This window comes from [Clostridium] hylemonae DSM 15053, assembly GCF_008281175.1.
In the GTDB taxonomy this organism is placed as follows: Bacteria; Bacillota; Clostridia; order Lachnospirales; family Lachnospiraceae; genus Extibacter; species Extibacter hylemonae.
The window spans coordinates 2928273-2985943 of sequence record NZ_CP036524.1; the positions used below are offsets into that span (position 1 = coordinate 2928273).

At 50.1% G+C, this 57671-nt stretch carries 53 protein-coding genes (2 of these 53 cut by a window edge); 15 read left to right on the plus strand and 38 right to left on the minus strand.

The genetic code is table 11. The features are described from left to right. The 11 genes from gatA to LAJLEIBI_RS13700 form a co-directional block, all read right to left on the minus strand. Positions 1–1085 carry the 5' portion of an Asp-tRNA(Asn)/Glu-tRNA(Gln) amidotransferase subunit GatA gene (gene gatA, locus LAJLEIBI_RS13650; protein WP_006442696.1) on the minus strand. Its footprint begins 418 nt before the window's first position, so 1085 of the gene's 1503 nt are visible here — the first part of the coding sequence; the start codon lies at positions 1083–1085; its stop codon lies beyond the left edge, outside the window. A gap of 16 nt (positions 1086–1101) precedes the next feature. Beyond that, positions 1102–1395 carry an Asp-tRNA(Asn)/Glu-tRNA(Gln) amidotransferase subunit GatC gene (gene gatC / locus LAJLEIBI_RS13655; RefSeq protein ID WP_006442697.1) on the minus strand — a complete coding sequence of 98 codons (294 nt, stop codon included), beginning with the start codon at positions 1393–1395 and terminating at the stop codon, positions 1102–1104. A gap of 11 nt (positions 1396–1406) precedes the next feature. After that, positions 1407–2516 carry a hypothetical protein gene (locus LAJLEIBI_RS13660; RefSeq protein WP_006442698.1) on the minus strand — a complete coding sequence of 370 codons (1110 nt, stop codon included), beginning with the start codon at positions 2514–2516 and terminating at the stop codon, positions 1407–1409. Between the two features lie 30 nt (positions 2517–2546). Beyond that, positions 2547–3878: an aspartate--tRNA(Asn) ligase gene (aspS, locus tag LAJLEIBI_RS13665; protein ID WP_006442699.1), complete on the minus strand. Its 1332-nt coding sequence runs from the start codon at positions 3876–3878 to the stop codon at positions 2547–2549. A gap of 399 nt (positions 3879–4277) precedes the next feature. Continuing rightward, positions 4278–5840, minus strand: coding sequence for a ClC family H(+)/Cl(-) exchange transporter (locus LAJLEIBI_RS13670; RefSeq protein WP_006442700.1), 1563 nt, complete (start codon positions 5838–5840; stop codon positions 4278–4280). A 90-nt stretch (positions 5841–5930) separates the two neighbouring features. After that, positions 5931–6839, minus strand: coding sequence for a DUF4340 domain-containing protein (locus LAJLEIBI_RS13675; RefSeq protein ID WP_006442701.1), 909 nt, complete (start codon positions 6837–6839; stop codon positions 5931–5933). A gap of 11 nt (positions 6840–6850) precedes the next feature. After that, entirely contained in the window at positions 6851–8248 is a 1398-nt protein-coding gene (locus LAJLEIBI_RS13680) for a GldG family protein (protein WP_006442702.1), read from the minus strand. Between the two features lie 9 nt (positions 8249–8257). Beyond that, positions 8258–9124, minus strand: coding sequence for an ABC transporter permease subunit (locus LAJLEIBI_RS13685; RefSeq protein WP_006442703.1), 867 nt, complete (start codon positions 9122–9124; stop codon positions 8258–8260). Next, positions 9108–10070 carry an ABC transporter ATP-binding protein gene (locus LAJLEIBI_RS13690; RefSeq protein ID WP_040434893.1) on the minus strand — a complete coding sequence of 321 codons (963 nt, stop codon included), beginning with the start codon at positions 10068–10070 and terminating at the stop codon, positions 9108–9110. The genes LAJLEIBI_RS13685 and LAJLEIBI_RS13690 overlap by 17 nt, the downstream gene beginning before the upstream one ends. A gap of 150 nt (positions 10071–10220) precedes the next feature. Continuing rightward, positions 10221–10562 (minus strand): sporulation initiation factor Spo0A C-terminal domain-containing protein, encoded by a 342-nt coding sequence (locus LAJLEIBI_RS13695; protein ID WP_006442706.1) that lies wholly within the window; start codon positions 10560–10562, stop codon positions 10221–10223. 324 nt (positions 10563–10886) lie between these two features. After that, positions 10887–12299, minus strand: a complete 1413-nt coding sequence (locus tag LAJLEIBI_RS13700) for an amidophosphoribosyltransferase (RefSeq protein WP_006442707.1) — start codon at positions 12297–12299, stop codon at positions 10887–10889. Between the two features lie 288 nt (positions 12300–12587). On the opposite strand from LAJLEIBI_RS13700, the gene LAJLEIBI_RS13705 reads away from it, so the two are divergent. Beyond that, positions 12588–14357, plus strand: a complete 1770-nt coding sequence (locus LAJLEIBI_RS13705) for an ABC transporter ATP-binding protein (protein WP_006442708.1) — start codon at positions 12588–12590, stop codon at positions 14355–14357. A gap of 5 nt (positions 14358–14362) precedes the next feature. Beyond that, complete coding sequence (locus LAJLEIBI_RS13710) at positions 14363–16096, plus strand: ABC transporter ATP-binding protein (protein ID WP_040434894.1); 1734 nt, start codon at positions 14363–14365, stop codon at positions 16094–16096. Between the two features lie 105 nt (positions 16097–16201). Here the strand turns inward: LAJLEIBI_RS13710 and LAJLEIBI_RS13715 are convergent, their stop codons facing one another. From LAJLEIBI_RS13715 to LAJLEIBI_RS13750, 7 genes are all read right to left on the minus strand, one after another. Continuing rightward, on the minus strand, positions 16202–17326 hold the full coding sequence (locus LAJLEIBI_RS13715; RefSeq protein WP_006442710.1) for a DUF362 domain-containing protein: 1125 nt from the start codon (positions 17324–17326) through the stop codon (positions 16202–16204). 343 nt (positions 17327–17669) lie between these two features. Next, a complete protein-coding gene (locus tag LAJLEIBI_RS13720; protein ID WP_006442712.1) occupies positions 17670–18716 on the minus strand; it encodes a lysylphosphatidylglycerol synthase transmembrane domain-containing protein in 1047 nt (348 codons plus the stop codon). Further along, positions 18709–19401: a polysaccharide deacetylase family protein gene (locus LAJLEIBI_RS13725; protein WP_006442713.1), complete on the minus strand. Its 693-nt coding sequence runs from the start codon at positions 19399–19401 to the stop codon at positions 18709–18711. The genes LAJLEIBI_RS13720 and LAJLEIBI_RS13725 overlap by 8 nt, the downstream gene beginning before the upstream one ends. Beyond that, complete coding sequence (locus LAJLEIBI_RS13730; protein WP_006442714.1) at positions 19398–20480, minus strand: MGDG synthase family glycosyltransferase; 1083 nt, start codon at positions 20478–20480, stop codon at positions 19398–19400. The genes LAJLEIBI_RS13725 and LAJLEIBI_RS13730 overlap by 4 nt, the downstream gene beginning before the upstream one ends. 269 nt (positions 20481–20749) lie before the next feature. After that, entirely contained in the window at positions 20750–22855 is a 2106-nt protein-coding gene (locus LAJLEIBI_RS13735) for a leucine-rich repeat domain-containing protein (protein ID WP_006442715.1), read from the minus strand. Positions 22856–23397: 542 nt separating this feature from the next. Beyond that, the gene (gene galT / locus LAJLEIBI_RS13745; RefSeq protein ID WP_006442718.1) at positions 23398–24885 is read right to left on the minus strand and encodes a UDP-glucose--hexose-1-phosphate uridylyltransferase; all 1488 of its coding nucleotides are present in this window, start codon (positions 24883–24885) and stop codon (positions 23398–23400) included. Positions 24886–24914: 29 nt separating this feature from the next. Beyond that, positions 24915–26099, minus strand: coding sequence for a galactokinase (locus LAJLEIBI_RS13750; protein WP_006442719.1), 1185 nt, complete (start codon positions 26097–26099; stop codon positions 24915–24917). 148 nt (positions 26100–26247) lie between these two features. Here LAJLEIBI_RS13750 and LAJLEIBI_RS13755 point away from each other — a divergent pair, with 148 nt between their 5' ends. After that, positions 26248–27141 (plus strand): helix-turn-helix transcriptional regulator, encoded by an 894-nt coding sequence (locus tag LAJLEIBI_RS13755; RefSeq protein ID WP_006442720.1) that lies wholly within the window; start codon positions 26248–26250, stop codon positions 27139–27141. Here the strand turns inward: LAJLEIBI_RS13755 and LAJLEIBI_RS13760 are convergent. Continuing rightward, positions 27130–28008, minus strand: a complete 879-nt coding sequence (locus LAJLEIBI_RS13760; RefSeq protein ID WP_006442721.1) for a DegV family protein — start codon at positions 28006–28008, stop codon at positions 27130–27132. The two genes, LAJLEIBI_RS13755 and LAJLEIBI_RS13760, sit on opposite strands and share 12 nt — an antisense overlap. Positions 28009–28151: 143 nt before the next feature. Between LAJLEIBI_RS13760 and LAJLEIBI_RS13765 the strand changes: the two genes are divergently transcribed. After that, on the plus strand, positions 28152–28769 hold the full coding sequence (locus LAJLEIBI_RS13765) for a TetR/AcrR family transcriptional regulator (RefSeq protein WP_006442722.1): 618 nt from the start codon (positions 28152–28154) through the stop codon (positions 28767–28769). On the opposite strand, the gene LAJLEIBI_RS13770 is transcribed toward LAJLEIBI_RS13765, so the two are convergent. From LAJLEIBI_RS13770 to LAJLEIBI_RS13825, 12 genes are all read right to left on the minus strand, one after another. Continuing rightward, positions 28732–30645, minus strand: a complete 1914-nt coding sequence (locus LAJLEIBI_RS13770) for a bifunctional diguanylate cyclase/phosphodiesterase (protein ID WP_006442723.1) — start codon at positions 30643–30645, stop codon at positions 28732–28734. The two genes, LAJLEIBI_RS13765 and LAJLEIBI_RS13770, sit on opposite strands and share 38 nt — an antisense overlap. 103 nt (positions 30646–30748) lie before the next feature. After that, a complete protein-coding gene (locus tag LAJLEIBI_RS13775; protein WP_006442724.1) occupies positions 30749–31120 on the minus strand; it encodes a MerR family transcriptional regulator in 372 nt (123 codons plus the stop codon). A 35-nt stretch (positions 31121–31155) separates the two neighbouring features. Beyond that, positions 31156–31692, minus strand: a complete 537-nt coding sequence (locus LAJLEIBI_RS13780) for a flavodoxin family protein (protein WP_006442725.1) — start codon at positions 31690–31692, stop codon at positions 31156–31158. A gap of 77 nt (positions 31693–31769) precedes the next feature. Then, positions 31770–32588: an ATP-dependent sacrificial sulfur transferase LarE gene (gene larE / locus LAJLEIBI_RS13785; RefSeq protein ID WP_006442726.1), complete on the minus strand. Its 819-nt coding sequence runs from the start codon at positions 32586–32588 to the stop codon at positions 31770–31772. Further along, positions 32572–33864 carry a nickel pincer cofactor biosynthesis protein LarC gene (larC, locus tag LAJLEIBI_RS13790; protein WP_006442727.1) on the minus strand — a complete coding sequence of 431 codons (1293 nt, stop codon included), beginning with the start codon at positions 33862–33864 and terminating at the stop codon, positions 32572–32574. Before larC ends, larE begins: the two co-directional genes overlap by 17 nt. A gap of 1 nt (position 33865) precedes the next feature. Next, on the minus strand, positions 33866–34609 hold the full coding sequence (larB, locus tag LAJLEIBI_RS13795) for a nickel pincer cofactor biosynthesis protein LarB (protein ID WP_006442728.1): 744 nt from the start codon (positions 34607–34609) through the stop codon (positions 33866–33868). A gap of 3 nt (positions 34610–34612) precedes the next feature. Next, entirely contained in the window at positions 34613–35365 is a 753-nt protein-coding gene (locus tag LAJLEIBI_RS13800) for an energy-coupling factor ABC transporter ATP-binding protein (RefSeq protein WP_040434895.1), read from the minus strand. 19 nt (positions 35366–35384) lie between these two features. Then, positions 35385–36188, minus strand: a complete 804-nt coding sequence (gene cbiQ, locus LAJLEIBI_RS13805) for a cobalt ECF transporter T component CbiQ (RefSeq protein WP_006442730.1) — start codon at positions 36186–36188, stop codon at positions 35385–35387. Further along, on the minus strand, positions 36172–37188 hold the full coding sequence (locus tag LAJLEIBI_RS13810) for an energy-coupling factor ABC transporter permease (RefSeq protein ID WP_040434896.1): 1017 nt from the start codon (positions 37186–37188) through the stop codon (positions 36172–36174). Before LAJLEIBI_RS13810 ends, cbiQ begins: the two co-directional genes overlap by 17 nt. A gap of 272 nt (positions 37189–37460) precedes the next feature. After that, entirely contained in the window at positions 37461–37859 is a 399-nt protein-coding gene (locus tag LAJLEIBI_RS13815) for a DUF3842 family protein (protein WP_040435472.1), read from the minus strand. Positions 37860–37997: 138 nt separating this feature from the next. Beyond that, positions 37998–39137 (minus strand): aldo/keto reductase, encoded by a 1140-nt coding sequence (locus LAJLEIBI_RS13820; protein WP_040434897.1) that lies wholly within the window; start codon positions 39135–39137, stop codon positions 37998–38000. A gap of 127 nt (positions 39138–39264) precedes the next feature. Beyond that, complete coding sequence (locus tag LAJLEIBI_RS13825; RefSeq protein ID WP_149301925.1) at positions 39265–39525, minus strand: tetratricopeptide repeat protein; 261 nt, start codon at positions 39523–39525, stop codon at positions 39265–39267. A 266-nt stretch (positions 39526–39791) separates the two neighbouring features. Here LAJLEIBI_RS13825 and LAJLEIBI_RS13830 point away from each other — a divergent pair, with 266 nt between their 5' ends. From LAJLEIBI_RS13830 to LAJLEIBI_RS13850, 5 genes are all read left to right on the plus strand, one after another. Continuing rightward, complete coding sequence (locus tag LAJLEIBI_RS13830; protein WP_006442736.1) at positions 39792–40691, plus strand: FRG domain-containing protein; 900 nt, start codon at positions 39792–39794, stop codon at positions 40689–40691. 133 nt (positions 40692–40824) lie between these two features. After that, positions 40825–41679 carry a KilA-N domain-containing protein gene (locus LAJLEIBI_RS13835; RefSeq protein ID WP_006442737.1) on the plus strand — a complete coding sequence of 285 codons (855 nt, stop codon included), beginning with the start codon at positions 40825–40827 and terminating at the stop codon, positions 41677–41679. 116 nt (positions 41680–41795) lie between these two features. Continuing rightward, on the plus strand, positions 41796–43106 hold the full coding sequence (locus LAJLEIBI_RS13840) for a M18 family aminopeptidase (protein WP_006442738.1): 1311 nt from the start codon (positions 41796–41798) through the stop codon (positions 43104–43106). A 60-nt stretch (positions 43107–43166) separates the two neighbouring features. Continuing rightward, a complete protein-coding gene (locus tag LAJLEIBI_RS13845; protein WP_006442739.1) occupies positions 43167–44201 on the plus strand; it encodes an ArsR/SmtB family transcription factor in 1035 nt (344 codons plus the stop codon). Between the two features lie 195 nt (positions 44202–44396). After that, on the plus strand, positions 44397–46028 hold the full coding sequence (locus tag LAJLEIBI_RS13850; RefSeq protein WP_006442740.1) for an ABC transporter ATP-binding protein: 1632 nt from the start codon (positions 44397–44399) through the stop codon (positions 46026–46028). Positions 46029–46057: 29 nt separating this feature from the next. On the opposite strand, the gene LAJLEIBI_RS13855 is transcribed toward LAJLEIBI_RS13850, so the two are convergent. Both LAJLEIBI_RS13855 and LAJLEIBI_RS13860 read right to left on the minus strand, forming a co-directional pair. Continuing rightward, positions 46058–47101: a sensor histidine kinase gene (locus LAJLEIBI_RS13855; protein ID WP_147570465.1), complete on the minus strand. Its 1044-nt coding sequence runs from the start codon at positions 47099–47101 to the stop codon at positions 46058–46060. After that, positions 47089–47757 (minus strand): response regulator transcription factor, encoded by a 669-nt coding sequence (locus LAJLEIBI_RS13860; protein WP_040434900.1) that lies wholly within the window; start codon positions 47755–47757, stop codon positions 47089–47091. Before LAJLEIBI_RS13860 ends, LAJLEIBI_RS13855 begins: the two co-directional genes overlap by 13 nt. A gap of 167 nt (positions 47758–47924) precedes the next feature. Between LAJLEIBI_RS13860 and LAJLEIBI_RS13865 the strand changes: the two genes are divergently transcribed. From LAJLEIBI_RS13865 to LAJLEIBI_RS13885, 6 genes are all read left to right on the plus strand, one after another. Then, positions 47925–49301, plus strand: a complete 1377-nt coding sequence (locus LAJLEIBI_RS13865; RefSeq protein ID WP_006442743.1) for an ABC transporter permease — start codon at positions 47925–47927, stop codon at positions 49299–49301. A gap of 16 nt (positions 49302–49317) precedes the next feature. After that, positions 49318–50004: an ABC transporter ATP-binding protein gene (locus tag LAJLEIBI_RS13870; RefSeq protein ID WP_006442744.1), complete on the plus strand. Its 687-nt coding sequence runs from the start codon at positions 49318–49320 to the stop codon at positions 50002–50004. After that, a complete protein-coding gene (locus LAJLEIBI_RS18120) occupies positions 50001–50147 on the plus strand; it encodes a CD1871A family CXXC motif-containing protein (protein WP_006442745.1) in 147 nt (48 codons plus the stop codon). Before LAJLEIBI_RS13870 ends, LAJLEIBI_RS18120 begins: the two co-directional genes overlap by 4 nt. A 9-nt stretch (positions 50148–50156) precedes the next feature. Beyond that, positions 50157–51095 (plus strand): 4Fe-4S binding protein, encoded by a 939-nt coding sequence (locus LAJLEIBI_RS13875; protein ID WP_006442746.1) that lies wholly within the window; start codon positions 50157–50159, stop codon positions 51093–51095. 53 nt (positions 51096–51148) lie between these two features. Next, positions 51149–52399: a TlpA disulfide reductase family protein gene (locus LAJLEIBI_RS13880; RefSeq protein WP_040434901.1), complete on the plus strand. Its 1251-nt coding sequence runs from the start codon at positions 51149–51151 to the stop codon at positions 52397–52399. 95 nt (positions 52400–52494) lie between these two features. Then, positions 52495–52959 carry an NADH-quinone oxidoreductase subunit NuoE family protein gene (locus tag LAJLEIBI_RS13885; RefSeq protein WP_006442749.1) on the plus strand — a complete coding sequence of 155 codons (465 nt, stop codon included), beginning with the start codon at positions 52495–52497 and terminating at the stop codon, positions 52957–52959. A 22-nt stretch (positions 52960–52981) separates the two neighbouring features. Here LAJLEIBI_RS13885 and LAJLEIBI_RS13890 read toward each other — a convergent pair whose 3' ends face one another. From LAJLEIBI_RS13890 to LAJLEIBI_RS13910, 5 genes are all read right to left on the minus strand, one after another. Continuing rightward, positions 52982–53764, minus strand: a complete 783-nt coding sequence (locus tag LAJLEIBI_RS13890; RefSeq protein ID WP_006442750.1) for a glycyl-radical enzyme activating protein — start codon at positions 53762–53764, stop codon at positions 52982–52984. Then, positions 53751–56120: a glycyl radical protein gene (locus LAJLEIBI_RS13895; protein WP_040434904.1), complete on the minus strand. Its 2370-nt coding sequence runs from the start codon at positions 56118–56120 to the stop codon at positions 53751–53753. The genes LAJLEIBI_RS13890 and LAJLEIBI_RS13895 overlap by 14 nt, the downstream gene beginning before the upstream one ends. A gap of 135 nt (positions 56121–56255) precedes the next feature. Next, entirely contained in the window at positions 56256–56948 is a 693-nt protein-coding gene (locus LAJLEIBI_RS13900; RefSeq protein WP_006442752.1) for an HAD family hydrolase, read from the minus strand. Between the two features lie 48 nt (positions 56949–56996). Further along, the gene (locus LAJLEIBI_RS13905; protein WP_006442753.1) at positions 56997–57509 is read right to left on the minus strand and encodes a GNAT family N-acetyltransferase; all 513 of its coding nucleotides are present in this window, start codon (positions 57507–57509) and stop codon (positions 56997–56999) included. A 74-nt stretch (positions 57510–57583) separates the two neighbouring features. Continuing rightward, a protein-coding gene (locus LAJLEIBI_RS13910) for a LytR/AlgR family response regulator transcription factor (RefSeq protein ID WP_040435476.1) crosses the window boundary here: on the minus strand, positions 57584–57671 show its end. The gene runs 626 nt beyond the window's last position; 88 of the gene's 714 nt are visible here — the last part of the coding sequence; its start codon lies beyond the right edge, outside the window; it ends in the stop codon at positions 57584–57586.

The window sequence follows — 57671 nt, forward strand, 5'->3', positions numbered from 1 at the left end:
CCGAGCATGATCCTGCGCTTAACTTCTGCGCCAAACCCTTCTGAACGTGTCTTCTTATACATGCTGTGAAGTCCGCCGCCCTCCGGTGAACGGTAACCGTATTTCACCCCGTCAAAACGGGCGAGATTAGAGCTGGCTTCTGCGGAAGCAATGACATAATAAGCCGGAATGGCATATTCCGTCAGACTCAGATCAAATTCCTCCACATGCGCCCCTCTCTCCTCCAGCACTTCCGCGGCCCTGAGCACGGTCTCTTTCACCTCTGCGTTGAGCCCTTTTCCGAGATAGTCTCTTGGAATCCCGATTCTAAGCCCCTTTACATCATCTGTCAGCGCTTCTGCGAAACCATAGTGTTCTCTCGCCATAGAGGTGCTGTCTTTTTTGTCATATCCCGCGATCGCTTCCAGGATAACGGCACAGTCTGTCACATCTCTTGCCACCGGACCGATCTGATCCAGAGAAGAAGCGTAGGCGATAAGTCCGCTGCGCGATACGGTGCCGTACGTCGGCTTGATCCCTGTCACGCCGCAGAAGGAACTCGGCTGCCGGATGGAACCTCCCGTGTCGGACCCGAGCGCAAAGCTGCACTCTGCCGCCGCAACAGCCGCACAGGAGCCTCCTGAGGAACCTCCGGGCACATGATGCAGATTCCACGGGTTTCGAGTCACTCCAAAGTAAGAAGTCTCCGTCGTGCTGCCCATGGCAAATTCATCCATATTCGTCTTTCCTATGACGATAACACCGCATTGTTCCAGTCTGCGCACCGCTTCGGCCGTGTATGCCGGGATAAAGTTTTCAAGCATCCTGGACGCGCATGTCGTCTTCATTCCGGCCGTGCACAAATTGTCCTTTATCCCGGCCGGCACTCCCGCGAGCGGGGCTGTCATTGTTCCCTCTTTTATCTGTATTTGAACCTGTCGGGCCCGCTTCAGCGCTCTTTCCTTATCAAGCGCGAGAAAGCCGTGCACATCCTTCTCCGTCTTCTCAATGCGCAGAAATGCCGCTTCCACCGCCTCTTCGGCCGACAGCTCACCTGCCTTTATTTTCTTTCCCAGCTCAACCGCTGTCATACTCATGATGTCCATCGCTTTTCTATGCCCCCTATCCTATTGTTTTCGGTACTACAAAGCTGCCTTCCTTCTGAACTGGGGCATTGGCGAGCGTATGCGCGCTCCCGTCCCCATTCTCTGCCTCGTCGCTTCGGAAAACATTGTTCAGCGGAAACACATGGGACATCGGTTCGATGCCTTCCGTATCGAGTTCATTCAATGTATCAATATAATCAAGCATCTTTTCCATATCCGCTTTCGCATCTTCCTTCTCCGTGCCGGACAGTTCCAGCTTGGAAAGAATCCCTGCGTATTCGATCGTCTCGTCTGATATCTTATAAGCCATCTGCTTCTCCTTTAATATAATCTTTCATAGAATTCCATATAATCTTCTGACGCTATCATCTCACTCGGTACGAGTGACAGCGGCCCTCCGTCGGTGCGGACCACCTCCGCCCCCTCAGGGAGCACCATATATTTAAAGCCCATACCGTCTGAACTGCCTTCCCCTATATAAAGGCTCACCGTGTCGATCTCCTCATCTCCTTCGCCGTATACGGTGACATCTGCCATTCCGGACTCGCCGGTAACATAAATATCATATATGCCGGGCGCAAAGTCTGTACCGGCTGTTTTCGTTTCTCCCCCTGCGATACTGACAGATTCCGTGAGCGGGTTCGGCATTTCCGGCTGCATAGACGCTGTCTGCCCGTTGTCCGTGATAAGCGTTACCGTATCCTTGCAGGCCACTGTCACGACCGCCCCATCATACAGACGCAGATCGCCGAGATAATTGTCACCCTTTCCCTCATACTCATACAGATAAATATTGTTTTCACTGTCTTCCGTCTGAATGGTATCAAAGTCATCCTGCGTCCGGGCAGAATACTTTCCCTCCGGTATGTGGACGCCTACGATATAATGGCCGGTGGAAAGCTCGTATTCTGCATGGTCACCGTCCCCGGAAAGCGTTCTGGCTGTATACTTATATGGGTCATAAGTATACTCTGCTTTGCCGGCGGCGCCCTGCCCGTCTCCCAGTTTGGACTCGGCCCAGCTGCTGATCTCTTCCCCGTGGTCCTCCGCTACAGCCAGTAATATTCCTGCCACAGTCAGTATCATCGTTATAATGCCTACCACTCTGCCCGCAGCGGACTTCTTCTTGGCCTTTGCTTTTTCCCTGCCACTTATCCTCTGCCGCGGCATACTGTAATTATCTTCGTAATCCGGCCGCTTCATCCGCTCCTTCTGTTCTCCCTGTTTTTTCTGTGCTTTCTGCTCCTTCTGTGCTTTCTGAGGCTGAACATGAGCATTTGTCTCATGCACATGTGTCAGCGGCTTCCCGTCACAGCCGGCCTGATTGATCTTATAATTTTTCTCCGACTTATTGTTGTCCAGACCGCATTCTTCACATATTCCCCTGCTGTCTACTTTTCCCCCGCATAAAGTACACTTTCTTCCAAACATATGGACCTCCTTCACCTCTCTGACATATTATTATGGTTCCAGCCTGCTCAGATCTCTTGGGAACAGCGTAGTCTCTCTGATGTTGTCTTCCCCTGCAAGCTTCATCGTAAAACGCTCCAGGCCGATCCCAATCCCTCCGTGCGGCGGCATGCCGTGCCTGAACGCCTCCAGATACTGCTCCAGACCGTCTTCCGTCATACCCCTCGCCGCGATCTTATCCTTTAGCATCCCGTGATCGTGGATGCGCTGTCCGCCGGTCGTGATCTCCATGCCGCGAAACAGCAGGTCAAAGCTCAGCGTATATCTCGTGTCCGCCGGATCATCCATGGCGTAAAACGGCCTTTTCCTGGACGGATAGTGTGTGACAAACACAAAATCACTCCCCCACTCTTCCAGGGCGTAACGGCTGATCAGCAGTTCCTCCTCCGGTTCCAGATCAAACGGATTCTTGATCTTACGGCCATATTTTTCTGCCACTTTTTCTTTGATCTCATCGAAGCGGACCGCCGGGATCTTCGCCGCATCCGGCAGTGTAATGTCAAGCGTCTTAAGCTCAGCGGCGTACTCTCCCGCCAGCAGCGCCATGGCATACTGGATATATCCCGTCTCCATCGCCATGATCTCTTCAAAACTGTCGATATATCCCATCTCAAAATCAAGACTCGTATACTCATTCAGATGTCGCTTCGTATTGTGCTTTTCCGCACGGAACACCGGCGCCGTCTCAAATACCCGGTCAAACACGCCTACCATCATCTGCTTATAAAGCTGCGGACTCTGCTGCAGGACCGCCGGCCTGTGGAAGTAATCGAGGCGGAACAGGTTGGCGCCGCCCTCCGCGCTCCTGGCGCCGATCTTCGGCGTATGGATCTCTGTAAAACCCTGGCCGTACAGATAATCCCGGAACGCCCTTGTGAGACCTTCCTGTATTCTGAACTTCGCCCTCTCCCTGAGATTTCTTAAGGATATGGACCGGTAGTTGAGTTTCGCTTCCAGCGATGTGTTCAGTTTCCATTTTGAGATGGGAAGGGGCATCATATCATCTGCCGGTCTGCCCAGAACTGTGAGATGCTTCATCCGGATCTCAATGCCGCCGGGAGCCTTTTCATTTTTCTCCAGTATTCCTTCTATCTCAATTGTATCTGCTTCTCTCAAGTCCTTCAAGTCAAAATCCGCGGCGCCCTCCTCATATACCCCCTGCAGAAGTCCTTCTCTCTTCCTGAGAATGACGAAAGCGACCGTGCCCATGTTTCTTATCGTGTGCACCGCTCCGTTTACCTTCACGCTCTCCCCTGCCTCTGTCTTGAGCAGTCCGCTGATCTCCAGCGTATCTTTTTCTTTTACACCTGTTAAAAATTCCATACACACTTCCTCCTGTCCACTCGTTTATTTGCCTGAAACTATTAATTTTAACAAAAAAACGCCCCGGAATATATTGTATATTCCGGGGCGGATATATTAAAATCAATCCGCGGTACCACCCGCATTGAGCCCTTCTCCGTCCGACGCCTTTGTCACACGAAAGGATTCCACTCAACTGCACTTAACGCGTGCTCACGTACCGTCCTACTTAAGTTCAGCCGGTCTGCTCCAGAGTGTTCCCTATTGTCCTCATTCCTCAAGCAGCGCTCTCAGCCGGTGACGCCGCATTTCTGTCAAGTTCCAAAGAACAGAGTCTCTTTCATCGCTTTGCTATACTAAATTGTTAATTATACTAACATAAGTATGCCCGTTATGCAAGAAAAAATGAAAATTTTTTTATCAGAACATATCGCTGCACAGCCGTTCCATCTTGTCATGGACCACCGCTCTGTCCCTTTCATCCGTCATCGTCACTATCGTATCACCAACCAGCAGCTTTGTCCTTCCCTTTGGGATGATCTCCTGAGATCCTCTCTGAATGGCAACGAGCAGACAGTTTTCCGGCCAGCTTATCTCGCTGATCTGTACATCCTCAAGCCTGGAGCCCTGTCTGACTACATAGTTCACGAGTATCTTCTGCCCATGCTCCTGCACAACCTTCTCTCCCTGCTTTTTGAGCAGATTTTCAAGCAGGCTTTCATAGATCGGCTTGGAGCGCAGCAGAGAAGCCACGATATAAGCCACGATGGATACCATGGACAGCGACATCATCTGGCTCAGCGAGCCTGTCATCTCGAAAATGAGTATGATCCCCGTCAGCGGCGCGCGCACGATGGCCGCAAAATATCCCGCCATCGCAAGCAGTACAAAATTATTGATATACATCGGTTCCAGTCCGAAGAACTGCACACCTGCCGTGGCGAACGCGCCTCCGATATATCCGCCCAGCACGAGCAGAGGAAAAAAGATCCCTCCCGGTGCGCCGGAGCCGAAGCTGACCGCGGAAAAGAGAAACCTTCCGGCCAGAACGAGCAATACTGTGCCGAGCAGAACATCTTCATTCGTCAGATATTCGATGAGAGAATGTCCGCTTCCCAGAAGCTCCGGCGCGGTAAAACCGAGCAGTCCTGCACAGAAAAACGGTATCATGATCCTGCCCGTCGTATTCAGGCGCTTCGCCTTGCCGTACAGCGCCTGCGCCTTCAGCGTAAACCAGTTGTAGAACGCCCCCAGGATGCCGAGCACGACGCCGAGCAGCAAAATAAGGCCGTAATATTCCTGAGGAAGCGCCTGTACGATATCAAACTGGAAGACCGAGTCCACGCCGAGCACGCTAGAGCTCAGAAAATCCGCCGTAAGCGACGCAGTCATGACAGACAGGAGCACCGAGACGGAAAAGTTCTTGTGCACCTCTTCCAGCGAGAACATGACACCTGCCAGAGGCGCGTGAAACGCCGCCGCCAGACCGGCGCTGGCGCCGCACGTGAGCAGAAACTTCTCCTCTGTCTTCCCGCGGTCAAGTCCTTTGGACACTCCCTTCCCTACCATGGCGCCTATCTGGATGGACGGGCCCTCCCGCCCGAGGGCCAGACCGCCCAGCATACATAAGAAACCGCCTGCGAACTTCGCAGGCAGTACCTTCCACCACTTTTGCTCCAGCTTTCCCACCATCTCGCCTTCCAGCTGCGGGATACCGCTTCCCGAAATCATCGGTTCGTATTTCAGCAGTCTGGCCGTGAGCACGGCCATCAGCGCCAGGAGCAGAAACCATCCCGCCATGCGCGCGGGCGACCGCCCGGCATAGTCAAGGATGGCATTGCGCCATGCTCCCGCGTTCTCAAGGCACATCCTGTACAAGAGAACGACAAGACCAGCGATCCCCCCTACAAGTATGCCTTCCCCTATGAGAATTATCTGAAAACGTTCCGCACGTTTTATCGTAGTTGTCGTATCTTTCTTCATAATATTCCTCCGGAAATGGTGCTTTATCTTCTTCTATTATACACCAAGTTTTCCAAAGGCTCATTATTTTTTTCAGAGCATTCCCGCCTTTTATTGTTCTGCCGGCGTATACGTATTTTCCACCGTATCCGCTGACACAAGATATACTATCTTTGAACCGTCTGTCCCAACATACCTCCAGGCTCCCGAATCATCCGTTTTCCCGACATAAATGGTAAACTCTTTCTCTTCTCCTGAATCGGGATCCTCGTACACTGCCTTCACGGTAACCCGGCTTTCTCCGTCCAGGCCGTAGTCTTTCAGTTTCTCTTCCTCTGCGTGATAGTCTGCACATGATGTAAACGACAACGCTCCGAAGCCGCCGGCCAGTTCCGCAATATCTTCCTTCGCGTCATAGACAGCCGTCTTCCCATTCTCCGTCACTTCCACTTTCTTCAGACTGCCGCTGCTGATTGGCGGCACCGTATCTGTCTGTACAAATCCCGACAGGTCGAATGTAAGCGCTGACACAAGCGTACTCTCGACCGTATACACTTTCCCGTCCCCTTTGAGCGCCGCATAATAATCTTCTCCCGCAGCCTGGCCGATATAAAGCGTCGTCTCTGTCCCCTTTGCGTTCTTGAACGATATAGTATAAAGGGGATCGTCCAGACCATAATCAGAAAGCGCATCCGGCTCTTTAAGCTCCCGCACGGCACGGCACACCGTGACCGTATCCGCAAGATCCGCCACAGCGCTCTGGTCCATCGGTATCTCCCTGTCCGGAGCATAGTACCATTCTCCGTCATTTTTTACGAACTCCATCGTCTTTTCCTCTGCCGTCCCTGTATAGGAGATTTCTGCCGCGTCTGTTTCGTTTGTCACATATACTGTGGATTTATCTGTCTCCCGGGCTTCTCTCTTCGCAGTGTTTGTATTGTATATGCGCAGCCCCGCATAGAGTATCAAAAGCGCGGCAAGTATGGCCCCCAATATGATCCATGATCTTTTCTGTTTCATACACTGCCTCCTTATGCCTTCCGCCGCTTCATCCAGCGCAGGAACCCATATATGAGTATCACGGCCGGAATGCCGAATATAACGATCATACTTATGACACCCGCATGCCGCATCGTATTGTATGTCACTTCCAGACTTTTCGGTTCTATCGCCACATTTTCCATATCCTCAAAATTGGCGGACACCGCATTGGTAAACAGCGTCAGATTCTCCAGAGTGGAAAATGCTTCCGTCACCTGGGGATCTATGAGCGTATCCGCGGTTATAACGGTAAACCGTGCCTCCTCCCCATCTGATACGGACTCAGTGGAAACAGCGCCCAGCGTATACGTTCCCTGTTTCTGGCTGTCTTCTGTCACCGCATATCCGTCCGCGGACGTTGTCATGAACGGCGTTGCCGTTATCGTATCGCGCGCCGGATCTGTCACACTCATCCCGTGCGCATTCACGAGCATTACCATATCGGATGCCATGCCGTCCGTCAGCCCGGCTGAAGAACTCAGTTCCGGGAATATATAATAATAATTTCCCTGATAGCTGCGCTGCATATCAGCGATATAACCATCCGTCCGTTCCATGCCGTACTCCTTCATAAGCGCATCCAGGTTCGGCGTGCCGTCCTGCGCGTCTCCGAGAAGCAGGAATACCTTCCCGCCCGAGGCGAGATAAGATGATATGATCTCTTTTTCTTCCGCTGTGATATCCGACACAGGGCCGTACAGAAACAGCAGGTTGCAGTCATCCGGGATCTCATTTTTCATGATAAGATTCAGTTCTTCCTCTTCCATGTTGTTCTTATCCAGCAAGTCTGATACAGAAGACGAGAATGTGCTCTCCCCATGTCCTGTCGTATAATAGACTTTTTTGACCTCGTCGCCCGTCACGTAACTGACCGCGGACGTGAACCGGCCTTCCCCGTCAAACTTTGATTCTGATACATTCCCCGTCATGTAATAGGACGACTCGTCAGAGACGATGATATCGCTGAACGCGACTGTTGTACTTTTCTTTGTATCCTTACAGGAGATAAGGACCGTATCTGCCGTTGCATTGTTGGCCGAAAGCTCAGACGGGTGAAGCACAGGGTCGATCCATTCTACCTTTATTTGATCGGAAAGCGCTGTGTACTTGCGGATGAACGTTTTTATCCTCTCATCTGTTTTGTCTTTCTCTGCGAACACCTTAAACGTGACCGGCTTGTCGAGCTTTTTCAATATGTTCCTGCTCTTGTCGGATATCTCATAGATCCTGTTGTCGCTGATATCTATATTCTTCACCTTTTCGGGCAGCTGTCCTGCAATAAGGTTTACCACTATCACTATTGCGGTCACAAGCACGATCACCCCCACACTTAAGCTTCCGTTGCGGGACGCCGCGCTCTGAAATAACTTTTTGATCCTGTCTGGCATATGCTCCTCCTAACTCCAGCGTCTTTTCTGTATCATCTGCATTGTCATAAATAGAAACAGGCCCGCGAGGGACACATCCAGTATGAGGCTGCTGACATCGAGCAGACTGTTGGCAGCAATCCCCGTCAGTGCATCCGTCAGAGAAAACCGTCCGAGCAGGCTGGCAAGAAAACCCTCAAGCAGCGATGGCTTTGCAAGTCCGGTGACAGCACATACAGCGGCCGCGGCAGCTTCCAGCACTGCCGCAATGAGCCAGTTTTTTGTCATCTGATAGATTCCGGCCACAAGGACAGTGGCCAGGATCAGGATGCCGGCCGCATTCCCGGCCGCGCTTCCCGGAAGAAAATCCATGAGCCCGCTCCACAGATAGAACAGAAGCAGTACCCCGAACGCAGATATAGCTGCTATGACCGGACTTTCCGTCAGAGAGGAAAGAAACATGCCGATCGCGATATATACACATCCAATGATAAAAAATACAAGAATGGACAGATAATCCACCGCAATATATGCCGTGCCCTGCGTCATGATAATGAGCGGGAATAATAAATAAATCACACAGGGTACCGCAAAGACAGAGACCATGGCCAGATATTTGCCGAGAACGATCTTCCAAAGGCCCACTGGCGCCGTCAGAAGCATCTGATCCGTCTTATTCTTTCTGTCTTCGGCAAAGCTCCGCATCGTCAGTACCGGCACTGCTATCATAAATACAAAGTGGATACTGGACAGTACATAGGAAAAATACGGATAGCCGTAGTTTAAGTTAAATACCATAAAATAAATTCCCGTAAACGCCACGAGAAAAGCGATAAACACATATCCGACCATCGTATGAAAAAATGACTGCAGTTCTCTTCTATATATCGCTCTCATCTGTCTCAACCTCCCCGCTTTCCTGCGTCAGTTCAAGGAATATCTCTTCCAGCGTAGACTTGACAAGCCGAAGTTCCAGAAGCGGCACGTTCTCTTCTGCAAATGCCAGAAACAGCTTTTCCCTGATATCTTCCTTCTCCCTGCCCTGGATCTGTACAGCCGTGACACCGTCGTCCCCTGTGCTGTAATCTGCAGTCTCTATACAATCCAGACTGTCAAGAATGCTTTTTATCCTGTCCTGCGGTCCTCTTACCTGGATCTGTATATGTGCGGTCCTGTTCATAAGGTTTTCCAGATTGGCCGGCGTATCGCTCGCCACAAGCTGTCCCCTGGAAATGATCATGATATAGTCGCACACCTCACGGATCTCTGCCAGTATGTGGGAACTCAGGATCACGGTATGCTTCTTTGCAAGACGGCGGATCAGCTCCCGTATCTCAATGATCTGTTTCGGGTCAAGCCCCACCGTCGGCTCATCCAGTATAATGATCTCCGGGAAGCCCAGAATGGCCTGGGCAAGCCCGACTCTCTGCCTGTACCCTTTGGAGAGATTATGTATGAGCCTGTTCTCTGCCTCCCTGAGCTTTGTAAGCTCGATCACTTCCTCGATCTGTTCTTCCATCTTATCTTTTGGGATCTTCTTCAGTTCCCCTGCAAAAGAAAGATATTCCCTTACTGTCATCTCCATATACAGCGGCGGCTGCTCCGGCAGATACCCGATACACTTCTTCGCCTCCTCAGGCTCCCTAAGGATATCATGCCCGTTAATGAGCACTTCCCCTTCCGTGGCGCCGATATAACCTGTCATAATGTTCATGGTCGTCGATTTACCGGCGCCATTCGGTCCGAGGAACCCGTATACCTGGCCTTTCCCGACCCGGAAACTAAGGCCGTCCACCGCCAGATGTTTCCCGTATCTCTTCACAAGATTCTTAACTTCGATCAATGTCTTCCCTCCCGGCAACAAAATTTTCTATATCTTAAAATATCTTCTTGAAATCTCTGTGGCGATTATATGATTTTTCTGTGAAAAAAACAGTGCCGGCATGTCCGGGAACACGTGCCGTGCTCCGCCGACATACCGGCACCGCAATGATCACCGGGCGATCTGCTTCTTTACATACAATGCCAGACACGAAATCAGCTTTGAATTTTTCGGCCTGTTCTTGTTGTCTATAAATATCTCCGCCAGAAGCTGCGGACTTCCATGTCTGAACATGACATCAGCAGCCGTCCGTATATTGCGCTCCACACAGGAAACAGACGTATGATATTTTTCTGCGATCCGGGGATAAATGTTCTTAGATATGTATAATAGATTTTCTTCTTCCTCTATCGCGATCGCGATAGCAAGCGTCAGATAATAGTATCCCAGATATGTACTGTTCACCCCCAACTGATATAAAATGTACTTGATTTTTTCCTGCAACTGCACCATTTACTACACCACCTTTACTTCCTAATATTATCACTGGTAAATATACCCATCAAGAAAATTGACACGACAAAATTTGTCACAAATTGTAAAATTATGTCCCCTTGTTAAGTTATATTGTATTTATGTCCCTATATTTAATATCCCAAAAAAAAGACAGGAAAATATGTATAATTTTCCTGCCTGTTTTTCTTCTATTAATTCTACCTTCTTTCAAGGATATATCCCTTTATATTTGACATCCAGTCTATCTTAAGTTGGGATGGTTCCTTTTTCAACAGACTGTCCGCAAATACTTGTAAGGTGTCTTTAAACGGAGCGCCCGTCCTATTCTTTTCCGTCAAAACAGTACGTGCACAGTCTGCACGGCTCAATGCCGATCGACGCCGTCAGATCGTCAAGCCTGTGGTACCGCAGTGTTGTAAAGTTCTGCTGTCTGCGGATCGCTTCTACCATCTCCACATATTTACAGCTGCACGGATCCGCATATTCGTCCAGCACCTCCTGCGGACAGTCTTCGCCTTCCTTCTCTTTGATCACTCTTCTCGTGATAAGCTCCATCTCTGATTTTGAGCGGGAGAAGTTCAGATACTTGCACCCGTACAGAAGCGGCGGACATGCAGGCCGCACGTGCACCTCTTTTGCGCCGCTGTGATACAGAAATTCCGTCGTCTCCCGAAGCTGCGTCCCCCTCACTATGGAGTCGTCGATGAGCAGCAGCTTCTTATTCTCTATGAGAGCCTGCACCGGTATAAGTTTCATTCTCGCGATCAGGTTCCGCTGGCTCTGGTTCTGCGGCATGAAAGAACGCGGCCACGTAGGTGTATATTTGATAAAAGGTCTGGCGTACGGGATCCCTGATTCGTTGGCATAGCCGATCGCATGCGCGATCCCCGAGTCCGGCACTCCTGCCACAACGTCCGGATGGACAGAATCTCCATCCCGCTTTGCAAGCATACTGCCGCATTTATAACGCATTTCCTCGACATTTACCCCTTCATAAGATGAAGTCGGGTAACCGTAATACACCCAGAGGAAGGAACATATCTTCATCTCTTCCTGTGGCGCTCCGACCGTCTCCACGCCATCCGGAGTGATAAATACAATCTCAGCCGGCCCAAGCTCCTTAAAGTCTGTATAACCGAGATTGATATACGCAAAACTCTCAAATGACACACAGAACGCATCCGGCTTATGACCAACCACAAGAGGAGTCCTTCCGAAACGGTCTCTGGCGGCGTACAGCCCGTCCTTCGTCATAAGGAGCAGCGTCATGGAACCGTCAATGATTTCCTGCACATAGCGGATGCCTTCTACAATTGATGATTTCTTGCATATGAGAGACGCTACCAGCTCCGTAGCATTCACTTTTCCGCCGCTCATCTCCTGAAAATGCGTATGTCCGTCCTCATACACAAGCTCAAGCAGATCGTCCAGATTGTTGATCTTACCGACCGTAGTTATAGCAAAACTGCCGAGATGAGACTGTATCAGCAGCGGCTGAGGCTCAAAGTCCGAGATACAGCCGATCCCCAGATTACCTTCCATCTCTTCCACATCCCGCTCAAACTTTGTACGGAACGGCGAATTCTCAATATTATGTATCGCGCGGTTAAATCCATTCTCACCGTAAGTCGCCATCCCGCCTCTGCGCGTGCCGAGATGGGAATGATAGTCCACGCCGTAAAAAAGCTCCAGTGTACAATCTGTCCTGGATGCCACGCCAAAAAAACCACCCATATATAATTCTCCTTTTCTCTCACGAAATTTATGATCCAGTTCAACCCTTTATAGTGTAGCATGAACAGCGAAAAAATAGCAACCGCCTTCCATACGCTATTTATTATTATCATTTATAACTGTTTATAAGCAGGATATATGTCTGGCACATTTTTTTGATATTTAATTATCAATATCTCCATTGACATCCCGATCACCGAATGATAACGTAACACTATAAGTTAGTTATAGCTAACTTTTTTTCGGAACAGGCAGCTATAATTATACAAATCAAAAGGAGGCATTCAATTGAAAAAACAGTCAAATCTGTCACGGCTTTTAAGCTATGCAGGACACTACAAATATCTTACATATGCATCATGGATATTATCCGCTCTGAGCGCGCTGACAGCCCTCATCCCCTTCTGGTACATCTTTAAGATCATACAGGAAGTATTGGAAACCGCTCCGGATTTCGGCAGTGCAAAACATATGATCCACAACGGATGGATGGCCGTACTTTCCGCAGTCCTCGCTCTGTTGATCTACATCGGAGCGCTTATGTGCTCTCACATCGCCGCGTTTCGCATCGCGGCCAACATACGGATTGAGGTGATGCACCACATCGCCGCACTGCCGCTTGGATTCACCGAAAGCTTTGGGAGCGGCAGACTGCGCAGGACGGTCAATGAATCAAGCGCCGCTACCGAGACATACCTGGCCCACCAGCTCCCCGACAAAGCCGGGGCCATCGCCACGCCGCTCGGCCTGCTGGCCCTGCTCTTCCTGTTCGACTGGAGGCTTGGCCTGATGAGCATTATTCCTGTTCTGCTCGGTTTCCTCATCATGATGAGCATGACAGGAAGCAAGATGCAGCACAAAATGGAAGAATATCAGAACGCACTTGAAGACATGTCCAACGAAGCCGTTGAGTATGTCCGCGGCATTCCGGTTGTCAAGACCTTCGGTCAGACCGTATTCTCATTTAAGAAATTTAAAGATTCCATCGGAAGATATGAGAAGTGGGTCGTCTCGTATACGAAACAGCTGCGCCTCCCGATGTTGTTCTATACTGCTGCGATCAACAGCGTATTCGCATTTCTCACAGCCGCCGGCCTGCTCTTTACACGGGACGGCGTTACGAATGACTTTCTTCTGAACCTCCTTTTCTATATTATCATCACTCCTGTCATCTCCGTCACTCTGACTAAGATCATGTTCCAGAGTGAAAATGCCATGATCGTCGATGACGCCCTGAGGAGAATCGACACTGTTTTAGATGCAGAACCGCTTCAGGAGACTACAGCTCCAAAGCACCCCCGGGACAATTCCGTAGACATACAGAATGTAAGTTACAGCTATGACGGCGTAAAAAACGCATTGGAACATGCTACCCTGCATATCGGGGCCGGAGAGACTGCCGCGTTCGTCGGCCCGTCCGGCGGCGGGAAAACAACACTGGCCAATATTCTTACCCGCTTTTTTGACCCGCAGTCCGGGAAGGTTCTTATCGGCGGTACAGATGTAAGAGATATGGCAAAGGAAGATTTGATGAATACCGTATCCTTCGTCTTCCAGAACAGCCGTCTCATCAAAGCATCTATACTGGAAAATGTCAGGATGGGCCGGCCGGATGCCTCACGTGCAGAAGTAATGGAAGCGCTGAGAGCCGCCCAATGTACTGATATCATTGAAAAGCTTCCCAATGGAGCAGATACGGTCATCGGCGCCAACGGGGTCTACCTCTCCGGGGGCGAGCAGCAGCGGATCGCCATCGCAAGGGTAATGCTCAAAAATACGCCCGTCATTATACTGGATGAGGCGACGGCTTTTGCAGATCCGGATAATGAGGCTCGTGTACAGGCTGCTTTCGCAGAGCTTACCAAAGGTAAGACCGTCGTAATGATAGCACACCGTCTTTCTACCGTTGTCAATGCAGATAAGATATATGTGCTGAAAGACGGCAGGATATGTGAACAGGGAACGTGCCGCGAACTTCAGGAAGAGAACGGTCTGTTCCACAGAATGTGGAAGGATTACCAGACTTCCGTACAATGGAAAGTTGCAAAGGAGGCGTAACTGAAATGATCAAGAAACTTCAAAAAAAACTGGCTCTGTCCAGGCAGGGCGCCATAGACCTGATAAAAGGCTGTGCCGCATGCATGCTTCAGAACATAAGCTTCATGTTTCCTGTCGGACTGCTGTATATGCTCGTAGACGATCTGCTGAACGGCAGGACAGTGGCCGACCGCGCAGGACTGTATGCTGCCGGCTGCGTCCTCTGTATACTCCTCATATTTTTTACAACGTGGCTGCAGTACAATGCCACTTACTTTGCCACATATAAGGAGAGCGGAGTGCGCCGCATCTCACTGGCTGAAAAGCTGCGCAAAATTCCTCTGGCCTTTTTCGGGCAGAAAGACCTGGCAGACCTGACAAGCACGATCATGGCAGACTGCACCTTTTTAGAGCAGAGCTTCTCCCACTTTATACCAGAATTATTCGGCTCCATCGGTTCCACGCTCCTCATATCTGTCAGCCTGTTTGTGTACGACTGGCGCATGGCGCTGGCCGCTCTCTGGGTCGCGCCTGTCTCCTTTGCCATCGTTGCACTGTCATCCAGAGTACAGGAACAGCTAAGCAGACGGCAGATGAACGCCAAGATGGACTGCGCAGACGGTATACAGGAATGCATCGAAACCTTGCGTGACCTGAGAGCATGCAACGCAGAGAAAAATTATCTAAGAGGACTCGACAAAAAGATCAAAGCGGTGGAGCGCCGGGCGATCATCTCTGAATTGGGAACAGCTGTATTTGTCGTATCGGCAACCCTCGTTTTAAAGCTGGGCATCGCCACTACGGCACTGACAGGCTCCGCTCTGCTGATAGGGGGAAACCTGGACGTGATGACCTTCTTTATGTTCCTGCTTGTAGTCTCCCGCCTTTACGACCCTCTCCAGAGCGCTCTGCAGAATCTGGCAGCCGTGATCGCTACGCGGACGAACATCAGCCGCATGAATGAAATCCTGGATCACCATGTACAAAGCGGCAGAGAAATGCTTTCAAATCATGGCTGCGACATAGAATTCTCTCATGTCGGCTTCGCCTACAACAGCGGGGAAACTGTACTGAAGGATGTATCCTTTACCGCAAAACAGGGAGAAATAACAGCACTTGTAGGGCCGTCCGGGGGCGGCAAGACAACCGTCTCCCGCCTTGCGGCGCGCTTCTGGGATATCGATCGCGGGACCATCACCGTAGGCGGTATGGACATCTCCAGGATAGATCCGGAGAAGCTGCTGTCACTGTACGCCATCGTATTTCAGGACGTCACTCTGTTTGACAATACGATCATGGAAAACATCCGCATCGGAAGAAAAGATGCCACGGACGAAGAAGTGATGGCGGCAGCCAGACTGGCCAACTGTGATGAGTTTGCGCACAAACTGCCGGACGGTTACCAAAGCAGGATCGGAGAAAACGGCTGTGCGCTCTCGGGCGGTGAACGGCAGAGAATCTCTATCGCAAGGGCATTCCTTAAAAATGCACCCATTATTCTGCTTGATGAGGCCACCGCCTCACTTGATGTCGAGAATGAAACGCTCATCCAATCTGCACTGTCACGCCTTATCCGTAACAAGACGGTGCTCGTGATCGCACATCGTATGCGGACCGTCGCCGGTGCAGACAAGATCGTTGTACTGGATAACGGAAAAGTTGCCGAGGAAGGCGCACCGGAGAAACTGATGAAGAAAAACGGAGTTTACTCCCATATGGCGAAGCTCCAGACATACAGCCAAAGCTGGGCGCTTGAATAACACGTACACGTTCAGTTTTTAACGGAGAACCGCCCCGGATGCCGTAAAGTATCCAGGGCGGTTCTCTGCTGCTCCATCCACTATATGTGATTCGTATATCTCACGTTATATCTCAACAAGTTCATACTCTTCCTGTCCGAGTCCGATTTTGACCGCATGTGCAATACCGGTCTTCCAGTTCGTGTCCGGATGGGTCATATGGAAATGGTCATGACATTTTGCTTCTTCATGATGCTCTTTACAGTTTTCGTGGAGCACGCTTCCATTTTGAAGCACCGGCTGGCTGTTGCACAGATCCGCGCACGCTACATCGAGCGCCACCGGATCATACGATGCCAGCATTCCGACGTTTGGAATGATCGGCACATCATTTTCAGAATGGCAGTCACAGTTCGGTGATACATCGCAGATAAGTGAAATGTGGAAACACGGCCTTCCCTGACAGACCGCCTTGCTGTACTCTGCGATCTTGCAGTTGAGCACATCGTTTGAGTTACTTTCCGTAGGGTGGACTGCATCCTTCGGACAGGCGCCGATACAGCGGCCGCAGCCAACGCATTTGTGAAGGTCTATGTATGCTTTTCCGTCCGTGATGACCGGTGCATCGTGGGCGCATATTCTCTGACATGCCCCGCAGCCGACGCAGTATTCCTGTTCAACGGCCGGCTTGCCCTGATTATGCATCTCCATCTTGCCCGCGCGTGAGCCGCAGCCCATACCTATATTTTTAAGCGCCCCGCCAAATCCGGTGCTCTCATGCCCCTTGAAATGTGTCAGTGTGATAAAAATATCCGCATCCATGACCGCCTGGCCGATCTTCGCCTCTTTGACATACTCACCGTCCACCGGCACAAGCGCCTCATCCGTCCCCTTAAGTCCGTCTGCGATCATCACGTGACAGCCGGTAGAAAACGGTGAGAAGCCGTTGGCGTACGCTGTGTCGATATGATCGAGCGCATTTTTCCTGCTGCCTACATAGAGCGTATTGCAGTCTGTAAGAAACGGCTTGCCGCCCTGCTCCTTTACAATGTCCGCCACTACTTTCGCGTAGTTCGGACGCAGAAACGCCAGATTCCCGTACTCCCCGAAGTGTATTTTGATCGCCGCGTATTTATCCTCAAAATCAATCTCTTTCATGCCTGCGGTAATGCAGAGACGTCTGAGTTTCTGGAGAAGATTCTCATTGGCCGTCGCCTTGAAGTTCGTATAATATACTTTTGATTTATCCATGCTTTCCTCCTTCTACATCCCATATGGTCTGTCGTGCGCTATGTGATAGTTCCATTTTACATGAATCCGTAAAATATGTAAAGAAGCGCACGTGTGGCCAGGCGCAAAGAACGGGTAAGGACTCCTGCAGACAGGAAGCCTTCCCCGTTTTATATACAAAATAATATTATTTTTACCGATTTTATTAGGCGAAGTCCGACGATCATACTACTTCATAAGCACGACCGCCGTCTTCTTTAATTGATATATTTATTATACAAAATGATTATGACCCGAATGTGTCGAAAGGTGAAAATGTTTATAAATTTTCTTAAGAAAAAAGGAAGGCTTTGCCGCATGAAGCTTATCCCCTGCTTCTCTTCATCTTTTTCCCTGTATAAATGAGCAGCAGCATCAGCCCGCTGAATGCAAGGAGAAAGTAAAAACTGATGCCGCGGCTGAGGAGAACTGCAGCCGTCATGGAATTTCCGCTGTATATGCCTCCAAAGAGCTGTATAAATACAAACTCACTTATCCCCATCGCCCCCGGCAGCGGCAGCAGCGCTCCCGCCATATAGACGAGCACCTGCAGCAGAAAAAGATGTATAAACGGGACGCCGTGATACCCAAGCGCCAGATATACCATATACGGTACACCGAACCAGCATACGATCTGGACTGTGCTGATGAAAAGCATCTTTACGATCTCTCTCTTATGCTGCTTCATCGTGAGCGCGCATGTGTGAAACTCTTCAAGTCCTGCCTCCGTCTTCCCGACCCACTCCTGTTTTTTTTCTTCCTTCACAAACGGAAGCTTCGGGATGAGCCGCTCGATCAAGCGGGAAAGCTTCTTTCCCATTTTCTCGGAAAATATAACTGTGACAAGAAACAGTACAAAGACTGCGTTCATAACAAATCCTGCAGCGGCCAGAATCTTTACAGTTACAGGCACCTCAATTCCCATGACCGGCACGAGTATTACCGCCAGTATCTCAAAGAGAAAGACAACCGTCTGAAATCCTGCCAGTTCCATCAGCAGTGCAAGAGAACCATGGGACAGTTCGATCCCGTCTCTCTTCATCATGTACAGCTGCATCGGCTGGCCGCCTGTGGAAGACGGTGTGATGGAGCTGAAGAAAAACCCGGTGTAGGCATACTTCATCCCCTGTACAAACGATACCGGATGTCCCATCACCCGCAGCAATATCCTCAGATTCAGTCCCTCGGACACATGGAAGGTCCCCGCCATCAAAAGACCCAGCGCGATGGATGGAAAGGAGGCCGAAACGGCGATATCCATTATCTGCCCTACATCTTTTCCTTTCATAAGGCAGAAAAACAGCAGAAATAAAATCAGCAGAAACATCAATATTTGTTTTCCAGTCTTCTGTATAGTCATTGTATTATTCATTGTCGTCCACCCTCTTAAACGTGTACCCTTCCTGCAGCAGCATCGGAAGCGCCTGCCTCAGCGCGTCAACAGTTCTTGCCGGAGCTCCCGCAGCGCCTCTTCCGTCATGCAGACAGATGACCGCCCCCGGAAATACTCTGCGCATGATCTTCAAACAAATGGTGTCTGCCGTCTCCTTTTCCGACCAGTCCTGCGCCATGACATCCCAGAATATGAGACGGAGATTCAGCCTCTTAAGCCACCCCAGCGTGAACAGATTGAGATGTCCCCACGGCGGGCGGTAATAGACGGCGTCACATCCAAGCTTTTGCAGCGCAAACATGGACTGCGCCAGATCCGTATACGTAAATCTGTTTCCCCGGAACAAAGCATTGTTGTGATGTACCGAGTGGAGCCCGATGAGATGTCCTTCCTCCTTCATCCGCGCAATGAGCGAAGGATACTTCCCGGCAGACTCAGCCACTGTAAAAAAAGATGCCTTAATCTCATATTTTTTCAGCAGGTCGAGAAGCGCTTCCGTGTCACTTCCGCCCGGCCCGTCGTCAAAGGTCAGATAGAGGACCCTGCCGCTGCCGGCGCGTTTCCTCTTCCACGTCTGTACATACCTGAGTGCAAAGGACGGAAACACACTGTAGCTTAAAACTATTATGGCCAGAACGGCCGTCGCTGCTATCATCCACATCATGCCGCCATCCTTTCCGCTACGGTACGCATCGCATCTTCGACACTGCATTCCATGATCTCACGCTTCACTCTGCGCATATTTTTTTTCATCTCCTGCCACTGTCTGTCATCGGAGAGAAATTCTTTCAGAATACCGGTAAAATCGGTTGTTTTATCCCAGATCACCCTGGCAATTCCGTGTTCCTGCGCATACCGCGCGTTGTTAACTTCCTGCTCCAGGAACGGGTGAATTACGAAAAGCGGCACTTCACAGTGAATAAGTTCAAATAAGGTGATCCCTCCTGCTTTTGTGATGACAAGATCCGCCTCCTTCACATGATCACTCATATTTTCCGTATAACCAAGCACTTCTATGTCATCGTATTTCCCATGCCAGGTATCGTACGCTTTCTGATTCTTCCCCGTTATGATCGTCGCGGACACGCCGGGTGTGTGGTGGAGCATATCTATAAGCTCATCCAGATTTGGTATGATGCCGAGCCCTCCTCCCATGATCAGCACCTTCGTTACTTTATCCCGCTGCTTTCCGGTGTTCTCAAGAAACTGCTGTCTGACCGGGATCCCTGTCACGAACACATTCTCCGGCGCCGTTCCCCTCTCCACGAGGCTTTCCTTCACCTCATTTGTCGGAGCCAGATAGGCGTCTGTCTGCGGGGTTATCCACTCCGGATGTATACTGATATCCGTGATACAGGTAACAAGCGGGATCCGGCACCCTGTCTTCTCAATATAAGAGGCAATTGACTTTGCACAGAGCGGCAGCGTACATACGATCATATCCGGCTCATACTCGTCCATAAGCTTCTGCAGCTTTTTATATACCGTAATTCCCGACGGTTTTATATCCACCTTCATTTTGCCTGATAATTTATATACCATGTTATATATTCCGTAACAGTGCTCCACAAGCATATGGAACAACTTAAATATATAGCGGCTTACGCGCGGATAACAGTAAGTGAGCAGATCCAGCTCCGTTACCCTGGCGTCTTCATTCTGTTTCTTTATCTCTTCACCGATGGCTTTCGCCGCCATCTGATGACCCATTCCAAACTGACTACTTAAAATTAATACGTTCATTTTCCCATCTCCTTTCAGATTACTTATATCTTAGCCCGCAAATCTAAAGATTTCCTAAATACAATTCTAAATATCCGTCTAAGAATGGATGTAGTTTCTCTTAAGGAGAACGGCCCTTTTTTCAATGATCCACAGAATATCAGAAAGGCCGCCGCGGTCCATCACCGCGGCGGCTTTTCTAAAACGTATCCGGTTATGGCAGGAACCTGTCCCCCCGCCTTATACACACCTTTGATAAAGCCAGGTACATCCGGGGCAGTTTTCCCCGCTCACTCCCGACGCTTTGTGCCGCGGCATTTCCGATAGGCAGCAAGGGTGGCGCAGCCCAGGAGGACCGCCACTATTATCACCAGCCAGGGCAGTATGTCTGCCGGATCGCCCGTCTGCGGGACAGTGTCCGATTTGATGGTGATGTTCCTTGTATGAGGCGCGCCGTCCGCGGTGCCGGTCTCCGCCGTGCCCTTGCCTGGGATGGTAAACGCCGGGATCGGGATCTTGAAACCGCGGTCGCTCACATTGCCGTCCGCGTCCTTCACCACGATGTAAATGTCCTGGGCTCCGGCAGAGAGGGTGGTGAGACGGATCGTCTGAAGGCCGGTCCCACAGGCCGGGCCCTTGCCGGTGGTGTCGATGGCGGGCCGGGCCGCGCCGCTGTCCACCACGGCGTAGTAATACCAACCGGCCCTGCTGCTGGTGAAGGTAACGTTGGCCGCCATATCGCTCGTACGGACAGCCGTGCCAGCTTTAAGGACGGGGGCCGTGGCGTTAAAGGTGGTAAACGTCCATCTGCCGAATTGGGCCAAGTCTTTGCCGATGTCAAAAGCATCCGCGCTGTAGCCCGCGCCGCCGAAGGGGTAGTACACCGTGCCGGTGGTAGCGTTTGCCGCCATTGCGGAGAATATATAGCTGCCGATGGCGGGGGCGTCTGCGCCGTAAAAGCGCAGGCTGGTGAGACTGGAGCATTCTTGAAACGCCCTATCGCCAAGACTTGTAAGGCCGGCGGGGAGACGCACTTCGGTGAGGGCGGCATTCCCCCAAAACGCGCCGCCGCTGATGGTAGTGAGCCGGGCATAACCAGACAGGTCCAGCGTGCCGGTGAAGCCGCAGTAAGAGAACGCGTCGACACCAATTTGGGTGAGACCGGACGGCAGCTCCGCTGCGGCCAGGTTTCTGCAGCCTGAAAACAAGCCCGGGGGTATGACCGTCATTTGGGCCGGCAGCCGCGCACTGGAAAAGCCGCAGTCAGAGAACGCATACTCACCCATGGTGGTAAGGTTTGTCAGGCCGGTCAGGTCCAGCCCTCCCGTGAACCCACAGTTATTGAACGCAAATCCTCCAATAGTGGTAAGGTTTGTCAGGCCGGTCAGGTCCAGCCCTCCCGTGAACCCACAGTTATTGAACGCAAATTCTCCAATAGTGGTAAGGTTTTTCAGGCTGGTCAGGTCCAGCCCTCCCGTGAACCCACAGTTATAGAACGCAAATCCTCCAATAGTGGTAAGGTTTGTCAGGCCGGACACGTCCAGCCCTCCCGTGAACCCACAGTTATAGAACGCAGACTCTCCAATAGTGGTAAGGTTTGTCAGGCCGGACACGTCCAGCCCTCCCGTGAACCCACAGTTTTTGAACGCATACTCTCCAATAGTGGTAAGGTTTGTCAGGTCGGTCAGGTTCAGCCCTCCCGTGAACCCACAGTTATAGAACGCCGTACTGCCGATGGTGGTAAGGCTTGTCAGGCCGGACAAGTCCAGCCCGTTCGCGGTGAGGTTTTTCCAACTATTGAACGCATTGTTACGAATCTGCACAAGATTCACCGCCCCGGTGATGTCCAGAGTGGTGGCCGCTGTTCCTCCGGCAAAGGCTCTTTCCGCAATCTCCGTCACCTTATAGGTGTTCCCGCCGCCATCCTGGACCGTGGCAGGGATAGCGAGGGTGGCCTGCGCGCCGCCCGCTCCCCAGCCGGTCAGGGATACGGTGCGAAGATCCGCGCCACTTGTCAGCACCTTGTACCCAAGGCCGCCGGCCTCAAAAGTATCGGCTGACGCATCCCTCTCGGTGGCGGCAGGGAGCGTCACGGCGGCGGCTGTTTCCGCCTGTACGGCCGGCGTGCCGGTGTCTGAGTTGGATGCCGCGCCTCCGCTGTCCTCATAATCTGTCGGGACGCTTCCTCTTACCGGCAGCCCGCCGCAGCTTTCATCATGCACATGGCCGCAGGGCGCCCCCTCCACAGCGGAAACATAGCCGCAGCTCCCGTCGTGAACATGGGTACAGCCGTCGTTTGCGGCAAAGGCCACAGCGGGCACATTCCCGCAGAAAAGAAGCGCCGCGCACAGCACAAAGCCCAACCTCTTTTTCATTCTCATCTCAACTTTCATCATTTATCCTCCTTCAGGTCACCTTTTTTAGTTGCCGCGTAACTGCGCGCTGCCGCTGCGCGTATACAGACGGTCCGGGCGCCGGCCGCTTCGCAGGGAATCGAAAGACTGCCGGGGGCTATTGTCCCGCTCTTTTGCGCGGCTTCTCCGGAGGCTTTGTACAAGAGGGCGGACAGAGGGACTTGTTGTGCCTGTGTAACAGGCACAACAAGGGGGTACCCCCTTGTGATCAGATATTAGCCGCCCGGCTCGTTGCCCTCACGAAGAAAGCAAAACAGAAAGCCTGTAAAGACTTTCTGCATGTATGGTTTATTCCGCTTTCATTTTACCATAAGAGGCGCAAAAAAGGGCGAAGGTTGAAAAATTTATACCTTCGCCCCTGCATGATTCCGTTTTTGCTTCAAACAGACTGGATATACACCGTGAGACAGGCGGCGGCTTTTATCGCAGAAGCACATGTTCTGTCCACAGAGACAGAGTCAGGGCCTGCTGATATATGAAACCGACATTTCCCTTTTCTATATTTCTCTCTCATTATACGGGCATTATAAGGTGTGGATGAATCTGAGAAAGGCTTTTCTCCCTTCTTCAGTGCACTTATATACGCCGGCATTTTCAAGTACCCGTGTGAATGTAATACCGATCTCTTTTTTCAGAATATCCATCACATTCTCTCTTGTGATCTCGTATTTATCTTTGAAGGCCGCCGCCCACGCAGCGTGTTTGGCCGTCTTCTCATCTTGTTCGATATCACTGCCCTCCACCAGGTGTTCCGCAAGAGCTTCCATCTCGTCTTTGAGCCTGGACGGCAGGACGGCAAGCCCCATCACTTCAATAAGGCCGATGTTTTCTTTCTTTATGTTGTGATACTGCGCGTGGGGATGATATACGCCAAGCGGATGTTCCTCAGACATAATGTTATTACGGAGCGCCAGATCAAGTTCAAATGTATCTCCAACCTTACGCGCGATGGGTGTGATCGTGTTGTGGGGCTCTCCGTCCGTCTCTGCAAAGATAAAGGCATCCTCGTCCGTGTAGCCTCTCCATGCCGTCAGCACATGGTCCGCCAGCGCGATAAGCCGCTTCTCGTCTTTGCCTCTTATGCGCAGCACAGACAGCGGCCACTTGACGATCCCCGCTTCTACATCTTCATAGCCCGGGATCGTAACCGCAGTCTCCACTGGCGCCTTTGCCATTGCAAATGTATAATTTCCTCCCTGAAAGTGGTCATGACTTAAGATAGAACCGCCGACGATCGGAAGATCCGCATTAGAGCCGAGAAAATAGTGCGGAAACAGCTTTACAAAATCAAACAGCTTTACAAATGTATTCTTCTCTATCTTCATCGGCGTGTGCTGCCCGTTCAGCACAATACAGTGCTCATTGTAATAGACATACGGTGAATACTGGAATCCCCACCTGCTGTCATTGATCGTGACCGGGATGATCCGGTGGTTCTCTCTGGCCGGGTGGTTCAGATGTCCCGCATATCCTTCGTTCTCCATACAGAGCAGGCACTTCGGATAACCCGACGCTTTGGCGCTTCCCGCCGCGGCGATGGCCTTTGGGTCTTTCTCCGGTTTGGACAGATTGATCGTAATGTCGATCTCACCATAGGGGGAGTCTGCCTTCCACTTCATATCTTTTTTTACCCGGTATCTGCGGATGTAGTCACTGTCCTGGCTGAACTTGTAGAAATAGTCCGCAGCCTCCTTCGCAGATATGTCATATTTTTTCCAGAAGGTCTCCTGCACCTGCGCCGGGCGCGGGAGCAGGCAGTTCATGATCCTTGTGTCAAACAGATCCCGGCATGTGATGCTGTCTTCTATGAGTCCCCGGGAACATGCCTCGTCGAGAAGTCCTTTCAGCACATCCTCAAGGACTATATCCGACAGGTCGCATTCTGTATCCTCATAATTGTCTTCGCAAAACAGATCAAGCAGCAGATTCGTTGTATAACTGCGCTCACATTCAGGTGTCAGTCCTGTTTCCACTCCGTATTCAACCAGCTTTTTTATATTTTCAAATAACATCTCAGCGTCTCCTTTTCCCCTTTCCTTCTTTATTCCTTTGTGACGGTTTCCCGGAATCTGTGGGCTCCATCGCCGATATCGACCACATAGAATTCCGCCTCGCATCCTGTCTGTTTCCGGTATCCGCTTCCGAGCGTTTCGATAAAGGTATCAACGGCATCTCTCTTAACGATGCTGACCGTGCAGCCTCCGAATCCGCCTCCCGTGATGCGTGATCCTATGACGCCGGGCACTTCCCATGCCAGCTCAACAAGAAGATCTATCTCCTTGCAGGACACCTCATAATCATCTCTCTGTGACAAGTGGGATTCATTCATGAGACGGCCAAACAGTTCTATGTCACCGCTTCTAAGCGCCTCCACTGCCCGGATCGTCCTCCGGTTTTCGTATACGGCGTGTTTTGCCCGCCTCCTCCTCGTTTCATCTCCTATGGCAGACTGATACCTTTCAAAGTCCTGCTCCGTCAAGTCGCCCAGCGTCTTGATATCCGTGACCTTCTTCAGTTCCATGAGCGCCTCTTCGCTCTCTCTTCTTCTGTCGTTATAAGCGGAATCCACAAGGCTGTGCTTTACCTTGCTGTTTGTGATGACAATGCGCGCATCTGTAAGTACGACAGGCGCATATTCATACGCGAGCGTATTCGTATCAAGGAAGATGGCATTGTCCTTTTTCCCCATGGCGCTGGCAAACTGGTCCATGATTCCACAGTTGCAGCCGTTAAAGTTGTTCTCCGAATACTGGCCGATGAGCGCGATCTCTGTCATGGAGACATCAAAGCCATACATATCCTTAAGGATCAGACCGGTCAGCACTTCCAGCGAAGCGGACGACGAAAGTCCCGAGCCGTTTGGTATATCCCCCCAGATAAGCAGATCCAGTCCATGTGAAAGCTTGTATCCGCGCTCCTCAAAGGCCCACATGACCCCTTTCGGATAGTTCGTCCATCCCGCCGCCTCACTCGGAAGGAGTTCATCAAGTCCTGTTTCTATTACTCCCATTGTGTCAAAATTCACAGAGTAGAACCGGAGTTTCCTGTCCTCCCTCATTCTTGCGATCCCGTAGGTGCCGATCGTAAGTGCGCACGGGAACACATGACCGCCGTTATAATCCGTGTGTTCTCCGATGAGATTTACGCGTCCCGGCGCAAAATAAGCGCGGATATCTCCGCCCTCCCCGTACAGTTCTCTGAACTTTTCTGTTAATTTCTCCTTCATATACCTTTCCTTTCCCCACTCACGGACAGACTCCTGCCTGCGGGTCAAAATTTCCGTTGCCTTATTTTTATCTTTATTCTATAATTTTAATGAGTAATGATACAGAAAACAACAACTATAATTGAAAAAACCATAAGGATATTGAGATATGCAGCTGAAGATCAGACCAGATCAGATGGAAATAAAAGAACATGGAAATTACAGCTTCCCGGTATATATAAGCGAAGAATCCATCAACCGCTTTGACTCAAACTCTTTTCTCTGGCACTGGCACCCTGAGATAGAGCTTACATGGGTCATGAAGGGGCGGATCGAATATCATGTGAACGACACATGTTACATTCTGACAGAAGGGAACGGACTCTTTGCAAACAGCAATACCCTTCATTCCGGATATATGACAGAAAAGCAGGACTGTGACTATCTATCCGTAACGTTCAGCCCAAGATTCATCTATGGGTATGAAAACAGCGCCCTGCATACAAAATATGTAGACTTTATCACTTCCAATCCGGACTGGTCCTCCCTCTTACTCAGCAGAGAGACGGACTGGCAGCGCGATATACTGGACGAGATCCGGCATATATATGCCTTGTCGAAAGCTCCTCCTGCGGATTATGAGCTTAAGGTCCATATTGCGCTGTGCACTGTCTGGCAGAAGCTCTACCGCTATTACAGCACAGTGCCCGCAGATGAGAGGCAGACATCGGAAGCCCTGAGACGGCTGAGAGATATTCTGTCTTACATACAGCTCCACTATAATGAAAATATTGCATTGGAAGATATTGCCCGCAGCATCGGCATATGTAAAAGTGAATGCTGCCGCTTTTTCAAAAAGCATATGCATATGACGCTGTTTGAATACGTGATGTACTACCGTATACAGCAGAGTCTTCCCCTGCTGAAAGCGGGGGAGAGCATCACAAAGGCCGCCGGTGTCTCCGGCTTTTCCAACCCGTGTTATTACGGAAAGATATTCCGCCGGTATATGGAATGTTCCCCTAGCCAATACCGAAAACTCTGGCGTGACTCAGCCGTTTAGGCAGTGCTTCCTGTAAATGCCCACTCCAAGCCCGCCCGGCCCAATATGACAGCCAATGCTCAGCGTGAGCGGCATATACATTACATCCAGACCAGGGAATTCCCTTTCAAATTCCGCTTTCCAGCCTTCCAGAAGCGCCGGCTCCATATAGGTGCCGGCAATGCCCGCACAGAGACAGCCGGCTTCCTGCAGGCCGCGGAATCTTCCCGCCAGTTCCCCTTTCAGCGCCCGGCACATCGTCTTAAAAGCGGATTTCATCCCGCGGGCTTTCGCATAGGCATCCAGCTTATCTCCCTGTATCGTGAGTACGGGCTTTATATTCAGCACTGTGCCGACCGCCGCTCCCGCCGGGGTCACTCTGCCGCCCTTCTGTAAATACTCCAGCGTATCGACCGCTATATATATGCTGGCATCCAGAGCCTCCCGCTCAAGGATGCTTTTGATCTCCGTTCCGTTTCTCCCCTGCTGAACGAGAATCCGGGCATCCAGAACCGACTGCGCCTGGGTGATCGATATTCTGTGATTATCCACAACATGCACCCGGTCGCCATACTCCTGTGAGAACGCGGCTGCACATTCATAGGAATGGCTGAGCCCGCTGGACATCGGAATATAAACGATCTCATCATATTTCTCAAGCAGTCTGTCCCACCTGTCCATGACATCTCCCGGTGAAGGCTGGGAAGATGTGACGGACGCTCCCCCGGACAGCTTTTCATAAAACTGCTCCTGCGAAATATCCAGCCCTTCATAATAAGTAGTTCCATCTATGACAATCGGCATCGGTATGATCGATATACCATACTTTTCCCCGTCCTCCTGCATAAATCCACAATTACTGTCTGTCATCACTGCAACGCCTGGCATAAACGCTCCTTTCCGTTAACTAACACATTGACCGTTATTATTACACGTGTTAAGATTATAGCAAACTGAAGGAAGAAGGACAATTTACAGATATTCACTTCTGTCAGTTATTTATACAGATTGGAGAAATTGTAAAAAAGATCATGGAAGACAGACGCGTCCGGAAGACAAAGAAAAACTTAAAAGGTACTCTGATAGAAATGCTGGCGGATATGCCGTTTGAACAGATATCCATCACCGAACTCTGCCGCAGGGCCGACACGAGCCGCATCACCTTCTACTCTCACTACAGCGACAAGTATGCCCTCGCGGATGATATTTTTCAGGATATGATCCGCATCGGGACAGGTAATTATATACGCAGACAGGCGGAGAATAACCCCGGCAGAGACCTTGTGCTCGGATACTGCAATGTGCTGGACGTCATACTGGAATTATACTATGCCAATTACGACTTTTTCCGGCACACACTGCCCGAGGAGAATCCGTACCTTGCATTCTCTTTCTATAACTATGTTCTGGAAACGGTGGAGATGCACACAGACAAAGAGGCGCGCATATTAAACTTTCACCTTAGATACACTGCAAAAAAAATCGCAGGATTCCTCTGCTACGGAATCCTGGGATTTATCAACGAATGTCATTCAGAAAAGGAAACACTGGAAGAAATACGCGGGGAAGCCAAGGAAATATTGAAAGGGCTCCTGCGGTCCGACGTACTTGTCAGCCGCGAAACTTCACCAGCTCAGCCCCCGGCATAGGCCGCGCATAATAAAAACCCTGGATCTTATCCGCCCCCATACTGGTGAGCGTCTCCGACTGGCCGGCCGTCTCGACCCCTTCTGCGATAACTTCCATCCCCATCTCATGGAACAGGCTGATAAGGCCGCAAACTATATTGTAACCCTTCTCCGCCTTCTCGGTGATGCCCACAAGACTCTTATCCAGCTTGATCGATTCAAAATGATACTCTGCCACGGAAGCAAAATTAGAATAACCGATGCCAAAGTCATCCAGATAAAAACGAAATCCGAATTCTTCCATCTCATGTATCACTTTCTGTACCTGCACCGCATCTTCTGATATGACACGCTCGGTGATCTCAAACTTTATCTTTTGGGGCGCAATGTCCCATGCCCCCAGAAGTCTCTGGATCCTCCGCGGAAGATCAGGCTCCTCAAATTGTTCCATAGACATATTCACAGATATCGTACCGACCGGCAGATCCGGATTTCTCTTAATAAACCGGCACACTTCCCCGAGCACCTGCCAGAAGATATTGCTCACGACTCCGATCCCTTCCGCTACAGGGATAAATTCATCCGGAGAGAGAAATCCTCCTTCTCCGTCCCGGAGCCTTACGAGCGCCTCTGCAGAATAATAACATCCCTTTTCCGGGGAATATACCGGCTGGTACCATACTTCAAAAAGCTGTTCTTTCACCGCTCTGCGCACGGTATCCGCCACCATCCTGGCGCGCAGGAAACGTTCTTTTACTTCCCTGCCGAAATGTATATGCTTCTGGCCGGAATGCTTGGCAAGCGAAAGCAAGTAGTCCAGAAGCTCCATCATCTGGTCTTCTTCCTGGTCTCCCCCTGTATGGACCATACTGCCGAAAGCTGCCGTTATGGTCTCCTCGTACTGTCCGATCACCCATGGCTGCTCAAACCTCTCTTCCAGCTCTCTTGCATATCTGTCCGCCAAAGCAGAGTCTGAATAAGGAAATATAACGGCAAATGTCACCCCTATATATCTGTAAACGGCAGCTTCTCTGTATGTCTCTTCCAGCCACAAAACAACGGCATAGAGAAATTCATTGCCGGTCTGATGGCCGTAACGCTGATTGATAGCTCCGAAATCTCGCGGAACTACAAGCAGTACCTGAAACTTCTGCTTTCCCGCCACCCGGTAAGCAAGCTCGGAATAGAATGCATTTCTGTTTCCCGCCCCGGTCACGCTGTCATTCTCTCTCCGCTGGCTGAAGAAGCTTATAAAAAGAATCGTATCGACAAACGCCACGATGATCCCATTGAGCAGCAGCCCCTGATTTATGAGCTGCATTGCAACAAGCGTAATGACAACCGGCGGAAACAGTTTCAGCGCATGTTTCATCTCCCTGCTCACACTGGAACGGTGTCTGAAAAAACAGATATACAGAAACATCATCTCCAACAGCATAACACCGTAACCTGCGCCATTCAATATCCCTCTGTGATAATTGCCCCCGCTGTCAAACCAGAACAATACCCCCGCCTTCAGATTCACGAAAATAAGGACGGTATAGAGACTGACAAAAGAGACGAGCATTCTTCTGGCACGCACGATGCAGTATTGGTCATACACGTGTTCCAGCATTTTCTCAAATATATACATGGCCGTCACTGAGGTGAGCAGTACGACGAGCCAGAAATACAACGAATTGGCCAGTACATTTATTCCCCCAGGTATAAGCCTTCTGTGCTTCAGCAAAATGACACAGATCATATTTAACACAATGGAACATCCCGAAAGTACAAGGCATGTTCCAAACAGCTTCAGCGAATGTGTGATTCTCTTCTTATATATCGCAAGGCTCGACAACAGAATTATGACAAGCAGCAGCGCGGCAAACTCTGTGAGCAGTGACCAGTTTGACATATATTGCGGACCTCCCCCATCTATACAGTACCCTCATTTCATATGGTTCTAATTATAACTGTAAATGAATGGCAGTTCAACAAATATATGTCATAAATTGACGTTACTGCCCGGATGAACTCCTCATCAGTCCCTGGTCGTAACGCTCTATCTTCCCGTTCAGACGCTCCAGCGCCGCCTGCATATCCTCCATCCTTTCGATCAGACGGTTTCTCTGCTCGGCAAGAATATCCCTGCGGGCATCGACCGTATCGTCGCCCTGCCGGTACAGCGCCACATATTCTATAAGCGCTTCTATCTGTACACCGGCCTTGCGCATACACTTTATAAGCTGGACCCACTGACAGGACTCTTCATCGTAGTCTCTCACGCCGCTTTTATTGCGCGGAACCCTTGGTATGAGTCCGATTCTCTCATAATAGCGTAAAGTGTCGGCAGACAGATCAAAACGTTCACTCACTTCTTTGATCGTCATACTATGTCCCTCCTGATTTTATATGATCTGGTTGTTTAAACATTGCGGCCGGCATCATATGCTTCCTGCATTGCCGGTTTATCTTTGACCTCTCCCGCCTGCCATACTCCGGCGCCATAAATGACGCCTCTCTCCCGGGGACTGTCAAGACAGACCGTAAATCCACGGAGTCCTTCGACCGTACGCTCCATCTGCGCGATGCTGTCCACCGCCGCAGTGACGATAAAATAAAATTCTTTCTCTTTCATCTCCGTGTATCTGGAACAGCACCGGTCGATGAGCGTTTTCATCTGGGCATCCATCGTGTAGAAATAAACCGGCGTAGCCATGACGATCACATCCGCCTCGATGAGCTTATCCAGGATCTTAGCCATATCATCCTTCTGCGGACACGGTTTTCCGAGAAAAGAACAAGTACCGCAGCCGGTACAGTAATTGATATTCTTTTCCCTCAGAAATATTTTCTCCGCTTTATTTCCCGCCTCAACGGCTCCTCTCATAAACTCATCACACAAAATATCCGAATTCCCGCCCTTTCTGGGACTCGCCGACAGTAACAATACTTTCTTCATATTTTCAGGCTCCTTCCTTAGCTTTTATATGAGCGTATCACCTGGAGTGTACTCAAAGTCAATACTTTTTCGGAAGATCATGAAATTTTTATATCCATGCTGCCTGAACGGAAGCCCTCCAGATCTATCGTGATATATGTAAATCCGAGTTCTTTCAGCTGTTCTGTCAGTTCCTCTCTGCGCCTGAAAAGCCCGTCCAGAGCTTCTGCATCCACTTCTATTCTGGCTATATCGCCGTGCAGACGCAGACGTACATTATAAAAGCCCATTTCCCGGATGTACGCCTCGCCCCTTTCTATCATCTGAAGCTTATCACAGGTGATATGTGTGCCATAGGGAAGCCTTGTCGCCAGGCAGGGGCTCGCCGGACGTTCTGCCACCGAGACGCCGCGCCTTCGCGCCAGTTCTCTGACTTCCTGCTTCGTTATGTGGCATTGTGCCAGCGGACTTAAAATACGAAGCTCCTTGAGCGCCTTGAGACCGGGGCGGTATTCATGCAGATCATCTTCATTCGTTCCTTCCAGCACACAGCGCACATTGAGTGTTTCCGCAAGCGCTCTTATCTTGCGGAAAATACTCTTCTTGCAGCGGTAGCATCTGTCCACCGGATTCTCTTTAATTCCAGCCTCGTCAAGCTCATCGATCTCCAGCACACGATGCAGCGCCCCCATCTCCCGGGCCACTCTCCTGGCCGTATCCAGGTCGCTTCCCGGATGCAGCTTTGTCATCACCGTTACAGCGTACACGTCTGTGCCATTCTCTAAAGCCGCATCACACGCCGCTCTCAGAAGAAGGGCAGAGTCGGCTCCGCCTGAGAATGCCACGACAACATCTTCTTTCGTCCACTCCTTCAGCATATGCGAAAGCCGGACATATTTTTCATTGTTTGCTTCCATCACATTCCCTCATGATCAGTGCGTATACCTCCTGATACGGTCGTTTACATGCCCTGCCAAGAGCCGCGGCGCTTTCATATTCCGGATACGCTCTGACGTTGGAACCGACCCGGCACATCTTCACCTTCGCGTCCCCGATGCTTGTATGCACCGTCTTTACCGTACGCTCCAGCACGGTGCGCTCCATCCTCTGTCTCCGTATTCCGATGGTCGTCGTCTCCTCGAATACGATCTGTTCCAGCCGTGGGATATCTTCCTCAGAGCATATGATATTAAGCTGATAGGCAGGACGGTTTTTCTTCATGTAGACAGGCATATAATTTACATCTCTGGCGCCTTCTTCCATGAGGCGCTCCATCACGTATCCGAGCGCTTCGCCGGTACAGTCGTCGATGTTTGTCTCCAGCTTCCATATACAGTCGCTTTCAAAAGATGGACTCGTATCTTCAATTAACATGGCTCTTAAGATACCCGGGCGGTCATACTCCCGTTTTCCTGCCCCCATTCCCGTCTTCCTCACTGCAAATGACGCCGGCAGCTTCTCTGACGTACGCACCGCGGCTGCTATAGCCGCGCCTGTAGGTGTGACAAATTCTCCCCGGCTTTCTGTCAGGCTGAGATTCAAATGATATGTCTCCACGATATTGGCGACCGCCGGCACCGGCACCGGGAGAATACCGTGCTGACAGCGTATTGTTCCGCAGCCTTCATAAAGCACCGGCACGATGCACTCCTTCACGCGCAGGTTGTCAAGGCATACGGCCACAGATAGGATGTCTACGATCGAATCGACCGCCCCCACCTCATGAAAATGCACTTCCTCCACAGGCACGCCGTGGGCTTTCGCCTCCGCGTCTGCCAGAATCCGGAATATCTTTTCCGCTGTTTCTTTTGCGCCGTCTGTCATCCGGGCATGGCTGATTATGTGCAGAATCTCATGAAGTCCCCGGTGGACATGCGCGTGCGCGTGTGAATGTCCGCCTTCCCCGTCGTGGCTGTGTCTGTGCACGTGGCCGTGATGACCGTGCAGGTATTCCATGTCATGATCGTGATTTTGATGCGCTTCATCGAGAACAACGTCAAAATCACATACGTCAAGCCCCGCCTTTTTTACCCTGCTTATTTTTATCCGGAAGCCCTCTACCGGAAGACTCTCAAGCGCCTGCTCCAGTACCTTCCGGTCCGCTCCCAGGTCAAGCAGCGCGGCAGCCGTCATATCGCCGCTGATGCCTGAGCAGCATTCCAGATATAGTATGTTCCCTGTCTGTTTCTCCATATTACCGTACCCCCAGTCTGTTGATCTGCGCCGCCATATATCCCGCGCCGTAGCCATTGTCTATGTTCACTGTCGCGATCCCGTTTGCACAGGAATTGATCATCGTAAGCAGCGCCGACAGTCCTTTAAAGTTCGCGCCGTAGCCGACCGACGTCGGCACCGCGATGACCGGTTTATCCACCAGCCCGCCTATGACACTGGCCAGCGCCCCTTCCATGCCGGCCACGGCCACGACACAGTTTGCGCTCTGAAGTGTCTCAAGTCTTGCGAGCAGACGGTGAAGCCCGCTCACTCCCACGTCGTAGATACGCTCCACACTGCTTCCGAAAAATTCAGCTGCCTGGGCGGCTTCCTCCGCCACCGCTATGTCCGCTGTACCAGCCGTGCAGACCGCGATCTTTCCTTTCCGCTCTTTTCCTTCCTTCTCAACCTTCAAAATGCGGGAGACCGGGTCGTAAGTAATCTCCGGTATCCGCTCCCGCACCAGTTCATACTGTGCCTCGGACGCCCTTGTGCCGAACACCTCTTTGTTTTCTTCAAAAAGAACTTCAAAGATGTGCAGCAGATGTTCGTCTGCCTTACCGCTGCAGAACACTACTTCCGGAAATCCGGACCGGATCTCCCTGTGGGTATCCAGCTTGGCATACCCCATATCTACAAACGGCTTCCGGCGGAAATACCTTTCCGCTTCCTCAACCGTTATTTCTCCTGTCTTCACCTGTTCCAATATCTCATGCGTCTCCATCGCTCAGACTCCTTTCATAAAACGGAAGGAAAGAGGCAGTTCCAGCCCGTGGGAGGCGAGCAGCTCTTCATCCTTTAATATCTCTTCCGTCTTTCCTGCCCGCACGATCTCTCCTTCTGACAGGAGCACCGTCCGCCCGCACGTATCGTAGATAAAATCCAGATCGTGGGAGGCGATCAGCCTGACCGCAGGCAGCTCATTTAATATATGTATCAGCTTCCTCCTGTTCCCGGGGTCCAGTGCGGCGGACGGCTCATCCATAAGCAGTATCTCCGCCCCCATGGAAAGCACGGACGCAATGGCGGCCAGTTTCTTCTGTCCTCCGGACAGGCGGTAAATATGCCGGTCTTTCAGCTCCTCGATGCCGGTCTGCCTGAGCGCCTCCAGCGTCCGCTCCTTCACCTTCTCTTCACTCATACCGTAGTTTCGCGGGGCAAAAGCCACATCCTCATATACCGTGTTCATAAAAAGCTGACTGTCCGAATCCTGGAATACATAACCGGCCTTCCGGCGGATGGCGGACAGATTCTCCTTCACCACATCCATACCGCACACCTGCACGCTCCCTTCATAACCGGGCAGCAGACCGACCAGTATCTTAAGCAGTGTTGACTTCCCTGCCCCGTTGGCGCCGATAATGCCGACAGACTCTCCGTCTTCCGCAAAAAACGCGGCTTCTTTAAGTACAGGGGCTGTCTGCCCTTTATCTCTGCTTTTGTACCGGAACGTAAGGTTTTCTATCTCTATTTTTTTCAAACGCGATCCCTCTTTTCTGTCACATCCCAATCATCCTGCCTGCCGTCTCAAACAATGGAAATACGCGAAGCACTGACAGTACAGCACACCAGAACAGTGCATATTGTATGCTCCCGCGGTGCTTCCCTTCCATGCCGCTTAACCGGTACTCACCTGTAAATCCTCTCAGCGTCATGCTCTCATACACGAGTTCCGCACGGTCCATGCTCCGCAGAAGCATCTGACCCGCAAGTGTCCCCCAGACTTTGAAACGGATACCTTTTTCCCCCGGCGCTCTCAGAGAATACGCCTGGGTGACCCGCTCCGCCTCTTTCAGCATGAGCATGACGTAACGGTAGATGAGCATGATAAGCGTGACGAGTATCTTCGGCACATGCAGCATACGCAGGGCGCAGCAGATCTTTTCTATTGACGTGGCCGCGGCCAGAAGGTAGGACGCAGACACACAGAACATTGCTTTCAGCACAAGCGTCAGCATGGAGACCACTCCGCCCGTCACCGGTATCCTTCCTATATAGAACAGCACGGCGCGGTCGAAAAACGGATTTGCGATACCGACCATGCACACGACAAGCAGTATGTACTTCAGTTGTCCGGCAGCCCGCTTAAAAGACAGATCACCGAGAATGATAAGAATGACCGGGTAGAGGCACATGCCGGCCAGTCCTGACAGGTTGTATTTGCCAAAGGACACGACCAGAACCATATACCATACCGTCACTATGACCTTTGCAAGGGGGTGAATGCGGCAAAGCCATGTATCACGCTCCGCCGACTCGTCCAGATAATGTATCCCGCGAATTGCCTCATCGATCCTGCTCATGCTTCTCTTTCTTTCTGAAAAACCGGAATGCATAGCAGGAAAGCACGCAGACGAGTATGACGGCGGCCCCGCCCGCAATGCCTGCCACCGATGTCCCGGCCGCCGACTCACTGTGGCGGAACATATAGTCCGGAAGCAGGGCCGTTGCACTCTGTATCCTTTCCGCCAGAACGTGCGCCTGCCCGGAAGCCGCGATCTCCGCAGATCCTGTGATTCTCTCAATCGACCATTCCAGCCCGTCCGGATATGCGGACGCAAGCAGCGAGATGCCGCCTGCGGTCACAGCTGCAGCCGCAGCGAGTACGAGCATCGTCTTTTTATAGCTGAGCTTTCCTTCCCGAATCGGACCCGGACCCGCCTCACCGGTCCAGATGAGCTCTGGTCTCGCCTCATATACAAAGAGAAGCACCGCCGCCGTGATGGCGCCCTCCACAAGCCCGATGGCGAGGTGTATCGGCTGCATAGCCGCGGCAAACACACCGAATGGCAGTTCCGTCACACCGGAAGCCAATGTCTCAAGCGTCACTGAGAATGCGCCGAGCTGCAATGTCAGAACACAGGCCGCAATAGAAGCGAACATGATCTTTCCCCGGCTCACTCCTCTCTTCATCATCTGCTTCCATATGAGGAAGCCTCCTATGAAACAGCCGTAGAACGCCATGTTCCATATGTTGCATCCAAGCGCCAGAAGCCCGCCGTCCGCAAACATAAGGCACTGGATGAGCAGAACTCCTATCATCGTCAGAAATCCCGCATAAGGCCCGAGTATGGCGGTCAAAAGCACTCCTCCGCACAGATGTCCGGAGGAACCCGTCCCCGGAATGGTAAAGTTGATCATCTGGGCGGCAAATACAAAAGCCCCCATCACCCCCATCGCCGGTATCTTTCCCGGTTCATCTTCCATCCTTACCTTTTTGAGCGAACCGCCTGCCGCGGCCGCCGAACAGGCGTACATCGTCCCCGCCACCGCCGGTGTTATAAGCGCGTCTGCCATATGCATAATACAAATCCTCCTTGTGAACAGAGATTCCTTTTGAATCTCCTTTATCATAAAAATGCCATGAAAACATAAGCCTCCTTGGGAAGCCTCACACCTTCATGGCATTTCATTTCTTATTATTTTCCTTCATTTTTACTGAACCGGCCTTCACTGAACCGACCTTCACTGAATCGGCCTTCACTGAACGTGCCGGCATATACAGCCGGAAAAGATATGCGGCGTCCGGCCTGGCCGGACACAGAGGACACTTGGCGCCCTCTTTTTATGCCGTTTTACCCGATCATCCCGACCGCATCATCCACGAGCTCACTGAGCGTGTGGTCCCCGACGCCTGCCACATAAAATCCGCACGAATTTACCGGGATCAGCAGCTTCCTGGCGCCGCTTCCCGCCACTGCCCGGGCCATCACCGCCGTGACTTCCCCGAGAAGCGCATCCGCCGCCATTATACCGATAGGCCCTACGATATAATCCGCCTTTCTGGCATTCACCACTACCGGATTCTCTCCTGTGGCTGCCTTATCGGCCCCGGCTTTCAGCATGGCAGAGGTAGCCGCGCTGTTGGTTCCCACCGCGATGATCTCGGCCTGCGCTCTCCCCTGTCTTTTCCATCTCTCTATGAACAGGCTGCCTACGCGGCCTCCCTGTCCGTCTATGACTACTATGACCATCCCTTTGCTGTTCTCCATGTCTTTTCACCCTTATGTATATTTACCGGGCGCTCCGGGCCCGACAAGATATTTCTTTGAGTATACTAAAGTTCAGGTATAAATGTCAATTTATTACACCCTTTCGGAACGCTTCATCTGTTATAAGCCTGCGGGCGCGTCGAGCCTTCTGACAAAATCACTCATGGCCCCGGCGATCTCAAGCTGCTGAGGACAGACTGCCTCACAGCTTTTGCATCCGATACATGCGGACGGGCGTTTCTCTTCCGGGATGGCATCCACCGCCATATGTGTGATCAGTCCATTCACGAATCGTGTCTCATTGTAGAGTGACAAAAGGGTCGGGATATCAAGCCCCTTCGGACAGTGTGCCACGCAGTAGCGGCAGGCCGTACACGGCAGAATATCAAGCATGCTGTCCGTCACTTCCATAAGCGCCTTCATCTCTTCTTCGCTCAGAGGTTTCTCCTCGGCACAGGTGGCAATATTTTCTTTGAGCTGCGTCATATCGGACATGCCGGAAAGAATCATCGTCACGCCGGGAACAGACTGCAGAAACCGGAATGCCCACGCCGGGATCCCTTCCTTCGGGCGAAGTCCGCGCAGCATGTCGCTGTTCTCCTTTGAGAGCTCTGCCAGCTTCCCGCCCCGGAGAGGCTCCATCACCCAGATCGGAATATGATACTCATTCAGAAGTTCTACTTTTGCTTTTGCATCCTGTAACTTCCAATCGAGATAATTGAGCTGTATCTGACAGAATTCCATCTTGCCGCCATATGCGTCCAGAAAACGTTTCATCGTATCGTACCGCCCGTGGGCTGAGAAACCGAGGTGCCTGATCCTTCCCGCTTCCTTCTGCTTTGACAGATACTCCATTATACCGTACTTTTCGTCCAAATACGGGTCTATATTCTTCTCATATACATTGTGGAACAGGTAAAAGTCAAAATAGTCCACACCGCATTTTTCAAGCTGTTCCTCAAATATCTCCTCCACCTTATCCATATTGGACAGGTCATATCCCGGGAACTTCGTCGCCAGATAGTAACTGTCACGCGGATATCTGGAAAGGAGCTTTCCCGTCACCCTCTCCGACTCGCCGTCATGGTAACCGTAGGCCGTGTCAAAATAATTGATCCCATGGTCGATGGCATACGCAAACATTTCGGCCGCCCGCTCTTCATCTATCGGCGCATCCGGACCGTCTCCCCTGAGAGGAAGACGCATCGTTCCAAGTCCGAGAACCGAGAGTTTTAAATCGTGAAACTCTTTATATATCATATCTATTTCCTCCTTCATTTCCTTGCTGCATACTAAGCATACTCCCTGGAGCGGGCTCTAAGTCAACATATTTTTACTATTTTTTTCTTCATCCTTCAGCATTTGATTCATTGAACGTTCATCTTTTTCATAGCCTACTAGTCTTTGAATCAGTGAGACTTAATGCCACTCTACCAGTTTTTAAAAGAGTTCTTTCATCCTCTTCTAATATTTCTATAGCCTTGTTAAGCAATTCAATTGCAGGATTATAGTCATTGGAAGAACCTTCAACTAATAAACGCGCCAAATGATTATAATAGTGTGGATTACGAGGATAAATCTCAATTAACTTTTCAAACAGTTTCTTTTTCTTAATAGTCTCAGGAATTTCCTCTGTCCATTTTGCCAAATGGGTATCCATAATATGTTATAGTAATATTTATAAGCTTATGGTAACATGAAAGAAATTTATAAATGGCGCTCATGAACAATGACCGGAAGGAAATTTATATTTTTTGATCGAGCGACAAATCGGAATTGACCGAGCAGAGCGAGGGAGGCTTCTTGAACGATAGTTCAAGAAGATGGCGTTGAAAGCAAATTATAAAATTGGTATTTGTAGGAAATGGTAAATTCTTATTTCATTACAATCTGAAGAAAAGGAAGTGTAGTAAAATGATGGAAACTTATGTTGCTCAAAGCCTTAATGAATATATTGAGCTTATAGCAAAGATAGGTAGTAACGGTACAGAAAAATGGTATAGGGGGCAAAGTAATTGCGAATACCGACTCACTCCATCAGCACTCCGCAAAGTATTTGCAATCGAAGATCAAAGAGGATACAAATTAAATCAACCTATTTTAGATGATACATGTAGTGGTTCTAATAATGTGGTAGCATTTTTGCCAGTAGATCGAATGGTTACTGAATTTAGTGAAAAAGCTAAGGATTGTTTAGAATATGATGTTAGTACAAGAATTGAGTGGGAGTGTATAGCACAGCACTATGGTATTCCTACAAGGATTTTAGACTGGACAACAAATGCTATCAATGCCCTGTTTTTTGCAGTTGGAGATTGTTCAATAGGACAAACGAAGGAAGATGATATTAGACATTTTTTTGATTCACAAGGCTTTGGAAGTGGTGGTGGTGCAGTTTTTGTGATAGATCCATTAGAAATCAATAAGAAAACAGTTCCTATACCGGATTTTGATAAGAACCCTATAGTTTTTGATTCAATCAAACATGCAAAAATACTTGAGGAATGTTTACATAATATGATACCTCCAGTGTGTTTTTCTGGATTTAATAAAGAAAAAAGAATTTCAAGACAAGCAGGGAAATTTACAACAACTGGAACTCTAGTGTGGCCAATGGATTTTTACACTGAACTTCAAAAACGAATAATAAAAATATATATTCCATATAGCGCTTACGAATCACTTCGTCAACAATTATGTGCATTAGGAATAACACACGATACAATTTATGTAGAAGATGATGAGAAAGATGTAATAGCAAAAGCGATTGCTCAAGAAACAAGAAATAAGTTTTTAAAAGCTATGCTTAAGTAAAAAATCGAATAAAAAAAACAACTTGACAACTTCCGGTTTGTCAAACTGAAAAAAGAATAAGAATTGTATCAAAAAATATGGTGCGATACGAGAATTACATTTGAAAATAATAAAGAAAAGGGAGATATGTAAAATGGCAAAAAACAGAATAATTACAGTTCAAAATATATCTATTGCTGTTTCGGCAGAAGAATTGGATGATTATATCTGTATTACCAATATTGCAGGGGCTAAATCAGATCAATCAAGAGCGGCAGACATTATTAGAAACTGGTTAAGAAATCGGGCAACATTAGAATATCTTTCGGTATGGGAACAATTATATAATCCTAATTTTAAAGTGTTCGAATCTGAACACTTTAAAAAGCAAGCGGGATTACTTACATTCACACCCAGTATATCCGAATGGGTAGAGCAGACCAGAGCAATTGGATTATATGTAAAACGCGGCAAATATGGTGGAACTTATGCCCATAAAGATATTGCATTTGAGTTTGCCTCTGCAATAAGCCCCACATTTAAGCTATATCTAATCAAAGAATTTCAAAGATTAAAAGAGGAAGAAAATGATAAAAAACAGATTGAATGGAACGCGAAAAGGTTTTTATCTAAGAATAATTATCTGATCCAGACTGATGCTGTAAAAAATTACTTAATTCCACAAAATACTTACAGTGAGAATTTGGAATGGCTGGCTTATGCTGAGGAGGCAGATATTTTGAATGTGGCGCTCTTTGGTTTTACAGCAAAGGCGTGGCGAGATGCAAATCCTGAACTGGCTGGTAAGAACAATGTCAGGGATTATGCCACCGTAAATGAATTAACTGTTTTATCAAATTTAGAAACACATAATGCACATATGATACGGGAAGGTAAAGATAAAAAGGAACGGTTTAATACATTAAAAGAAATAGCGGAATATCAACTTGGGATTTTAAATACAGCAGAATATATAAAAACAGATGATAAAAATAAAAGTATTACCTGATGGTATTTCTAGCGGAGGTGCTAATAATAACTTCCAGATAAAATGAATAAAGTTTTCGCTAAGAACGGGAAACGAAAACAGAAAGCCTAATCAAAATTTATGAAGGAGGAACCAAAATGGAAACCGATATAACACAAGAACTATTTACCTTTATAGAACGCAGCCCAAGTCCCTATCACACCGTCGGCACTGCGGCGGAAATGCTCACGGCAAAAGGGTATGAACGGCTGGAAGAACAATGTACATGGGAGCTGAAAAAGGGCGGGCGCTATTTTGTCACAAGGAATCTGTCCTCGATCATTGCCTTTCGGATACCGGAAGAAGCGTGCGGCGGCTTTCACATCATGGCCAGCCACGGAGACTCTCCTTCCTTTAAGATCAAAGAACACCCAGAGACTGTTTCCGACGGGAAATATGTACGGCTAAACGTGGAAAAATACGGCGGCATGATCATGGCCTCCTGGCTGGACCGGCCGCTGTCTGCGGCAGGCCGTCTCCTCGTGCGAAACGGCAGCGCCGTCACGACCCGCCTTGTCAACGCGGACCGGGACCTGCTTCTCATACCGAATCTTGCCATCCATATGAACCGTGAGGTGAATGAAGGTTATAAATATAACCCGCAGAAGGATATGCTGCCACTGTACGGTGAGTTCACCGCGAAGGGTACCTTTATGCAGCTTATGGCGGAGGCGGCCGGCGTCAGCGGGGACGATATACTCGGCAGCGATCTGTTCCTGTACAACCGGATGCCGGGCACTGTCTGGGGGGCGGACGACGCATTTATATCAAGCGCAAGGCTTGATGACCTGCAATGTGCGTTCGCCTCACTGAAAGGATTTCTCACTTCTTATGACTCCTCATGCATCCCGGTCCTGTGTATACTCGATAACGAAGAGGTGGGCAGTACGAGCAAGCAGGGGGCGGCCTCGACATTTTTAAGAGATACGCTGCGGCGCATCTGCACCGCGTCCGGCAAAAGCGAAGAACGTTATCATACGATGCTTGCCTCCAGCTTTATGGTGTCGGCCGACAACGCCCACGCCGTGCACCCGAACCAGCCGGACAAAACAGACGAGACGAACCGCCCTTATATGAACGGAGGCATTGTCATAAAATACAGCGCTAACCAGAAATATACGACGGACGCCGTATCTGCTTCCATATTTAAGATGATATGTGAGAAGGCGGACGTTCCTTACCAGTCATTTCTGAACCGCTCCGACATGGCCGGCGGATCTACCCTCGGCAGCATCGCCAACACACAGACAGCCATGAATACGGCAGACATTGGGCTTGCACAGCTTGCCATGCACTCTCCATACGAGACAGCCGGCGCCAGAGATACCGAATACCTGGTGCGGGCGTCCAGAACCTTTTATGAGAGTGCTGTGACATGTCTCGGGGACGGCAGCTACCGCGTTTCCTGACCGTGTTCTCAGACGGCCCCTGATACGCTTTGACTATATAAAATTGGATGGTGAAGTCTTATGAATATTACAATAAAGAATGAACTCGACCCGCTGTTTGAGATCTTTTCTCTTCTTTTGCTCTGCCACACGCAGAACTGGAAGGAGGAACTAGTCTCTCAGCTGGATGACTATGGTGTCAACGGCAGAGCTTTTTTTGAAGAAGAGCTGAACGTCTTTGAAAAATATGTGGACACATTCCAGAAATATAGAATAACCGGACGTGAGGAGACCGCTTTATTTGAACATGTTTCTTATGACACCTCTCTTCTCATCCTTGCACTGGCAGTCGAGAAGCGCTCCTGCCTTGAACATCCTGAAAACCTGGAGCTTCAGGAGCTGCGCAGCCTTCTGGCTTATTTTATAACAGATACCGGCGAACATACCCGGCTTCCTGAAACAGCGGAACTTCCGAACCTGCCGGACGAAAATGCTCTGCTTGACTTTATGGATACTGCAGATGTAAAAGACGAGGAGAAATGGTTTGTACTGAATCTCCTGAGAAAAGCCGACTATTGGCTTTCCTGCCTGTTTGAGACTGTAAATGCCAATAAAAAAGCATATGATAAGGCACTGGAAGCCGTGGAAAAGCCGCTCCTTCGCCTGATCGAACAGTCCTCTTCCTGCAGTGACCCGGAATTTCTCAAGATCGCCGGGACTTGCGCGGATGCTCCTCTGCTTCGGCCTACGCTTGCTATGCCGCTCATTCAGATCGTTCTCTACAAGTCCGGTTATTTTGGTCTTTTTACTGAAGCGCTTGCCGCAAACGAGGCATCCTGCCGGCAGTCAAAAGATGCTGTGCTCCGGCAGCTCAAGGCCCTCGGGGATAAAAGCAAGCTGGATATCCTCTGCGCCCTGAAAGACGATCACATGTATAACCTGAAGCTGTCGGAACACCTCGGACTTTCTCCGTCCACCGTGTCCCATCATATGAACGTGCTGCTCGGCTCCGGTTTCATTACTGTAGAGAAAAAAGAGGGCAAAGTCTACTACTGCCTGCACAGGGAGCATATTTCCCAGTTCATATCCGCCCTGGAACATATGCTCATATCATGATACATGTAAAACCGGTGTTCCGGCATTTCTAACCGTCCATAAACGTCCGATAACGACATACCTTTAAAGAGACTGCACAGCGCGCAGTCTCTTTTTGTTTCCATAAAATTAATTTGACTTACATCGAATTCTATGATATTTTATATTCATAAAACACATTCGATTTATATAGAATTATAATAGGAGGATATCATCATGAAATTATACGATAAAAAAGGACGCCTGCTCCTCGCCTGCACATTGTTTCTCGGCGGAATATCGGCTGTCCTTTCAGCTTTTATCTCAATTCTTCTTCAGAGGATCATTGATGCCGCAGTGAACAGCGATATGGCCGCCTTTTCCAGCCTCTTCTTCACAACGCTTATATATCTCGGTGTACTCGGCGCTATGGGCTTTCTGGAAGCTTACTGCGGTAAACTTATAATCCGAAGTATCACAAGATCGTTGAGGGATCATATTTTCAGCGGCGTGATGAGCCGTACTCCCGGCTGTTTTTCTTCCCGTAATACCGCGGATTATCTCTCAGCGCTTGTCAACGACGTCAAGCTTGTGGAAGAAAATCACCTCATACCGTTTCTTCTCTGTGCACAGATGGGTGTCCTGTTTCTCACAACGCTTGGCATACTGCTCTATTTAAGCCCTCTTGTCACCGCGGTACTATTTCTCTTTCTCGTACTCATGTTCACAGTTCCCGCACTGCTTGGGAAAAAGATGCAGAGAAGACAGGATGCCTGCTCGGAAAAACTGGCTGACTTCACTGCCAGGGCCAAGGACTTTCTTAACGGTTACGAAGTGATACGCGCTTATTCGATGCGCCCTTACATATTAAAAAAATTCACCCGCATCAACCAGGACACAGCGGAGAAAAAACTGCATGCCGACACGCTTCTTGCCGTCAACGAATCCTTCTCCGATGTACTGTCTGCGGTCAGTATACTTGTCATCGTGTTCGTGTCTTCTTATCTCTTGATGAAAGGACAGATAACGGCCGGAACGCTTCTCGCTCTCATACAGCTGAGCGGCACATTTGTCACACCCGTCGTGATGCTCATGCAGAACATACCTAAAATAACCGGTATCAGGCCGGTGCTTGAGCATCTGGAAGAATTCTCCCTCACTTACCAAGAAGCGGCAGAGGAAGAAGACCTTCCCGCTCCTGCCGGATTAAAAAAAGGTATCACCTGTTCAAATGTAACCTTTGGCTACACGCCGGAACAGCCGGTACTAAAAGATATCAGTTTTACCGTCACTCCGGGTATGAAATGTGCCCTGCTCGGAGAGAGCGGCGGCGGGAAGACGACGCTGATCAGGCTGTTGACCGGTTATTACACTGATTTTGAAGGGGATATATGCTACGACGGAGTGTCGGTAAAAGACCTGTCCCCGGACAGACTGAACCGTCTGGCTGCCGTGATCCATCAGAATATATTCCTCTTTGACACAGATATCTGCGAAAACATCTGTCTCGGCAGTACCTTCTCAAAGGACAGGCTGGATCACGCCGTTAAAGCCAGCGGAATATGGCAGTTCCTGCCGTCCCTTGACAACGGGCTTCACACAAGAACAGGGGAAGACGGCCGGAATCTCTCCGGCGGCCAGCGTCAGCGCATCGCTGTAGCCAGAGCCCTCATCCGTTCCACGCCTGTGATCATCCTCGACGAAGGGACTTCTGCCATAGACAGGGAAACCGCTCATGAAATAGAAGCCGGCCTGCTTGCACAGAAAGAACTCACTGTCATAACAATTACACATCATATGGATGAATCCCTCCTGGACTGTTACGACAAAGTATACTGCTTAAAAGACGGCAGGCTTTCCATTGCCTGAAAAACCGGGAAAGCATAAAAAGCAAAAGATCAGGCTGAGGGAAATGCCAAAACAAACTCACTGCCCTGCCCCGCTCTGCTGGTCACACGGACGAAACCGTCGCACAAATTGCAGACATGCCGGACAAGACTCAATCCAATTCCATAGCCGTTCTTGTTCAACTCCCTGATCTGGTATCCGTGTTCAAATACCAGTTCCGCTTCCTCTTCACTCATTCCCATACCATGGTCCCGGATGCGGAGCAGTACGCTGTTATGCTGCTGCTCCAAAGTTACCTCGATCAAGCTCCCGTCACCGTATTTGACGGCATTATCCAGCAAATTGTCAACCGCCCGGCGCAGCCACTGTTCTTTGCCTAGAATTTCATAGGAAGCATCTTCATCGAAGCAAAAGCTGAGGTTGGAATAAACGCTTCGGTAAGTATCACATTCTTCCGCCGCGATCAGCGCCAGGTCCACCATTTCACGGCTGGCATCCCGGTGCGCGGATATGGTCAGTATATCATCTACAGACTGAGCAAGCTTCTCGATATCCCGGATGAGCAGGGGATCGGAGGTCTCATTGAGCCGCGCTTTTATGAGCATGATCAGATTTTTCTGCCCATGGGCAATGAAGGAATGCAGACGCTGCTGGTCTTTCTCATATGAAGAAAGCCGCGTATGGATGTTCTGATATTCCTCCTTCAGATCCATTTCCCGGATGCGCTCAGGCTCTGATTCAGACAACTCCCTTAAGTCACTGGCAATGATCCTGTTATGCCTGCGTTCCAGCACGCGTATGCAAAACAGCAGCCCACAGGAAAACAAAAGGACCAGCAGACAAACGCCTGCGATCAACAAAGGCAAATAGCGGAAGAAGGCAGAGCGGAAATAATCGTGCAGCTCTGTTGAAGTGATAGAACTGTCCAGGACGATCTGACCGCTTTGCGGGGCGTAGAACAGTGTCTCCGGCAGCCCGCTAATATCCGCGCCTGAATTGCGCACAAAGAGATAAAAGCATGCGATAATGCTCAGGCTCAGCAGAATGGTATATCCGGCGATCATAAACCAGGTTTGCTTTTTTATTCCAGACAAAGATAATACCCCTTTCCTTTTTCATTGCGCAGAATTGACGTGTCTCCCATTTTAAGTTTTTTCTTTATGTTGGCCATATGGACCCGTATGACCCCGGAAAACGGATCAAAATTCTCGTCGTATACATGCTCTGCCAGCTCCTCGTTGGAAACAATGCGTGGATAACAGCTTGCAAGGTATTCTAAAATATCAAATTCCTTAGCGGAGAGAGGTACTTCCCGTCCATCCAGTGTAACCCGCCGGGTGGCCGGATCCAAAGACAATTCTTCGATGAGAATGACGGGATTCGCCCGCCCCCGGAACCGCCGGATCACTGCCTGGATACGGGCATCCAGCTCTGTGAACTCAAAGGGCTTTGTGATATAGTCGTCACTGCCAAGCTGCAGGCCTTTTACCCGTTGTTCCAGTTCGCCCCGTGCGGTCACAATGAACACAGGCGCCGAAATCCCCTGACTCCGCCAGTTCTCCAGCAGTTCAAAGCCATCTCTGTCCGGCAGATTCAGATCCAGCAAAATCACATCGTAATCATTATCTGAAGCCTTCAGATCTCCACTTTCTCCGTCATAGGCCACATCACACACATATCCGAAACCGGACAATTTCCCCTTCATCAGATCTGCCAGTTCGGTATTGTCCTCAATTATCAATAAACGCACTCTGATCACCTGCCGTTCTAAATTTTTATCTATATAGTATACCACAGGCGGTACATGTACAAAACAAAAATATAATTTCAGTAAATTTTACATTCCTGTCTTGCCGCAGAATTAACATTGCCTGTGCTATACTGAGAAAAATCCTGAAAGAAAAGAGAGAACACTTTATGTATATTTTAAAAAACGCGTTTCAAAATCTGTACCGGAATGCAGGGCGGAATCTGCTGACGGCAGGTATATTTCTGCTGGTCATCACCATGAGCTGCGTGGCTCTCGTAATCTACAACGATGCAGACGCCATCGCAAAGCAGTACAGGGAACGGCTGAGCACCGAAGTGCTGCTGAACGTAGATGAGAAAAAAGTCAGCGAGGCATGGGAAAAGGATGAAACATTCAGAAAACCTGAACTCACCGATGAACTGATCCAAAAAATGGCCGCCTCCAAATATCTGAAAAAAGCCATGTACAGCACCCAGATGGAAGCTGTCGCAGACAATCTGAAATACACCACGCCGACCGACTATCAGGATATGGAGATACAGCGGGCAGGCGAAGATCCTGCAAAGACCCGCATCCCCCAGTACACACTCAGCGGATATGAAGATGTGAGCCAGGCAGAACCGTTCCGGAACGGACAGGCAAAGCTTGCAGAAGGAGGAACTTTCCCTGCAGCGGATAATGAATGCCTTGTCTCTGATACACTGGCAGAGTTAAACGGCCTGAAACCCGGTGATACTTTCCCGGCAAAAAGTATCTATTACACTGACAAACAGGGCGGTCCTCTGGAAGAGATGACACTTAAAGTCAGCGGCATCTATCACAGGAAATACAGCGAAGGTGAGACGGACAGCGACAATGAAATCTTCACCCGCTATAAACTGCTGACTGACCCGCGCTATACTTATGAGCCCACATTTAATACGGACTTTTACCTGAAAAACCCCCAGGATCTGCACGCCTTTGCCCAGGAGGCATATGCTTCCGGTCTCTCCGAATACTACAGCCTGAGCACGGATACCGTTGCATACGACGCTTTTGTAAGACCCATTGAGCAGATGTGCGTGATCTCCATGATCTTCCTGTGGGTAGTTCTTGCGCTGGGAGCCGCGATCCTGCTTATCCTCTCTTCATTGTTAGTGAGAGAGCGGAAATATGAGATTGGCGTTTTGCGGGCCATGGGCATGAAAAAGAGTAAAGTCGCGGCACAGCTCGTCCTGGAATCTGCGCTCACCATGGCCGTTTGTCTGATCCTCGGCATCGCCCTTGGCAGTCTGCTGGCGCAGCCGGTCACAGATATGCTGCTGGCAGACCAGATGTCCCGGGCTTTGAGCGGGCCGACTCTTGCCGGAGGTATGGGCGGCACATCTTTTGGAGGGCTTGCAACAGATAACAGGCCGGTCACTCATATCAGTGCGGCACTGAATCTCACGGCCATCTCGGAGCTTACAGCGATCGCTTTCATTCTGACAGCGGCCGCAGGGGCGGTCAGCGCAGCCTGCGCGATGAAGTATGAGCCTATGCGCATCCTGCGCCATAGAAATTGACAGGGAGGAATTAAACATGTCTGTTTTATCACTTAAAAACGTGGGATATACCTACGAGAAAACCACAAAACCTGTATTTCAGGGATTAAATGCGGATTTTGAACCGGGAAAGGTCTACTGTATCGTCGGGAAGTCCGGCGCGGGCAAGACTTCCCTTCTCTCCCTTTTAGCCGGACTGGATACCTGTAACGAGGGAACGATCCTGTACGAGGGGGAAGATCTGCGTAAGCTGGACAGAGACCAGTACCGCGCCCGGAAAATAGGCGTTGTATTCCAGAGCTATAACCTTTTGTTAAACAAGACCGCATTGGAAAACATTGAGCTTTCTATGGCCATCAGCGGGGTACGTCATAAAAATAACCGCGCCTTTGCCCTGACTCTGCTGGAAAATGTGGGCATCGATGAGGAGACCGCCAGGCGACGTGTGCTTGGCCTCTCCGGCGGGGAGCAGCAGCGGGTAGGCATTGCCCGAGCCCTGTCCCACGAGCCAAACCTGCTGCTTGCGGATGAACCCAGCGGGAATCTGGACCGTGAGACAGAGCGGGACGTAATGAATATCCTGGCTGATTTAGCCCATGTGCAGAACAAATGTGTGATCATTGTAACTCATTCCCATAAAATCACACGCTGCGCGGATGAAATCTGGGGACTGAATAAAGGCGGCCGTCTGGTTTACATGGGGAAAGGAGGTGAGGCCCGATGACAGAAAGAAGAAGGCAGTACATCGGCATCGCCTGCCTGGTCCTTGGTCTGGCGTTTGTGGGACTCGGGCTGCTCCGGGAGGAGCATTTGACGGTGCTGAAAAAAGCGGCGGCGATCTGCGTGGAATGTATTGGAATAGGTTAGGAGCGACATATGAATAACAAAAAAAGAACAATAAACAAACAGCAAAAAAAGGGCATCCGACTCTGGGTGCAGATTATCTTTGCCGCACTGACAAACGGCTATGTGAATGGATTTATCCAGTCGAAAATTTACACCGGGCCCACAAAAGCGCTCTGCGTACCGGGGCTTAACTGCTACTCCTGCCCCGGCGCCCTGGGAGCCTGTCCCATTGGTTCCCTTCAGGCGGTCATCAGCAGCCGCAGCTACCAGTTTTCCTTTTACATCATCGGTTTTCTGATGGCTGTGGGCGCCTTATCCGGGCGGGTAGTCTGCGGCTTCCTCTGTCCTTTCGGGCTGGTTCAGGATCTGTTACATAAGATTCCCGTGCCAAAGCTAAAAAAACTGCCGGGAGAAAAATATCTGAAGTATCTCAAATATGTCATTCTTGCAGTATTTGTCCTGCTGCTGCCCATGTTCGCAGTTAACATTATCGGCCAGGGAAATCCCTGGTTCTGCAAGTGGATATGTCCATCCGGTACTTTGCTCGGAGGCATTCCTCTGACATTGGGAAATCCTGATCTGCAGGCTGCCATTGGCCGGTTGTTTGACTGGAAGGTCTTTCTGATGGTGTCCATTTTGGTATTCTCCATGTTTGCCTACCGGCCTTTCTGCAGGTTCCTCTGTCCCCTGGGAGCAGTCTATGGCGTATTTAACCCCGTTTCCCTCTACCATCTGCACTTGGACGAGGATAAATGTGTAAACTGCGGCATTTGTAAAAAGACATGCAAAATGGGCATCGATCCCCGGGAAACACCAAACAGTATCGAATGCATCCGCTGCGGCGACTGCGTCCGGGCCTGTCCCGCCGGGGCTCTTACCAAAGGCTTTGGAATCGGCAGAAAACCGGAGGCAGCCTGTTCAGACTCCTGCGCTTCCTGTTCCAAAAGCTGCGGCGGAAAATCCGTTTAAAAAAACTTTAAAAATTAACAACTAGTCGTTAAGCAAATGAAAGGAAAAAAAATATGAAAAAAATAATGACATTCATCCTGGCCCTGTGCCTTACAGTTTCCCTTGCTGCCTGCAGCAGCCCTTCTGCCTCTTCCTCATCCAGATCCACGTCCGGCGGCGGCAAAAGTCCGGCTAAGGACGTAAAAGACATAGTGAAAGAGGATTCTGTCTCCGATGAAGAACAGGAACTGATGGACCGCAGCGTCCGCTTCACAAAAGATAAGCTCCTCAGCTATGACACATGGAAGAAAGTAATGGAGCTGCCCGGCGTGGACTGCCCGAACCATATCTCAGGTTATATTGACGATGTGTCCATGGGTGACACAAAAGACCTGCGCCTGAGCGGCGAGCCTGAGCTGGATGAAAACGGTCTTTTTGTCACATATGAACTGACAGAAGGCAAGGTTCCAGCCGACGGTTCCGCAGGAGGCTGTGTGATCCCAGAAGCCCTCGCTAAAAGTATGGGGAAAAAGGTGGGCGATAAGGTTACCGTGGATACTGCTCTGGGCAGAGCGGAATATGAGATCACCGGACTGTACGGCTACAGCGAAAAAGGCAAGGTGGGGGGACTCACGGAAGAAAACTCCCCTCTTTACGAAATTTTCGTGACTCCCGAAGATATAGTAAAGCTGACCGGCACGAAAAAAGACGGCTATTTCCTTGGCGACACCGTCACTTGTGCCACGGCCAAAGAGGCAAAAGAACTGGTGAAGCAGGCATCTGCAATTTTGAAGGATCATGGCGCTAAAGCAATGCTGGCAAGCGATTCCAGCGCAGATTTGAGTTACGCGGACAGTGACGAATTATTTCAGAATGTTGCACTGGACGGAACCGATCTTAACGGCAAAGCGCTTCCGAAGGATCTGCTTGCCAAAGACGGGATCACGATGGTGAATGTCTGGGCCACCTTCTGTAATCCCTGTCTGGCAGAGATGCCTCATCTGGAAGAACTGAATAAAGAATTTGCCGCTGCGGGGAAAAATTTCAAAGTTGTGGGGATAGCAGCCGATGTCATAAACGACAAGGGTAAGGTCAGCCAGGAACAGCTGGATCTGGCAAAGGAGATCGTAAAGAAGACTGGTGTGACCTATACGAATATCATTCCCGGCGAAAAGCTTCAGTCTGACATCCTGCCAAATGTAACCGCCTTCCCTACCAGCTTTTTCCTGAATGACAAAGGTGAGGTGATCAAAACTGTTATGGGAGCCACCACTAAAGAAGACTGGGTCAACACAACCAATGAACTTTTAAAAAACCTTAAATAAAGTATAAATCTGCCGAAAAGATCAACAATTATGCCGCCGGCTCATGAAAAACCACACTGCCGGAAATACTATATGATCATATAGAAGGAGGCTTTATGTTGAAAAAGGAATGGAACGATATATTTGACTATTACAGAGAAGAGAAAACGATGACCCAGTCTGAACTGGTCATCGCCGTGCTCACGGAACTTCAGGCTATAGAAGGCTGCATTCCAAAAGAGGCCCGTGAGGCGGCAGCCGAACTGGCCGGTGTAAATCCCGGCTACGTCAGCGCTGTGATCAAAAGGCTTCCCCATCTGCATGAACAGTCTTTCCGGCATGAGATCAAAGTCTGTATTTCAGACCGGTGCAAGAACAAAGGCGGACAGGACGTGCTGAAGGAGATTCAGCGGATCCTGAAGATCCGCCCCGGGCAGGTGACACGGGACAAGCGTTTTCTCCTCACTACCGTATATTGCATGCATTACTGTACCAAAGGACCAAACATACAGATCGACGGCAGGCTGTTTCAGAATGTAACGGCGGCAGAAGTCCCATCCATATTAAAAAAATATTCCTGAGACTTCTGTACACGTCTTTCACCTATTTATATGATATACTGTCTATCCCGTACGTGCGCGCCATTTCGTACCACGCCTCTATCTCATCGTCACCCGGTGTTTTAAAAGAATCCGGGGGAGGCAAAAGGCCAAGCTCTTCATATTTTCCTGCCCCGTAAGTGTGATAAGGCAGCAGCTCCAGCCTGGCCCGCGGCGCTTCCCTCTTTATGAATTCAAAAGTGCTTTCTAGATTGCCGTCCCCGGTGTTCACTCCATGGATTACGGGTATTCTCACCACCATCGGAACGCCAAGGCCGGCCACCTTCGGCACGTTAGAGAGTATCTTCTCATTTGACACACCGGTAAACGCCCTGTGCTTCCGGTCGTCCATATGCTTGATATCGTAAAATATCAGGTCCATCTTTCCGAAAATATCTTTCACAACTTCATATTCAAACTGCCCGCACGTCTCTATGGCAAGGGAAATACCCATGTCATACAGACGATAAGAAAGCCGGCGCAGAAACTCCTGCTGCACAGTGGCCTCTCCGCCCGAGAAGGTCACTCCGCCGCCGGATATCCGGTAAAATATCATCTGCTTTTTCACCTTATCCACCACTTCCTCCACTGTCATGCAGGACGTCATGGCATTGTGAAGCGACTGTCCTTCCGGGTTTGAGCACCAGGCACAGGCGAGCGGACAGCCCGCCAGAAATATGTTCGTCCGTATCCCTTCCCCGTCATTGACGGAAAAGTTCTGTATATTCATCACGTAGCCGCCGGACATATCGACATCCCTCCACAGACCTTTTTTAAAATTCCGCATGCTCCGTCCTCGCGATGATGGCATCCTGCATCGATCTGGACAGATTGACAAACTGCGTGCTGTAACCCGCCACTCTGACAAGAAGATCTTTATACTCCTGCGGCCTTGCCTGGGCATCCCGCAGTATCTTGGAAGACAGCGTATTAAACTGTACATGAAACGCGCCGAGCGCAAAGAACGACTGGATCATCGCGCCGAGATTCGCCTGCCCCCTCTTTGTCGCCACCAGGTCATGATTGAGCCTTAAGTTAAGAAGCGTACCGCCGGAATGTATCTCCTGGTTGACCTTTGCCGCAGAGCGCATGGCCGCCAGCGGTGTGGATGTATCGCTCCCGACGTAAGGCGACACGCCTTCACTCGACGGCTCCCCGTTCTTTCTTCCGCACGGGGTGGCGCCGAGCACGCGCCCCATAGGTATATAATTGGAGATCCCCATAAATGCCGTGTTAAACGGAGAACCGAACACATCCTTATACTGGTGGATCTCCCGGTAATACCAATTGGCAATCTCAATCGCTATCTTATCGACATAATCATCGTCATTTCCATACTTCGGAACGTCCTGCGCCTTTTTCCTGAGTTCCTCATATCCTTCCCAGTCGGCAGCCAGCGCCTTGTCAAGTTCCTCCATAGTCGCCACTTTGTCTTCAAATATGAGCTTTTTTATGACAGCCAGTGAATTTGCCACAACGGCCAGGCCAATTCCCGTGATCACCGGCCCTACGTTATATTTTGCGCCGCCGTTACTCAGATCCTTTCCATTTTCCATGCACGCCTCGATACAGGAAGACAAAAACGGCCTCGGCACCATCTCCTGATGCAGCTTCTGGGCCGTCACCGTAGCGATGATGGAATGCCGGCAAAGATTCTCAAACTGCCTGAAAAATGCTTCCTTTACTTCTTCATATGAAGCGAATTCTCTGCACGGCTTTTCCGAAAGTCCCATCTTCTCCCCGGTCATCCGGCTCTTTCCTTCATTCAGCGCATATTCGAGCGCACAGCCAAAGTTCACATTCACAGCCGCTGTCCACTCTCCGGTCTTACGGTAATGCGGAACGACGCAGCCGCAGTTGTTCCAGTCCCGCGCATCATCCGGCTCATATCCGGCGTTCAGGAGCATCTGGTATCCGACACTGTCGTTGTGAATAGCCGGAAACCCTGTCCCTTTGCTCACAAGATGCGTCACCGCGCCGAGAAATTCCTGCGGACAGTCCGCGTGGATCCGGACACTCAGCCCGGGCTGATGCGTCTTTACTTCCTCCGTCGCTTTCAGGGCCATATACGTGATGTCGTTCGTGGCATCCAGCCCCTCTCTCGTCTTTCCTCCCACAGTCAGGTTCTGGAACTGATTGTATCCCGCAAAGTAATCTGCCGTGTTGGCGGATATCGTCCACACCCACTCCGAATATTTCAGCCAGAGCGCCTCGATCAGTTCCTGCGCCGTATCCTCCGTCAAAATGCCCTTTGCCTTATCTGCCTCATAGTACGGGTTCATATACTGGTCAAAGCGGCCCGGATTCAGGGAAAGGGGATTCTCAGACAGAATGCCCCCGATCTGCGTAAACCACACGAACTGTATCGCCTCATAAAAAGTCTCCGGCGGAAATTCCGGCACCCTCCGGCAGTTCGCGGCAATGCCAAGCAGTTCCTCTTTTCTTTTCTCATCTTTCTGTTCCCCGGCCATCCGTTCGGCCTCATCGGCGTATCTGTTGGCGAAGCGTATGATACCTTCGGAAGTGAGGATGACCGACTGATAGAAAGTGATCTTATCCATATCTTCCGGCACAGTCTCATCAAGTTCGGCCATCTTTTCCCGCGCTTCTCGTATGATACCTCCGAAGCCTTTGACAAAAAGTACGTCCTGATAATCCGGCGTAACCTCGCCGACCGCCTGTCTCCATTTGGAATCATTATCGATAACGCCGGTATCTACGCCGATCTTGTACGTTTCTTCCGGTACTCTTGCCAGAAAAGCTTCCTCAAGCGATTTATCCTTCCAATAGGGAAAAATCTTCTCCCGGACGAACGCTCTCTGCTCGTCAGTCATCACATACGGATCCTGCGGCCTTTTATCAAATCCGTCCATCTCCTTATCGACCCAGAGCCAGGAGAACTCCGGGGTCAGGATGCCGCATTTGCGGAACTCACCGACCGCGCCTACGATAAGTTCTCCGTCAAAGATATGTACGGTAAGCTTGTCGCACGTGTCATAGAATGCCTGGGCTCTTCTCACAGCCACATGCATGCCTTCGGTCTTCTTGTGGGACTCCGTCCACAGGTAAGCCCGCTCGTACGAGATCGCCGGTTTGGCATTGACATAATTCTGTCTGATTTTTTCTATTCTATCTGTGATCATAACGCTTCCCTCCATGGTTGTCGGATCGTTGCTTCTTTATATTTACATTATATTCTTCCTGCCGTATATAAGTCAATGAAAAGGCGGAGCCGTGAATGATCACTCCGGCTCCGCCTGCTGCCTCAAAGACTTGTTTTATTTATTGTACTGCCCACGATCAGCAGGCCATGCATTTATGAGAGGAATTATATCCGTCAGAGACTTTACCGTCAAGACTCCTTCCAGGCTGCTTTTTCCCCCGCGGTCTACGAGAACAGGCTGTATATTGGCCGCTTTCGCTCCCTCCACGTCGGAAGAAACAGAATCTCCGATATGGATCACTTCATCCGCGCTGCACCCGCTGACCTCCAGCGCTTTTTCAAACACTGCCCTGTGAGGCTTATATGCCCTCACCATATCACTGCTTATGATGCCGGCCGGATGCAGGTCTTTATCCCTCATACTTTCCTCGATATATTTGCCCGCGTTATTACTTATAATATAGATAGGAAGAGGACACTCTTTAAAAAATGCCGCCGTGTCTTCATATGCCGGGGCATACATCCAGAAGCGCTGGAACGCTGCGTGCAGCTCTTTTGGATTCTCTTTCAGGTGGATCTCTTTTTCGCATATTTTCAAAAGTTCCTCCACGATATCATCCTCTGACATATAGCTGTTTCCAAAACTCTTTTCCTCATATTCGTTCAGCAGTCTCCACCAGTAGGCCACCATGGCCTGCGGGCTTTCTATATCACTGTTTTCGTAGGTTCTCCTGATCACCTCCCGGATATCCGGCCCCTCCTCTTTGATAATGGTGCCTGTGTAATCAACAAATACTGCCTTTAACATGTTCGCTCCTTCCAACTCTTATCACCGCACAAATGACAGTGTTCATTATTAAATCATCCTCTCAAATGCGATCCGGTCATCTCCGGCCTCGCATCCTTCCGCCAGCACGATACTGCCGCACTTTACAAACCCAGCCTTCTCAAGCGCACGCTGCATCGGAATATTGCCCGGATGTGTGTCGATCCGCACCGACGAAAGCCCGGCCTCCCGGGCAAGCCTGAATCCATGCGCAAACATCTTCCCCGCCACTCCTTTTCCTTTGCACTCGTCGGAAACGCATACCCTGTGCATGGATGCATACGGCCCGTCCGTCAGCCAGCTGCCGTCGATGACCGCATAAGACGGGTCGGGATCTTTCTGAAACGCAAAGATGCCGAGGATCTCTTCACCCTCCACTGCCAGAAAAGTACATCCGATTCTTATATCATCAAGCCACACGTCCCTGGACGGATATCCTTTCTGCCACTGGTCAAGGCCCAGATCCTTAAGCTGTCTCTTCGCCATACCGGTTATCTCACACATTCTGTCTACATGTTCATAACGTGCTGTAATAAATTCCATACCATTCACCTCTTGTCTTTCATATCAATATATCTAAGCTTACGATGCGCCTGTCAGCTCACTCTCCGCCCTGCCTACCAGCCGAGCAGCTGGCGCAGCACCTTCGTCTTCTCACGCCCGACCGACAGGATATCCTCCTCAAACCCCTGCATCTTAAGTCCA

What these genes read in the sequence shown, in the direction of transcription:
- gatC (WP_006442697.1), bottom strand. Translation starts at nt 1,395, where the DNA reads ATGGCTTATAAGATATCAGACGAGACGATCGAATACGCAGGGATTCTT.
- LAJLEIBI_RS13660 (WP_006442698.1), bottom strand. Translation starts at nt 2,516, where the DNA reads ATGTTTGGAAGAAAGTGTACTTTATGCGGGGGAAAAGTAGACAGCAGG.
- aspS (WP_006442699.1), bottom strand. Translation starts at nt 3,878, where the DNA reads ATGGAATTTTTAACAGGTGTAAAAGAAAAAGATACGCTGGAGATCAGC.
- LAJLEIBI_RS13670 (WP_006442700.1), bottom strand. Translation starts at nt 5,840, where the DNA reads ATGAAGAAAGATACGACAACTACGATAAAACGTGCGGAACGTTTTCAG.
- LAJLEIBI_RS13675 (WP_006442701.1), bottom strand. Translation starts at nt 6,839, where the DNA reads ATGAAACAGAAAAGATCATGGATCATATTGGGGGCCATACTTGCCGCG.
- LAJLEIBI_RS13680 (WP_006442702.1), bottom strand. Translation starts at nt 8,248, where the DNA reads ATGCCAGACAGGATCAAAAAGTTATTTCAGAGCGCGGCGTCCCGCAAC.
- LAJLEIBI_RS13685 (WP_006442703.1), bottom strand. Translation starts at nt 9,124, where the DNA reads ATGAGAGCGATATATAGAAGAGAACTGCAGTCATTTTTTCATACGATG.
- LAJLEIBI_RS13695 (WP_006442706.1), bottom strand. Translation starts at nt 10,562, where the DNA reads ATGGTGCAGTTGCAGGAAAAAATCAAGTACATTTTATATCAGTTGGGG.
- LAJLEIBI_RS13700 (WP_006442707.1), bottom strand. Translation starts at nt 12,299, where the DNA reads ATGGGTGGTTTTTTTGGCGTGGCATCCAGGACAGATTGTACACTGGAG.
- LAJLEIBI_RS13710 (WP_040434894.1), top strand. Translation starts at nt 14,363, where the DNA reads ATGATCAAGAAACTTCAAAAAAAACTGGCTCTGTCCAGGCAGGGCGCC.
- LAJLEIBI_RS13715 (WP_006442710.1), bottom strand. Translation starts at nt 17,326, where the DNA reads ATGGATAAATCAAAAGTATATTATACGAACTTCAAGGCGACGGCCAAT.
- LAJLEIBI_RS13720 (WP_006442712.1), bottom strand. Translation starts at nt 18,716, where the DNA reads ATGAATAATACAATGACTATACAGAAGACTGGAAAACAAATATTGATG.
- LAJLEIBI_RS13725 (WP_006442713.1), bottom strand. Translation starts at nt 19,401, where the DNA reads ATGATGTGGATGATAGCAGCGACGGCCGTTCTGGCCATAATAGTTTTA.
- LAJLEIBI_RS13730 (WP_006442714.1), bottom strand. Translation starts at nt 20,480, where the DNA reads ATGAACGTATTAATTTTAAGTAGTCAGTTTGGAATGGGTCATCAGATG.
- LAJLEIBI_RS13735 (WP_006442715.1), bottom strand. Translation starts at nt 22,855, where the DNA reads ATGATGAAAGTTGAGATGAGAATGAAAAAGAGGTTGGGCTTTGTGCTG.
- galT (WP_006442718.1), bottom strand. Translation starts at nt 24,885, where the DNA reads ATGTTATTTGAAAATATAAAAAAGCTGGTTGAATACGGAGTGGAAACA.
- LAJLEIBI_RS13750 (WP_006442719.1), bottom strand. Translation starts at nt 26,099, where the DNA reads ATGAAGGAGAAATTAACAGAAAAGTTCAGAGAACTGTACGGGGAGGGC.
- LAJLEIBI_RS13755 (WP_006442720.1), top strand. Translation starts at nt 26,248, where the DNA reads ATGCAGCTGAAGATCAGACCAGATCAGATGGAAATAAAAGAACATGGA.
- LAJLEIBI_RS13760 (WP_006442721.1), bottom strand. Translation starts at nt 28,008, where the DNA reads ATGCCAGGCGTTGCAGTGATGACAGACAGTAATTGTGGATTTATGCAG.
- LAJLEIBI_RS13765 (WP_006442722.1), top strand. Translation starts at nt 28,152, where the DNA reads ATGGAAGACAGACGCGTCCGGAAGACAAAGAAAAACTTAAAAGGTACT.
- LAJLEIBI_RS13770 (WP_006442723.1), bottom strand. Translation starts at nt 30,645, where the DNA reads ATGTCAAACTGGTCACTGCTCACAGAGTTTGCCGCGCTGCTGCTTGTC.
- LAJLEIBI_RS13775 (WP_006442724.1), bottom strand. Translation starts at nt 31,120, where the DNA reads ATGACGATCAAAGAAGTGAGTGAACGTTTTGATCTGTCTGCCGACACT.
- LAJLEIBI_RS13780 (WP_006442725.1), bottom strand. Translation starts at nt 31,692, where the DNA reads ATGAAGAAAGTATTGTTACTGTCGGCGAGTCCCAGAAAGGGCGGGAAT.
- larE (WP_006442726.1), bottom strand. Translation starts at nt 32,588, where the DNA reads ATGGAAGCAAACAATGAAAAATATGTCCGGCTTTCGCATATGCTGAAG.
- larC (WP_006442727.1), bottom strand. Translation starts at nt 33,864, where the DNA reads ATGGAGAAACAGACAGGGAACATACTATATCTGGAATGCTGCTCAGGC.
- larB (WP_006442728.1), bottom strand. Translation starts at nt 34,609, where the DNA reads ATGGAGACGCATGAGATATTGGAACAGGTGAAGACAGGAGAAATAACG.
- cbiQ (WP_006442730.1), bottom strand. Translation starts at nt 36,188, where the DNA reads ATGAGCAGGATCGATGAGGCAATTCGCGGGATACATTATCTGGACGAG.
- LAJLEIBI_RS13810 (WP_040434896.1), bottom strand. Translation starts at nt 37,188, where the DNA reads ATGCATATGGCAGACGCGCTTATAACACCGGCGGTGGCGGGGACGATG.
- LAJLEIBI_RS13815 (WP_040435472.1), bottom strand. Translation starts at nt 37,859, where the DNA reads ATGGTCATAGTAGTCATAGACGGACAGGGAGGCCGCGTAGGCAGCCTG.
- LAJLEIBI_RS13820 (WP_040434897.1), bottom strand. Translation starts at nt 39,137, where the DNA reads ATGATATATAAAGAGTTTCACGATTTAAAACTCTCGGTTCTCGGACTT.
- LAJLEIBI_RS13830 (WP_006442736.1), top strand. Translation starts at nt 39,792, where the DNA reads ATGATGGAAACTTATGTTGCTCAAAGCCTTAATGAATATATTGAGCTT.
- LAJLEIBI_RS13835 (WP_006442737.1), top strand. Translation starts at nt 40,825, where the DNA reads ATGGCAAAAAACAGAATAATTACAGTTCAAAATATATCTATTGCTGTT.
- LAJLEIBI_RS13840 (WP_006442738.1), top strand. Translation starts at nt 41,796, where the DNA reads ATGGAAACCGATATAACACAAGAACTATTTACCTTTATAGAACGCAGC.
- LAJLEIBI_RS13845 (WP_006442739.1), top strand. Translation starts at nt 43,167, where the DNA reads ATGAATATTACAATAAAGAATGAACTCGACCCGCTGTTTGAGATCTTT.
- LAJLEIBI_RS13850 (WP_006442740.1), top strand. Translation starts at nt 44,397, where the DNA reads ATGAAATTATACGATAAAAAAGGACGCCTGCTCCTCGCCTGCACATTG.
- LAJLEIBI_RS13865 (WP_006442743.1), top strand. Translation starts at nt 47,925, where the DNA reads ATGTATATTTTAAAAAACGCGTTTCAAAATCTGTACCGGAATGCAGGG.
- LAJLEIBI_RS13870 (WP_006442744.1), top strand. Translation starts at nt 49,318, where the DNA reads ATGTCTGTTTTATCACTTAAAAACGTGGGATATACCTACGAGAAAACC.
- LAJLEIBI_RS18120 (WP_006442745.1), top strand. Translation starts at nt 50,001, where the DNA reads ATGACAGAAAGAAGAAGGCAGTACATCGGCATCGCCTGCCTGGTCCTT.
- LAJLEIBI_RS13875 (WP_006442746.1), top strand. Translation starts at nt 50,157, where the DNA reads ATGAATAACAAAAAAAGAACAATAAACAAACAGCAAAAAAAGGGCATC.
- LAJLEIBI_RS13880 (WP_040434901.1), top strand. Translation starts at nt 51,149, where the DNA reads ATGAAAAAAATAATGACATTCATCCTGGCCCTGTGCCTTACAGTTTCC.
- LAJLEIBI_RS13885 (WP_006442749.1), top strand. Translation starts at nt 52,495, where the DNA reads ATGTTGAAAAAGGAATGGAACGATATATTTGACTATTACAGAGAAGAG.
- LAJLEIBI_RS13890 (WP_006442750.1), bottom strand. Translation starts at nt 53,764, where the DNA reads ATGCGGAATTTTAAAAAAGGTCTGTGGAGGGATGTCGATATGTCCGGC.
- LAJLEIBI_RS13895 (WP_040434904.1), bottom strand. Translation starts at nt 56,120, where the DNA reads ATGATCACAGATAGAATAGAAAAAATCAGACAGAATTATGTCAATGCC.
- LAJLEIBI_RS13900 (WP_006442752.1), bottom strand. Translation starts at nt 56,948, where the DNA reads ATGTTAAAGGCAGTATTTGTTGATTACACAGGCACCATTATCAAAGAG.
- LAJLEIBI_RS13905 (WP_006442753.1), bottom strand. Translation starts at nt 57,509, where the DNA reads ATGGAATTTATTACAGCACGTTATGAACATGTAGACAGAATGTGTGAG.